Origin of the sequence: Desulfohalovibrio reitneri, assembly GCF_000711295.1 — a bacterium.
Lineage (GTDB): Bacteria > Desulfobacterota > Desulfovibrionia > Desulfovibrionales > Desulfovibrionaceae > Desulfohalovibrio > Desulfohalovibrio reitneri.
The window spans coordinates 1-49401 of sequence record NZ_JOMJ01000001.1; the positions used below are offsets into that span (position 1 = coordinate 1).

Annotated in this window: 46 protein-coding genes, 1 tRNA gene and 3 pseudogenes; 27 read left to right on the forward strand and 23 right to left on the reverse strand. The window is 62.9% G+C overall.

What is annotated here, in order from left to right; all coding sequences use genetic code 11:
• From N911_RS16360 to N911_RS0100015, 3 genes and pseudogenes are all read right to left on the reverse strand, one after another.
• Positions 1-955 (reverse strand): annotated as a pseudogene (locus N911_RS16360) (4Fe-4S binding protein); the annotation flags it as partial.
• Positions 956-980: 25 nt separating this feature from the next.
• Positions 981-1821: pseudogene (locus tag N911_RS16365) on the reverse strand (CoB--CoM heterodisulfide reductase iron-sulfur subunit B family protein).
• Between the two features lie 47 nt (positions 1822-1868).
• Positions 1869-2426, reverse strand: a complete 558-nt coding sequence (locus N911_RS0100015; RefSeq protein WP_029893168.1) for a 4Fe-4S dicluster domain-containing protein — start codon at positions 2424-2426, stop codon at positions 1869-1871.
• A gap of 447 nt (positions 2427-2873) precedes the next feature.
• Between N911_RS0100015 and N911_RS0100020 the strand changes: the two genes are divergently transcribed.
• Positions 2874-4004: a DVU_1551 family NTP transferase gene (locus N911_RS0100020; RefSeq protein ID WP_272913331.1), complete on the forward strand. Its 1131-nt coding sequence runs from the start codon at positions 2874-2876 to the stop codon at positions 4002-4004.
• A gap of 11 nt (positions 4005-4015) precedes the next feature.
• On the opposite strand, the gene N911_RS0100025 is transcribed toward N911_RS0100020, so the two are convergent.
• The 3 genes from N911_RS0100025 to N911_RS0100035 all read right to left on the reverse strand — a co-directional run bounded on the left by N911_RS0100025 (position 4016) and on the right by N911_RS0100035 (position 7555).
• Positions 4016-4789, reverse strand: coding sequence for an ATP-binding protein (locus N911_RS0100025; RefSeq protein WP_029893171.1), 774 nt, complete (start codon positions 4787-4789; stop codon positions 4016-4018).
• 77 nt (positions 4790-4866) lie between these two features.
• The gene (gene cooS, locus N911_RS0100030; protein ID WP_029893173.1) at positions 4867-6756 is read right to left on the reverse strand and encodes an anaerobic carbon-monoxide dehydrogenase catalytic subunit; all 1890 of its coding nucleotides are present in this window, start codon (positions 6754-6756) and stop codon (positions 4867-4869) included.
• 139 nt (positions 6757-6895) lie between these two features.
• Positions 6896-7555 carry a Crp/Fnr family transcriptional regulator gene (locus N911_RS0100035; RefSeq protein WP_029893175.1) on the reverse strand — a complete coding sequence of 220 codons (660 nt, stop codon included), beginning with the start codon at positions 7553-7555 and terminating at the stop codon, positions 6896-6898.
• Positions 7556-7824: 269 nt separating this feature from the next.
• Here N911_RS0100035 and N911_RS0100040 point away from each other — a divergent pair, with 269 nt between their 5' ends.
• Positions 7825-8217, forward strand: coding sequence for a MauE/DoxX family redox-associated membrane protein (locus N911_RS0100040; protein ID WP_237559853.1), 393 nt, complete (start codon positions 7825-7827; stop codon positions 8215-8217).
• A 35-nt stretch (positions 8218-8252) separates the two neighbouring features.
• Complete coding sequence (locus tag N911_RS0100045) at positions 8253-8780, forward strand: rhodanese-like domain-containing protein (RefSeq protein ID WP_029893178.1); 528 nt, start codon at positions 8253-8255, stop codon at positions 8778-8780.
• 6 nt (positions 8781-8786) lie between these two features.
• On the opposite strand, the gene N911_RS0100050 is transcribed toward N911_RS0100045, so the two are convergent.
• The 5 genes and pseudogenes from N911_RS0100050 to N911_RS18955 all read right to left on the reverse strand — a co-directional run bounded on the left by N911_RS0100050 (position 8787) and on the right by N911_RS18955 (position 12573).
• Entirely contained in the window at positions 8787-9596 is an 810-nt protein-coding gene (locus N911_RS0100050) for a hypothetical protein (protein ID WP_029893179.1), read from the reverse strand.
• Complete coding sequence (locus N911_RS0100055) at positions 9548-10843, reverse strand: IS5 family transposase (RefSeq protein WP_237559856.1); 1296 nt, start codon at positions 10841-10843, stop codon at positions 9548-9550. Before N911_RS0100055 ends, N911_RS0100050 begins: the two co-directional genes overlap by 49 nt.
• 130 nt (positions 10844-10973) lie before the next feature.
• Positions 10974-11135 carry a hypothetical protein gene (locus tag N911_RS18665; protein WP_237559854.1) on the reverse strand — a complete coding sequence of 54 codons (162 nt, stop codon included), beginning with the start codon at positions 11133-11135 and terminating at the stop codon, positions 10974-10976.
• A gap of 265 nt (positions 11136-11400) precedes the next feature.
• Positions 11401-12155 (reverse strand): annotated as a pseudogene (locus tag N911_RS19105) (amino acid permease); the annotation flags it as partial.
• Positions 12156-12180: 25 nt separating this feature from the next.
• Positions 12181-12573 (reverse strand): hypothetical protein, encoded by a 393-nt coding sequence (locus tag N911_RS18955; RefSeq protein WP_051693741.1) that lies wholly within the window; start codon positions 12571-12573, stop codon positions 12181-12183.
• Between the two features lie 230 nt (positions 12574-12803).
• Between N911_RS18955 and N911_RS0100065 the strand changes: the two genes are divergently transcribed.
• The 13 genes from N911_RS0100065 (at position 12804) to icd (ending at position 28223) form a co-directional block, all read left to right on the forward strand.
• Positions 12804-14201 carry a TrkH family potassium uptake protein gene (locus N911_RS0100065; protein ID WP_051693742.1) on the forward strand — a complete coding sequence of 466 codons (1398 nt, stop codon included), beginning with the start codon at positions 12804-12806 and terminating at the stop codon, positions 14199-14201.
• Positions 14198-14860 carry a potassium channel family protein gene (locus N911_RS0100070; protein ID WP_029893184.1) on the forward strand — a complete coding sequence of 221 codons (663 nt, stop codon included), beginning with the start codon at positions 14198-14200 and terminating at the stop codon, positions 14858-14860. Before N911_RS0100065 ends, N911_RS0100070 begins: the two co-directional genes overlap by 4 nt.
• On the forward strand, positions 14857-15525 hold the full coding sequence (locus N911_RS0100075) for an ATP-binding cassette domain-containing protein (RefSeq protein ID WP_081858996.1): 669 nt from the start codon (positions 14857-14859) through the stop codon (positions 15523-15525). Before N911_RS0100070 ends, N911_RS0100075 begins: the two co-directional genes overlap by 4 nt.
• 29 nt (positions 15526-15554) lie before the next feature.
• Positions 15555-16754 (forward strand): ABC transporter substrate-binding protein, encoded by a 1200-nt coding sequence (locus tag N911_RS0100080; protein WP_029893189.1) that lies wholly within the window; start codon positions 15555-15557, stop codon positions 16752-16754.
• Positions 16755-16758: 4 nt separating this feature from the next.
• Entirely contained in the window at positions 16759-18417 is a 1659-nt protein-coding gene (locus N911_RS0100085) for an ABC transporter permease (RefSeq protein ID WP_029893191.1), read from the forward strand.
• Between the two features lie 306 nt (positions 18418-18723).
• Positions 18724-20556, forward strand: a complete 1833-nt coding sequence (gene typA, locus N911_RS0100090) for a translational GTPase TypA (RefSeq protein WP_029893192.1) — start codon at positions 18724-18726, stop codon at positions 20554-20556.
• Between the two features lie 51 nt (positions 20557-20607).
• Positions 20608-21399, forward strand: coding sequence for a GGDEF domain-containing protein (locus N911_RS0100095; protein ID WP_051693743.1), 792 nt, complete (start codon positions 20608-20610; stop codon positions 21397-21399).
• A 1-nt stretch (position 21400) separates the two neighbouring features.
• Positions 21401-23311, forward strand: coding sequence for a CocE/NonD family hydrolase (locus tag N911_RS0100100; RefSeq protein WP_051693744.1), 1911 nt, complete (start codon positions 21401-21403; stop codon positions 23309-23311).
• A gap of 148 nt (positions 23312-23459) precedes the next feature.
• Positions 23460-24563 (forward strand): iron ABC transporter substrate-binding protein, encoded by a 1104-nt coding sequence (locus N911_RS0100105; protein WP_029893198.1) that lies wholly within the window; start codon positions 23460-23462, stop codon positions 24561-24563.
• The gene (locus N911_RS0100110) at positions 24564-25631 is read left to right on the forward strand and encodes a FecCD family ABC transporter permease (RefSeq protein WP_029893201.1); all 1068 of its coding nucleotides are present in this window, start codon (positions 24564-24566) and stop codon (positions 25629-25631) included.
• Positions 25631-26398: an ABC transporter ATP-binding protein gene (locus tag N911_RS0100115; RefSeq protein WP_341860281.1), complete on the forward strand. Its 768-nt coding sequence runs from the start codon at positions 25631-25633 to the stop codon at positions 26396-26398. Before N911_RS0100110 ends, N911_RS0100115 begins: the two co-directional genes overlap by 1 nt.
• Before the next feature lie 32 nt (positions 26399-26430).
• Entirely contained in the window at positions 26431-27003 is a 573-nt protein-coding gene (locus tag N911_RS0100120; protein WP_341860282.1) for an FmdE family protein, read from the forward strand.
• A 65-nt stretch (positions 27004-27068) separates the two neighbouring features.
• Positions 27069-28223, forward strand: coding sequence for an NADP-dependent isocitrate dehydrogenase (gene icd / locus N911_RS0100125; protein WP_029893206.1), 1155 nt, complete (start codon positions 27069-27071; stop codon positions 28221-28223).
• A 60-nt stretch (positions 28224-28283) separates the two neighbouring features.
• Here icd and N911_RS0100130 read toward each other — a convergent pair whose 3' ends face one another.
• Entirely contained in the window at positions 28284-28973 is a 690-nt protein-coding gene (locus N911_RS0100130) for a DUF554 domain-containing protein (RefSeq protein ID WP_029893208.1), read from the reverse strand.
• Between the two features lie 208 nt (positions 28974-29181).
• Here N911_RS0100130 and N911_RS0100135 point away from each other — a divergent pair, with 208 nt between their 5' ends.
• Positions 29182-29460: a SpoIIAA family protein gene (locus N911_RS0100135; RefSeq protein WP_029893210.1), complete on the forward strand. Its 279-nt coding sequence runs from the start codon at positions 29182-29184 to the stop codon at positions 29458-29460.
• Between the two features lie 42 nt (positions 29461-29502).
• Positions 29503-29589, forward strand: a tRNA-Leu gene (locus tag N911_RS0100140).
• Positions 29590-29918: 329 nt separating this feature from the next.
• Here the strand turns inward: N911_RS0100140 and N911_RS0100145 are convergent.
• Positions 29919-30374: a hypothetical protein gene (locus N911_RS0100145; protein WP_138774297.1), complete on the reverse strand. Its 456-nt coding sequence runs from the start codon at positions 30372-30374 to the stop codon at positions 29919-29921.
• 98 nt (positions 30375-30472) lie between these two features.
• Here N911_RS0100145 and N911_RS0100150 point away from each other — a divergent pair, with 98 nt between their 5' ends.
• From N911_RS0100150 to N911_RS0100175, 6 genes are all read left to right on the forward strand, one after another.
• Complete coding sequence (locus N911_RS0100150; protein WP_138774298.1) at positions 30473-31753, forward strand: LuxR C-terminal-related transcriptional regulator; 1281 nt, start codon at positions 30473-30475, stop codon at positions 31751-31753.
• A 74-nt stretch (positions 31754-31827) separates the two neighbouring features.
• A complete protein-coding gene (locus tag N911_RS0100155; protein WP_051693747.1) occupies positions 31828-32412 on the forward strand; it encodes a TorD/DmsD family molecular chaperone in 585 nt (194 codons plus the stop codon).
• 9 nt (positions 32413-32421) lie between these two features.
• Positions 32422-34680, forward strand: coding sequence for a molybdopterin-dependent oxidoreductase (locus N911_RS0100160; protein ID WP_035104129.1), 2259 nt, complete (start codon positions 32422-32424; stop codon positions 34678-34680).
• 11 nt (positions 34681-34691) lie between these two features.
• Entirely contained in the window at positions 34692-35258 is a 567-nt protein-coding gene (locus tag N911_RS0100165) for a 4Fe-4S dicluster domain-containing protein (protein ID WP_029893220.1), read from the forward strand.
• On the forward strand, positions 35255-36043 hold the full coding sequence (locus N911_RS0100170) for a dimethyl sulfoxide reductase anchor subunit family protein (protein WP_029893222.1): 789 nt from the start codon (positions 35255-35257) through the stop codon (positions 36041-36043). Before N911_RS0100165 ends, N911_RS0100170 begins: the two co-directional genes overlap by 4 nt.
• Before the next feature lie 52 nt (positions 36044-36095).
• A complete protein-coding gene (locus N911_RS0100175) occupies positions 36096-36845 on the forward strand; it encodes a DUF5131 family protein (RefSeq protein WP_035104130.1) in 750 nt (249 codons plus the stop codon).
• 85 nt (positions 36846-36930) lie between these two features.
• Here N911_RS0100175 and N911_RS0100180 read toward each other — a convergent pair whose 3' ends face one another.
• From N911_RS0100180 to N911_RS0100215, 8 genes are all read right to left on the reverse strand, one after another.
• Complete coding sequence (locus N911_RS0100180) at positions 36931-38097, reverse strand: ABC transporter substrate-binding protein (RefSeq protein WP_029893226.1); 1167 nt, start codon at positions 38095-38097, stop codon at positions 36931-36933.
• 74 nt (positions 38098-38171) lie between these two features.
• Entirely contained in the window at positions 38172-38885 is a 714-nt protein-coding gene (locus N911_RS0100185) for an ABC transporter ATP-binding protein (RefSeq protein ID WP_029893228.1), read from the reverse strand.
• 13 nt (positions 38886-38898) lie between these two features.
• A complete protein-coding gene (locus N911_RS0100190) occupies positions 38899-39702 on the reverse strand; it encodes an ABC transporter ATP-binding protein (RefSeq protein ID WP_051693749.1) in 804 nt (267 codons plus the stop codon).
• Entirely contained in the window at positions 39683-40597 is a 915-nt protein-coding gene (locus N911_RS0100195; RefSeq protein WP_029893232.1) for a branched-chain amino acid ABC transporter permease, read from the reverse strand. Before N911_RS0100195 ends, N911_RS0100190 begins: the two co-directional genes overlap by 20 nt.
• Entirely contained in the window at positions 40594-41499 is a 906-nt protein-coding gene (locus N911_RS0100200; protein ID WP_029893234.1) for a branched-chain amino acid ABC transporter permease, read from the reverse strand. The genes N911_RS0100195 and N911_RS0100200 overlap by 4 nt, the downstream gene beginning before the upstream one ends.
• A gap of 555 nt (positions 41500-42054) precedes the next feature.
• Positions 42055-43572 carry a glycine betaine uptake BCCT transporter gene (locus N911_RS0100205; protein WP_029893236.1) on the reverse strand — a complete coding sequence of 506 codons (1518 nt, stop codon included), beginning with the start codon at positions 43570-43572 and terminating at the stop codon, positions 42055-42057.
• Positions 43573-43587: 15 nt separating this feature from the next.
• Positions 43588-44394 carry a universal stress protein gene (locus tag N911_RS0100210; RefSeq protein WP_029893238.1) on the reverse strand — a complete coding sequence of 269 codons (807 nt, stop codon included), beginning with the start codon at positions 44392-44394 and terminating at the stop codon, positions 43588-43590.
• A 173-nt stretch (positions 44395-44567) separates the two neighbouring features.
• On the reverse strand, positions 44568-45398 hold the full coding sequence (locus tag N911_RS0100215; protein ID WP_029893240.1) for a nitroreductase family protein: 831 nt from the start codon (positions 45396-45398) through the stop codon (positions 44568-44570).
• A gap of 237 nt (positions 45399-45635) precedes the next feature.
• Here N911_RS0100215 and N911_RS0100220 point away from each other — a divergent pair, with 237 nt between their 5' ends.
• Positions 45636-46211 carry a TetR/AcrR family transcriptional regulator gene (locus N911_RS0100220; RefSeq protein ID WP_029893243.1) on the forward strand — a complete coding sequence of 192 codons (576 nt, stop codon included), beginning with the start codon at positions 45636-45638 and terminating at the stop codon, positions 46209-46211.
• Positions 46212-46224: 13 nt separating this feature from the next.
• Here the strand turns inward: N911_RS0100220 and N911_RS0100225 are convergent, their stop codons facing one another.
• Both N911_RS0100225 and N911_RS18370 read right to left on the reverse strand, forming a co-directional pair.
• The gene (locus N911_RS0100225; RefSeq protein ID WP_081858998.1) at positions 46225-47970 is read right to left on the reverse strand and encodes an ATP-binding protein; all 1746 of its coding nucleotides are present in this window, start codon (positions 47968-47970) and stop codon (positions 46225-46227) included.
• Positions 47971-48089: 119 nt separating this feature from the next.
• The gene (locus N911_RS18370) at positions 48090-48233 is read right to left on the reverse strand and encodes a hypothetical protein (protein WP_161781583.1); all 144 of its coding nucleotides are present in this window, start codon (positions 48231-48233) and stop codon (positions 48090-48092) included.
• Between the two features lie 163 nt (positions 48234-48396).
• On the opposite strand from N911_RS18370, the gene N911_RS0100235 reads away from it, so the two are divergent.
• Both N911_RS0100235 and N911_RS16375 read left to right on the forward strand, forming a co-directional pair.
• The gene (locus tag N911_RS0100235; RefSeq protein ID WP_035104131.1) at positions 48397-48927 is read left to right on the forward strand and encodes a chemotaxis protein CheW; all 531 of its coding nucleotides are present in this window, start codon (positions 48397-48399) and stop codon (positions 48925-48927) included.
• A 28-nt stretch (positions 48928-48955) separates the two neighbouring features.
• A partial coding sequence (locus N911_RS16375; RefSeq protein WP_425266005.1) for a cyclic di-GMP-binding domain-containing protein, MshE-related occupies positions 48956-49401 on the forward strand: 446 nt, incomplete at its 3' end.

Here is a 49401-nt window from a genome sequence, read left to right on the forward strand (position 1 = left end):
GTGACCAGCTCGTCCTCCTGCTCGTAGCGGATGGCCTCGGTGGGACACACCTTGGCGCAGACCCCGCACTTGCCCTTGGTGAAGCGGATGCAGAAATCCGGGTCGATGGAAGCCTTCTTGGGTATGGCCTGGGGAAGGGATGTTGATGGCCGTGGTGGTGCCCACGCCCTCCGTTGAAATAGTCCGCGGACTTCTTGCTGGGGCACTTCTCCATGCACAGCCCGCAGCCGGTGCAGGCCTCCCAGTCCACGTAGGTGGCCTTGCGGCGGATGGTGGCCGTGTAGTTGCCCACGTACCCGCTCAGCTCGTCGATCTCCGAGGAGGCGTAGAGGGTGATGTTGGGGTGCTGGGAGACGTCCACCATCTTGGGGCCGAGGATGCAGCTGGAGCAGTCCACCGTGGGGAAGGTCTTGTCCAGCTTGGCCATCTGCCGCCGATGGTGGACTGCTTCTCCACCAAAACGACTCCAGGCCGCCGTTGGCGCAGTCCAGCGCCGCCTGGATGCCGGCCACGCCGCCGACCACCATGACACCGCTTGTTGACCTCGAAGCTCTTGGGGGTCAGCGGGCGGTCGTAGCGCAGCTTGGAAACGGCCATGGACACCAGGTCCAGCGCCTTGCGCGTGTTGGCTTCCTTGTCCTTGCCGATCCAGGAGACGTGCTCGCGGATGTTGGCCATCTCGAACATGTAGCGGTTCAGACCCGCCCGCTCCACCGTGCGGCGGAAGGTGGGCTCCGTGCATGCGCGGGGTGCAGGAGGCCACCACCACGCCGTCGAGGCCGTGGTCGCGGATGGCCTCGATGATGCCTTCCTGCCCCTGCTCCGCGCAGGCGTACATGGTGTCCGAGGCGAAGGCCACGTCCGGCAGGGACAGGGCCTGCTCGGCCACCGACCCCACGTCCACGTTGCCGGCTATGTTGCTGCCGCAGTGGCAGACGAAAACGCCGATTCGCATGATTTCTCCGTTTCCCCGCCACGCCTCAGGAGGCGGCTTCGGCGGTCTTCCGTTCGGCTTCGCGCAGCGCGAGGCCGGGGTTCACGCACAGCTTGTTCAGGCCCAGGCTGGACTCGTCCAGGCCAAGGGCCAGACCGATGAGCTGGGTGTAGTAGAAAACGGGCATCTCGTGCTGGCTCTTGGTGGCCGCGTTGATCTGCCCCTGCCGCAGGTCCAGGTTCATCTGGCACAGCGGGCAGGCCGTGACCATGGCCATGGCCTGGTTGGCCTCGGCCAAGTCCAAAAGCTTGCCGAAAGACGCGCCACCACGTCCTTGCGGGCCACGCCGAAGGAGGCGCCGCAGCACTCCACCTTCAGCGGAAGGGAGCGACCTCCGCGCCGATGGCCTCCATGAGCCGGTCCATGGCCACCGGGTTCTCGTGGTCGTCGAACTCCATGACCTCGGGCGGACGGTTCATGATGCAGCCGTAGTAGGGGGCCACCCGCAGGCCGCTTAAGGGGCGCACCACCCGCTCGGCCAGCTTCTCCGGCCCCACGTCCTCGATGAGCGCCTGCAGCACGGACTTGACCCGCACCGTGTTGCCCACCGGCTCGTCCAGCAGGCTGTTCACCCGGCGCATGAACTCCTCATCGCCCATCCGGTGCACGGCCGTCTTGAGGTTGGTCAGGCAGCTGGGGCAGGGGGTGATGACCGTGTCCAGGCCCATCTTCTCCACCAACCCCAGGTTGCGCGCCGCCAGGGCGCAGGACAGGGTGTGGTCCACGGTGTGCGCCGGAGTGGAGCCGCAGCAGCTCCAGTCCGGAATGTCCACCAGATTCACGTCAAGGGCCTCGCAGATGGCCCGGGTGGACTGCTCGTACTCCATGGAGGTGCCGAGGCCGGAACAGCCGGGGTAGTAGGCGTAGGCGGGGCTCACTTGGAGGCCTCCTTGTAGCGCTGGAAGATCCGGGCCACGGCCTCGCGGCCCTGGATGCGGGACGGAGTGAGGTGCAGCTTGCCCTTGGGCAGGATGCGCGGGCCGAGCTCGGCGTCCGTCCAGACCTTGCCGGTCTTGGCGATGTACGAGGTCAAAAGGCCCATTTCGTACACCCGGCCGTGCTTGGCCACCGATTCCAGGAAGCTGTCCCAGAATACCTTCACGCCGCGCTCGGTGGCGTACCCCTCGCGCCGGGCCATGTGGCGCAACACGTCCACGATCCGCGCCACGTCGATGCCGTTGGGGCAGCGCGTGGTGCAGGACTCGCACGTGGCGCACAGCCACACCGAGTGGCTGGACAAGATCTGGTCCTTCTGCCCGGCCTGCAACAACCGCATCATCCGGCTCACCGGAATGTCGAAGGCGAAGGTGTACGGACAGCCAGCCGTGCAGTTGCCGCACTGATAGCACAACCGCACCCGCTGCCCGCTCTCCTCCTCGACCTGGCTGATGAACTCGTCATCGCGGGAATTGGAAAGATCGAGTATTTCCATGGAGTCGGTTCTTTGTTGAAGGTTATGTACAGGTCGCCGAGGCGGCCGGTAGTCCAAGGAGCGGTTACGTCCGTTAGCTCCCCCGGGAATCGCGGAAGGCCGTCCTCGGCGGTCGGTTCCGCTTGCCGCCATGAGGCGCGGCGCAAGGCCAAATGGAGGGGGGCCGTGATGCTCAATGGGAGAGGCAGTATTATTTGGTGTCTTTGCCGCCCGCTGTCAATGGCAGCCGCACAGCCATTTTCCCAGTGATCGCGGAATACAAGGCGCGTATGGCAGTCATGGCGAAGCGTGGTGGAGACTGGTCCGGTATCCGTGGATTTTCGTGAGCGGAGGCAAGCGGGATGGTCGTGAGGACGTGCGTGTGGGATTTTCGAGGTTCTCGAAAGATGGTCGTGATTTCGAAGCGGAAATGTTTTTTGATCTTTTCGGGAAGGCCGCATGACGGAGATGCACGCGATCATACCCGCAGCCGGGCATTCCTCCCGTATGAGCGGGTTCAAACCGCTCTTGCCCCTTGGTGATGAAGTCGTGGTGGAGCGGCTGATTCGGCTGCTGCGCGATGTCGGGGCGCGGCGGATCGTGGTGGTCTGTGGTCATCGCGCCGGGGAGTTGGAGCCGGTCGTGCGGGAGTCCGGCGGCGAGGCTGTGCGCAACCCGAAGTGGGAAAGCGGCATGTTCTCCTCGGTGCTGGCAGGACTGCAAGCCCTGGAGGGGGAGGAGGGGCATTTCTTTCTGTTGCCCGTGGACGTGATGCTTGTCCGGCGTGACACGTTGCAACGTTTGGCAAAAGCCCGGACAAAGCTGTGCGAATCCGTACTGCATCCGATTTTCCAGGGACGCAGGGGACATCCGCCCCTCATCCCGTTGTCATTGCGCGACGACATTATGAAGTGGAGCGGCGGGAACGGACTGGCCGGCTACTTTGCCCAGCGGGAGCGGCAGGCGGTGGAGATTCAGGTGGCTGACGAGCGCGTGCGCCTCGACGTGGATACCGGCGAGAACTACGCTAAGGCCTTGGACCTTTTGACCTGGGAGGACACGCCCAGTCGGGCCGAGTGCCTGGCGCTACTGGACATAACCCCGGGCGTGACGGACATGGGACGCAGGCACAGCCGTGCCGTGGCGAGGTTCGCCTTGCGCATGGCCGAAGCGCTCAACGTCGTCCGGGGGGTGGAGAATCAACTTGACGTGCGGCTGGTGGAAGCGGCCGGTCTGCTGCACGACATCGCCAAGGGGCTGCCCGATCACGAGCGGGCGGGTGGGGCCATGCTGGCGGACATGGGGTATCCCTGCGTGGGAGCGGTGACGGCGGAACATCGTGACGTTGATCCGCCAGAGGAAAGGCCGTTGGCTGAGCGGGAAGTCGTCTTTCTGGCTGACAAACTGGTTCAGGGGGACAGGCTGGTGCCGGTGCGGCGGCGTTTTCAATCCAAGATGGAGCAGCAAGCGGACGACCCCGAAGAGGTGGAGGCCATCAAAGGGAGGATGGAGCGTGCCCTGCGGGTTCAAGAATTGGTGGAGGATGAGTTGGGCGGGTCGGTGGAACGCGTCGCAGGGAAGGGCGACCCCCCTGGCTGATCTGCTCTCATTCAGGATAAGGAGCGCAGCACCTCGGCGCAGGCCGCGTCAATGGCCGCCTGTTCTTCCAGCCCCAAAACGGACGGGGAATGGAGTTGCCGCGCTTGCAGGCTTTCCAGGCGGGGGAGGCTCGCGGCCAGGGGGGGAAGGTGGTCGATGGCGGGCAGGTCCGCGTTTCCATGGTGGCGATTAAGGAAAAGGGCGCGTCGGCTCAAGCCCATCTCCTCAGCCAGGCGTGAGATATTGGCGGCCGTTTCCAGGCCACGCCGCGAAGGCTCGCTGACCACCACCAGGCCATCCACGCTTTGGATGGTGCCACGGCCCAGGTGTTCCACCCCGGCCTCCAGATCCACCAGCACGGTTTCTCCGCGTTGCAGCAGCAGATGAGCCAGCAACGCTTTGAGCAGCGAGTTGGCCGCGCAGGCGCAGCCTCCGCCCGCTCCGGCCACCGTGCCCATGACCAGCAGCCGCTTCCACCCGGGCGTCACACCGTCCTCAACGGAGCCTCCCAGGGGGAGGTCAACGCCCAGTTCTTCGGGCAGGTCGCCGACTTCCGGGTTGAGGTTGAGGTAGCCGGACCCGATTCGCTGGCGCACCAGATCCTCGCGGGTGACCAGCGGTTTCGGCAGGTCCTCGGGGGCCAGGCCGGAGGCCGCGCCCAGGGAGAGGGCCGTGTCGGCGTCCACCATCCAGACGGTGTGCCCTTGCCTGGCCAAATAATCGGCCAGCCAGGTCGTGAAGGTGGTCTTGCCCACGCCGCCTTTGCCGGCAACGGCCAGCTTCATGCCGTCCTCCCCAAAACTTCCTGGAAGAAAAGGGGACCGGCCACGTCGGCCGGTCCCCACAGCCTGTATCCCGTCGTCTAGGGGGTCAGTCCGAGACCCTCGCGTTTGTCCTTGATGCGCGCGTCGATGAGGTCGGCCGCCTTGAAGGGGTCCGGCTCAACGCCGAAGCACGCGCCCACGAGATCGTCCAACCCTTCCAGGGCCAGATTGGTGATCATCTCGCTGCCGGTGATGTGCGGCGGCAGACCCAGGTGGGTATAAATGCCGCTGGCCACGGCGTAGAGCCCGATGGCCGCGGCCTTTTCCGAATACCATTCCGGGGCGCTGGCGGCCACGGGCAGTTGGGAGATGTCCACGCCCAGGGCCTTGGCCAGCACGGCGCAGAGGTGGATGATGCGGGCGTTGTCCACGCAGCTGCCCACGTGCAGCACAGGCGGGATGCCCAGTTTGCGGCAGACTGCCGCCAACCCTTCGCCTGCCTGGTCCGCCGCCTCCGGCACCATCAGTCCGGCCTTGCCCATGGCCACGGTGGCGCAGCCCGTGACCACCACCAGCACGTCGCGTTTGATGAGCTCCCGCGCCAGGTTGGTGTGCACGTGGTCGTGCTTCAGGCGCGGGTTGTTGCAGCCAACGATGCCCACCACGCCGCGCACCGCGCCGTCCTTGACCGCCTCGACCAGAGGTTCGGGAGAGCCGCCCAGTGCGCCGAGGATTGCCTCGTTGGAGAAGCCGGTCATGAGGTCCACCGGCTCGTCGGGAATCTCCACCCGGTTGGGGTCTCGTTTGGCGTAGGCCTCAATGGCCATGTCCAGGACCCCTCTGGCGCTTTGCAGTGCGTTGTCGTGGCGGAAGTCGATGTGGGTCGCCCCGGGGAAGTGCGCTTTGTTCGATGTGGAGATGAATGCGGTCTGGTAGCAGTCCGCAATGCCCACCAGGGAGGGCATGATGCACTGGTAGTCCACCACGATGGCGTCCACAGCCCCGGTCACCAGCGCCAGCTCCGTCATCAGATGGTTGCCGGCCATGGGCACGCCCTTGCGCATGAGCAGTTCGTTGCCGGTGCAGCACAGCCCGGCCACGTTGATGCCCTGGGCTCCCGCAGCCTTGGCTTTGTCGATGTATTCCTGGTCGCGCGCCATTGCCAGCACCATTTCGGAGACGATGGGGCTGTGGCCGTGCACCAGCAGGTTGACCTGGTCCTCCTTGAGCACGCCCAGGTTGACCTTGGAGCGGCTGGGAGAAGGGGTGCCGAAAACGATGTCCGAAATCTCGGTGGCGATCATGGAGCCGCCCCAGCCGTCGGTCAGGGAAACCCTCGCGGCGTGCAGGCAGATGCTGGCCGGGTCGCAGTCCACACCCATGTGGGTGCGGTGCATCATCTCCACTACGTCGCGGTCGATGCCCCGGGGGGGGATGCCAAGTTTTTCCCAGACCTGTTTGCGCTGTTCGGGAACGCGGCTCATGAAGGAAAGCGAGTCCGTGGCGAAGCCGAAGTCCTGCACGAAGGTTTCGGCCAACTCCCGGGCCAGTTCCTGGTCGTTCTTGCCGTCCGGGTCGAGCCCGGCCTCGGCGGCCACGGCGCGTAGCTTCTCGGGCTCTCGTACGGCGTAGTCCGTGGTTTCTCCCTTGCCTATGGCCAGAAGGGTTTCCACCAGGTCGCGGCCATGGTCCGAGTGGGAGGCCGCGCCCGCGGCCACGAAACGGCCGAAGTTGCGGGCCACGGTCAGGTCGGCGTCCGCGCCGCACACGCCCCGTTCGCGCCTGCCCCTGCCAGGAGTCAGCCGACAGGGGCCCATGACGCACTTCTTGCAAGTCAGTCCCTGCTCGCAAAATTTGCAGGCCGGGATCTGTTCGTCGAGCCTGTCCCAGACGGTCTCCACCCCGTCCTTGCGCGCCTTTTTGATCATTTGCTGGGCGTCTTTCCAGATGCTCAGTTCTTCCGGAGCGGCTGGTTTCTTCTCGGCCATTCCCATACCTCCCGAGTCTATTGGTATGTCGATCCCGGCCGGACACCGGGCATCCCCTCGCATACCAGTGTTCTTAGGAATCTAGTAGCACCGTCGCCTCCTGGTGTCTGTCGGTTGCCCGACAAAAATGAAACCAGGGTTAGAGATCGTTGGCGGTCCGTTCCAGCGCGTCCACGTCCGGCACCAGATAGACGCCGCGTCCATGGCGGCGAATCCAGCCTTCGCGCTCCAGCCGGGAAAGGGTTTCGGACACGGATTGCCTGCTCGACCCGACGATGGAGGCGAGTTGTTGCGTGGTCAGGTCGAAGCGAACCAGCACGCCGTCATCCGAGGGCGTGCCCTGGTTGCGGGCGGCGTAGACCACGAATTCCGCCACACGGCGGGGGATGTCCTTGAAGGCCAGCGAATTGATGATGGAGAAGGTGGACTTGAGGATGTCGCCCAGCACCAGGACCATGGTGCGGGGGAGGTGGGGGTGGTCCTGCAAGAGGATCTTGAAGCGGTTGGTGTCCACCAGCCACAGTGTCAACGGCTCCAGCGCCACCACATGGGCCCGGGTGTGGGTGGTGTACACATCCCCCGGCTCCAGAAAGCAGAGGGTGAATTCCTTGTCGTCATAGGCCAGGAATACCCGGGCCCGGCCGGAGGCCACCACAAAGACGCTGTTGTGGTGGGAGTGGGGGGAGGAGATCACCTGCCCGGCGAGGAAGGAGCGGCTGGTTAACTCCCGCCGCAAGCCTTCGAACTCGGGCCGGGCGAGTTCGTCCAGGAGGTTGATGTCCATCAACCGGCTTTTCATCCGGGCCTCCCCATGGATAGTGACCGCGTGATTCTCCGCGGCGGGCTGTTTTTTTCTAGCACCGGGGCGATTGAGCGGCAAGGCGAGGGGTGAATGGGACACGGGCCTGCTATTGAAAATAACGATTTGTTCTATAGATGTATCCAGGGTAGCAGAACAATATGGAGCATCGCGGCCTCGGTACGTCCCATGGCACCATCCCGGAAATCCTGTTCCGTTCGGCGGCCTCACCCTGGACCTGCAGATTGATTCGTCTCGGTCTGGCCGGGATGTTTTTTGCCGCCGGTGTGTTGAAAATGGCCGACGTGGGCGGATTCACCGAAACCATCCGTGCCTTTGGCATGGTTCCCTGGTCACTCGCCCCGGTTCTGGCTGTGGCGCTGCCCGTGCTGGAAGTGGCCTCCGGAGTGGGGTTGGCCCTGAATTATCGCTGGGCGCATTTCCTGGCCGCTGGAATGCTTCTTGTTTTCATGGCCGTGCTGTTGCGGGCAAAGACCCTGGGGCTGGACATCGACTGCGGCTGTTACGGCCCCTCTGACCCCGAGGCTGAAGCATTCGCCTCCATCGATTCCTCGCTGTACCGGGACGCATTCATGCTGGCTGCCCTGGGGCTGGTCTGGTGGCGGCGCCGGGCATTTGGGGAAGGCGCCCGTTCCTCGTGAAAACCATTCTGTAATTCGCAACCACAGGAGAAGACATGATCCAGACGCGTTCCCTTGCCCTTCTCGCTTGTCTGGCGATGCTGGCCGTTCTGGCCGCTGCGTGCGGCGGCGACGGCAAGTTCGCCCAGGAGGCGGAAACGGAGAAGGCTGCCGTGAAACTCGTGCGCGATACCGCTCGCGGAGGCTACGACTTGGTTTCCAGTGAACAGCTCAAGGAATGGACCGACCAGGGCAAAGATATGCTGGTGGTGGACACCATGCCCTTTGAGGCCAGCTACGCCAAAGCTCATATTCCAGGCGCGAAGCAGTTTCTTTTTCCCATACCGGACATGGCCGAATGGAGCACCGAGCAGACGGGCGGCAAGAGCAAACAGGACTTCGCCGATCTGCTGGGTCCGGACAAGTCCCGCACCATCGTCATCTACTGCGGCTTCGTGAAATGCACCCGCAGCCACAACGGCGCGGCCTGGGCCAAGCGGCTGGGGTACGAGAACGTTTATCGCCATCCCGGCGGCATTTATGCCTGGAAGGGCCTTGGCTACCCCGTGGAGAGCGTGGAGTAGGCGAGTTCAGACCAGCGCGTTTTCCCGCTGGGAATCCATGGCGAAAAGGCAGGCGGTGCCGGCCGCCCGCCCCCTGGCCCGCAGCGTCTCCAGATTGGCTTCGGGAGAAAGGCTGAAAAGGGTCAGGGACGCCGTGGGGTAGCCTTCCACCCGGCACAGGTCCAATTCCTCGTCGCTTGTGGCCGTGCGCATCATGGCGTTGGGGATGCGGGCCATCTCAACCGCGCCGTGGAGGTAGGTTAGCGCTTCCTCTCCTTCGTTATCACTGTCGAGGCGTGCGGTAATGGCCAACTCGGTGTTCCAATTGCGCTTGGGCTTGTAGGCCAGAAGGAGCGACAGGTCGGCTTGGTCCAGGTCCGTGCCCAGCTTCCAGCCTTTGCGCGGCTTGTCGAGCACCAAGTGGACAGTTCCGCTCAAGGGCGTGGCGGCGGTATCGGGGTGATTTTCCTTTTCCGCATCATCGTCCTCCGGCTCGTCTTGGTAGATGACCACGCCGAGATCGTATGAGGCGGCATCTCGCACCAGCCGTTCCAACTCCTGACCCCGCCGTTTGTCCGGGGTGAGGCGCAGGAAGATCATGTCGGAACGGAAGAACGCCCCGCCCAGGGCCTCCAGCCCGGCGGCGACGTTTTCGCTGAATGTGGCCGCTCGTACGACTGTCCAGGTGGCGAAGACGGAATCGTCGCGCAGTTTGTTCTCCAGTTCAGGCAGGTTGGAGGTGAGTTCCTCGTAGTTAGTCGGTCCTGAAAAAGGCCTTTCAGATTGAATCAGGCGTACTTTAGTCTGCCCCGACTCCAGGTTCCGAAGCAGAGCCAAGGGGCGAAAAGAGACAAAAAGTGCTTCAGTCCCCGCATCCACTTCTTGAAGTTGAACGCGGCTGCGGCCATCAGCAGGTTGATCGCATCACCGAGGGCCCCTTTCAGGAAGTTTTTGGCCATGCGGAAGTCGTGTTTGAGATGTCCGATCACCGGCTCGATGCCAGCGCGTCTGCGAAAACGTTGCCTGGCCTTTCGTCTCTGGTAGGGCGTGTCGCTTTTCTTCGGCCGGCCCGGAATCAGAATGCTCGTGTCACCGACTTTTTTGCGCCCCCTGTAACCCCGGTCACAGATGGCCGCCTCGGGGCAGGATTCCGTGATTTGCGAAACTTGCTCCAGAACATCCGGCAGGGTGTGACCGTCGAAAACGTTCTCCTTGAAGGACATGGCTCCTACGATCACACCGGTGGTCTTGGTCCAGGCGATGGAGGCCTTGCGTCCGAACTCGTACTTTTTGTGCTCTTTGCCCTTGCCGATGCAAAGCACGTCCGGTTCGTGCAGGCTGTAGATCTTGTTCTTGTCGGTACGTTTCTGGTCATGGACCCGGCGGAAGAGCTGCATAGCTTCCCTGTGCCTGGCCAACGAATCCCTGGGCAGTTTGCGCTCAAGTTCGCGGATCAGGACGCCAGCCATGGTCCGAATGCGTTTGATGATCTTGCGACTCTTGAATCGCTGGCGCAGGAGGCCTGGCAATTCACGGCGGAAACTGCGGCGCAAGCTGATTCCTTCGAACTCGGCGATGGCCCTGCATCGCTTGATGACCTTGGTCAGAAGCTTCACGTCAGTGGGGAAGGTGATGTTCTTCTCCTGGACCGTGGTGTCCACGGCGATCTCCCGCTCCATGGCGTCGTCGCCGTGCAGACCCACCGAGACCTCGAAGATCAAACGCGCCCCACCCTCGCCGATGCGTTTGCGGAAATAAACCAAGTCCGTGGGGTCACAAGGAAGCCTCCACCGGAAATGCGTCTCACCGCAGAAGGCCTGATAGTAGGGGTTCCGGACCCAAGCCTCAATGACACGCTCGTCGCTCAGATTTTCAAGCTGCTTGAGGATCATGAGCCCGACCATGAGTCTGATGGGCTTTGCTGGACGACCATACTCACTATAGAGGCTAGAAAACTCCTGCTCGAACCTTTCCCAGGGGATGTTCGCTGCAAGCTTGAGCAGCGGGTCCTTGGGATTGAGCTGATCGATGAGGTCCTCGTAGAGGAAATTGCCCTGATCGCTTTTGGCTGGCTTGGCCTTCATCATCACTCCCGAACCGGTGACGGCGCGACCGGTTTCTTGCAGAATCACTACAGTTCCTGGTCGAGAATGATACATTGAATGCTACACTTTGTTAATTCTTTTCAGTGTCATAGATGTTTTTCAGGGCCGACTAATTACGTGCTCCGGTGAGCCCCAGCAGGCGGACGAATCCCTTGGGATAGGCTAGGTCCCGCAGCAGGCCATAGACACGCGCCACCTGATCGGAATTCTCCACCGGCACCAGGACGTTGGCCTTCCACGTCTTTTCCCTCGGGCCGGTGTACCGTTCCATTTTTTGGCCGCCCACTTGGCCATGACCGCCATGAGTCCGCTGCGCACGTCGCCGAAGGGCGCCTTGAGGTGTTTGCGCACCAGGTAGGTGTGCAGGATGAGCACGACCACAATCGCCACCAGGCTGAAGGTCGGATTGACGATGAACATGGCGAACAGGCAGCCCAGCGCTCCAACCAGGGAAACAAAGCGGGGAATGCGTAGTAGTGGCGGAAGCTGACCAGCTTGAGGCTTTGCTCCAGCAGGACCACGACGTTGATCATGGCGTAGGTCACCAGGAAGAACATGGTGATGAGAGGGGCTATGGCATTGAGGTTGCGGAGCATGAGCGCGGCCAGAACGATGGCCCCGGTGGCCATCATGGCGTTGCGCGGTTCCCCCGATTGGGTGCGCTTGGCGAAGATTCGACTGGCGGGGAGGACGTTGTGGGATGCCAGGGCCTGCATGATGCGCTGCGCGCCAACCACGGAGGAGAGGGCGGAGGAAAAGGTGGCTCCCAAAAGCCCGGCTAGAATGGCGGGGCCCCAGGCCGCCTTGTCCACCATGATGGTGTACTGCCCGGTTAGCTCGTCCACGGTGGCGCTTGCGGCCAGCCAATAGGTCAGGCCCAGGTAGACCAGCAGGCTCAGTCCGATGGCCCCGAGCGTGCCGATGGGAATGCTCTTTCTGGGGTTTTCAGCTCGCCGGACATGTTGGCCCCGGCCATGATGCCGGTGGAGGCCGGGAAGAAGACCGCGAAGACCGCCCAGAAGCCGACTCCCTGGAAGTTGGTTTCGGGGCTGCCGGGGAAGTTGCCCCACCATTGGATTGACTCGCTCATGGACCATTCGGCAGCGGCCCAGCCGATGGAGACCAACGAGCCCACGATGATGGCCAGGATGATGTACTGCACTTTGAAAGCCAGCCCTGCGCTGACATAGCCTATGCCGAAGATGATCGCGAACACGGCCAGATCGACCACGATGGCGGGGTGATCCGGGAAAATATAGGTCCAGCCCGCGCGGAAGCCGAAGATGTACATGGCCGCGGCCAGGGCCTGGGGAAATTTAGAGGGGAATGCCGATGCTGCCCCCCATCTCCAGGCCAAGGGACTGGGAAATGATGGAGAACGCTCCGCCGGAACCGATGCGGATGTTGGTCACCACGGAGGAGGAGAGCGACAGGGCGGTGAACGATGTGATGGCGAACGAGAGCAGGATGATGAGCCAGCCGCCAAGAAGACCCGCGTTGCCAACAACCCAGCCTTCCCGCAAGTACATGATGACGCCGAGGATGGTCAGCAGGGTGGGGGTGAAGACGCCGCTGAAGGTGCCGAACAGCTTGGCCCTGCCCTGGGGCTGGATGTGTTCCTCGACCGCTTCGCGGATCTCCCCGCCCGCGCTGGAGGGAGTCTCGACCTTTCCTTCGATGCGCTGCTCGTTTTCGTCGCGTTTCGCCATGGGCAGTCTCCGGTTTCCGAAAAATGAGAGTCTCTCGATTGGCGACTCTACTCCAAGCAGGAGAAAAAGTGAAAACATCGTCGTCGTTCAATGCGGTCTTGGTAAAAATACGCAGAGAAGGTACATTGGAATATCCTGCTGTCCCGACAACGTGAGCAACTGATCCGGTGAAGAAAGACGCCCCGCTACTCCTGTCAGTCCGCCCCATGGTCGTATGCCGGGCGCTGGGCATGTTCAGCCTCATTCTTGCGGGACTGACGGCCGTGCCGCTGGTTGTCTCCCTGCTGTTCGGAGAGTGGAACCTGTCGCTGCGCTATCTGGCGGTAATAGCCTTTTTCCTGGCGGCCTACGGCGGGGCGCGGCGGTTGCGCGTCTCTCTTCGGGGTATCCAGGTCAACGAGGTCTTCGTGGTGGTGGCGCTTCTCTTCGCCCTGGTGCCGCTGGTCATGACCTATCCCATGAGTTCCGCCGGGATGGGGTTTATGGACGCCTACTTCGAAGCCCTCTCCGGAGCCACCACCACGGGGCTTAGCACGCTGTCCACGGTGGAGGGGCTGCCGGAGACGTTTCTCTTCGCCCGGGCCTGGATGCAGTGGTACGGGGGCCTGGGCATCGTCATCCTTTCCCTAGCGCTTCTGGTTGGGTCCGGCGGCGCGGCCAAGCGGCTGGCAGCGGCCGAGAACGTTGAGGACGACCTTTTCGGCGGGACCAAGACCTACGCCCGCCGGGTGCTGAGCATTTACCTGGCCATCACCCTGGCCGGGCTCGTGCTGGTTGTGGCCTGCGGCGCACGGCCGTTCCAGGGGCTGCTCCTGGTCCTGGCCGGGGTCTCCACCGGTGGTTTCGCTCCGCTGGACGCCAGTCTTGGGGGATACAGCTTCCTTGTCAGGCTGGCGGTTGTGTTTGTCTGTCTCGCCGGGTCCATGGACCTTATCATGTATGCGCCGCCTTATCGAAGGACCAAGGCCCGCCGGTTCGCCTACATGGAGGCCTTCGCGTTGCTCCTGCTGATTCTTCTGGCCGTGCTGGCCATGACCGCCTGCCTGCGGTTCGCCGAGGGCTGGGGGTGGTCCCAATCCCTTGGCAACGGGCTGATCATGGGCCTGTCCGCCCAGTCCACGGCCGGTTTCGCCAGCGTCGATCTCTCCACCGTCTCACCCGTGACCAAGGCGGTCCTGCTTCCGGCCATGTTCGTGGGGGGCGGTTCCGGCTCCACCGCAGGAGGGGTGAAGATTCTGCGGATTCTGCTATTCATGGGACTGTTGCAGACCTTTTTCGCCCGACTGAACATGCCCAGCCGGGCGGTGCGTCCGCCGAGAATACGGGACTTGCGGCTCCGGCCGGAGAGCATCCAGAACGCCCTGCTGCTCATCCTGCTCTATTCGAGTTTGCTCTTTCTCTCCTGGGCGGCCTTTCTGGCATACGGCCTGCCGCCCCTGGATTCGCTGTTCGACGTGGTCTCGGCGCTGGGTACGGTGGGGCTCTCGGCGGGGGTGGTGAAGCCGGGACTGCCGGATCCCCTCAAACTCATACTCTGTCTGGACATGCTCATGGGCCGTGTGGAGATAATTCCGGTGCTGTTGCTTTTCCACCCGGCAACCTGGTTCGCGAGGAGGGCGAGGACATGAGGACCGTATTCGTGGGAGCCGGCGAAACAGCCGTGCGCACTGCTGAATTGCTCATCGGCAGGGGGTATCAGGTGGTCATCGTGGAAAGCGATGAAGAGAAGATCGATGCGTTTTCCGAAGAGATGGATTGCAGTTTCCTGCAAGGCGATGGCAGCAATCCGGCCGTTCTGCGCCAGACCAATCCCGGCGACAGCGACGTCCTGCTCTGTCTGACCAACAGCGATCAGGACAACATTATCGCCAGCCTCGTGGGGCGCACTCTCGGTTTTGGCCGGGTGGTGACCAGCATAGCCGATCCTGAATACGAGCCCATCTGCCGCGAACTCGGGCTGAAGGACACCATCATTCCCACCCGCACGTTCAGCCGCTATCTTGCCGATATGGTGGAGGGAGTGGATATCCTTGAGTTGACCACGTACATCAAGGACACCGCCCGCTATTTTTCGTTCACCGCCGGAAAGGATGAAGCGGTGTCGGTGGAGGAACTGGATCTGCCGGAGACCGCCAGGGTCATCTGCCTCTACCGGGATGGCAGCTTCAAGCTGGCCGACAGGGAGACGGAGATTCGCAAGGGGGACGAGGTGGTCGTTCTCACCCACAGCGAAAACATGGCGGAGTTGGAAAAGCGGTGGCGGCCTGGAAGCGAAAAAGAGGAATGAGTATCGGCCCCGCGCACAGCGGCGGATACGCCCCTTTGCGCCTGCGCGGCGTGGGACTCGCTCTGCACGGCGAGCCATTGGTTCAGGGGCTGGATCTGGAAGTGCCTCCGGGCGAGGTGGTGACGCTCATGGGGCGCAGCGGGACGGGCAAATCCTCGCTGCTGGCCTACATGACCGGGACCCTTCCCCAGGCCTTCCGAGCCAAGGGAAGCGTTTCCATCAACGGGACGGGCCTTGACGGCCTTCCCCCGGAGCGTCGCAGGCTGGGCATCCTCTTTCAGGATGACCTGCTTTTCCCGCACATGACCGTGGGGCAAAACCTGGCTTTCGCCCTGCCATCAAGTCTCAAGGGCGGCGGAGCGCGTAAGGCCAGGGTCGAGGCGGCACTTGCGGAAGCGGGGCTGCCGGGTTTTGCTACGCGCGACCCGGAAACCCTTTCCGGTGGCCAGCGGGCCAGGGTTTCGCTGCTGCGGGTGCTGTTGGCCGAACCCCTTGCCCTGTTGCTGGACGAACCCTTTTCCAAACTGGACGTGCAGACGCGAACCTCGTTTCGCGCCTTTGTTTTCGACCACGCCAGAGGGCTGGGCCTGCCGACCCTCATGGTGACGCACGACCCGGACGACGCCCGCGCGGCGGGCGGCCCCGTAATCAACCTGGACGAATGACCCGGCTCCGGCCGGAACAAGGAGACCGCATGAATCGACTTCTCGCCGCTTGCTTTTGCCTGGTCCTCTGCCTCGCGGCCGGCGATTCCCGAGCCGCGGAACCCTGGGGGAAGGTGGTGGAACAGGCCGACGGGCAGACAGTCTACTGGAATGCCTGGGCGGGGTCCGAGGCCACCAACGAGTACATCCAATGGGTTGCCGACGAGGTCGAAAACCGATTCGGCATCACCCTCAAGCACGTCAAGGTGGCCAATTTGGCGGAGTCCGTGTCCCGTGTGCTGGCGGAGAAGTCCGCTGGCAAGACCGACGACGGGTCGGTGGATTTGCTGTGGATAAATGGCGAGAATTTCTTGGCCATGAAACAGAACGACCTCTTGTACGGCCCCTTCGCCGAGCGTTTGCCCAATTACGAATTGACCAATGCCGATGATTGGCCAACCCTGACCGAGGATTTCACCGTGCCCACGGAAGGGTACGAGGCCCCATGGGGCATGGCTCAGATCGTCTTTCTCCACGATACGCGGCGGTTGCCCGACCCACCTCGTTCCATGAACGAGTTGCTGGCCTGGGCGAAAAAGAATCCCGGGCGTTTCACCCACCCGCAAGTGAGCAACTTCATGGGCTCCACCTTCCTCAAGCAGGCCCTGTACGAGTTGGCCGAAGACCCGGAGGTGCTTCAAGAACCCGCTACGGACTCCAATTTCCAGCGGGTTACGGAGCCGCTTTGGGCCTGGTACGGCAAGCTGCGTCCGCATCTCTGGCGGGACGGCGAGCAGTTCCCCGAGAACGCCCCGGCCCAGCATCAACTGCTGGCCGACGCCGAGGTGGACGTCTCCATCTCCTTCCACCCTCCCGAGGCCTCCAATCTCATTCAGAACGGCCTGTTGCCGCCCACTGTGCGGACCTATGTGCTGGACGGCGGGACCATCGGCAACACCCACTTCCTGGCCATTCCCTTCAATTCATCGTCCAAGGAAGCGGCCATGGTCACGGCCAACTTCCTGCTTTCTCCCGAGGCGCAGGCGCGCAAGCAGGACCCCCGCGTGTGGGGCGATCTGACAGTGCTGGACCTGGACGGGTTGTCCGATGAACAGCGAAAGGTTTTCCATGAATTGCCCAAGGGGGCGGCCACCCTCTCCCGCGAGGAACTGGGCGACCCGCTTCCCGAGCCGCATCCCTCCTGGATGAACCGCATCGTGGAGGAGTGGGGACGCCGTTACTCCGGCTGAGGCCATGCTGCTGCGACTGGTTCCCTGGCTGACCGTGGCGGCCTTTCTGCTGCCCGTGGCGGCGGGGCTGCTGGGCACCGTCCTGCCCGCAGTGGGCTATTTCCCCGCACTGGGCGGGGAGCGATTCAGCCTGGCTCCTCTGCGCAGCCTCTTGGAGCAGCCAGGGCTGGGCAAGTCCGTGGCGGTGACGCTGATCAGCGGTTTCGCCTCCACCCTGGCAGCCTTTGCCACGTCCACGGCCTTCTGCGCGGCCACCCACGACTCCAGGCTCTTTCGCTGGGCGCGCTATCTGTTCACCCCCAAACTAGCGGCGCCGCACGCGGCCGTGGCCATCGGAACGGCTTTTCTCCTGGCTCCCAGCGGCTGGCTGGCAAGGTTGTTCACTCCCTGGCTGACAGGCTGGGAAAGGCCTCCGGACGTGAGCATCGTGCACGACGAGTGGGGGATGTGCATGGCCTTCGGGTTGGCCCTCAAAGAGATTCCATTCCTGGTGCTCATGACCATGAGTGCCCTGAACCAGGTGCGGTCGAGCGAGAATCTGGCCGTTGCCCGCTCACTTGGCTACGGCCCGGCGACAGCCTGGATGAAGACGGTCTTTCCTCAGGTTTATCCGCAAATACGGCTCCCGGTGTACGCGGTGCTGGCCTTCTCCCTTTCGGTCGTGGACGTGGCCATCATCCTCGGCCCGACCAACCCGCCGCCTCTGGCCGCATACGTCTTCCGCCTCTTTTCCCACCGCGATCTGGCCATGCAATTCCCGGCCGCAGCCGGGGCGATGCTTCAGCTAGGGCTGGTGGCGGCCGGCATCGGGGTGTGGAGGCTGGCGGAATTGGCCGTTTCCCGATTGTTTCGAGGGTGGCTGACCGCGGGAAGCAGGGGAGGGGGAGTGCCGGTGGGGCGCGTCTGGGCTTGGTCCGCCCTGGGCATGTGCACCGGGGCGGCAGTGTTGGGCGCGGCGGTCATGGGTGTGTGGTCGCTGGCCAGAAGCTGGTGGTTTCCCGCGGCCCTGCCGAGCCGCTGGACTCTGGACAACTGGAGCCGCCACCTGGACAACCTGGCCGACCCGTTTTGGACCACGGTCGTCGTGGGGTGTGCGGCCACGGGGCTCGCCCTGGTGTTGGTCCTGGGCTGCCTGGAGAACGAGGACCGGCACCGTGTCCGCACCGAACGGCGCGCCTTGTGGTTGCTGTACGTGCCGCTTCTGGTGCCGCAGATAGGCTTTCTCTTCGGGCTGCAGGTGGTTCTGGTGCGACTGGGGGTGGACGGGGGCCTGGGAGCCGTTGTCTGGAGCCACTTGCTTTTTGTACTGCCCTACGTGTTTCTGGCCCTGGCCGACCCATGGCGATCCAAGGACGAGCGGTACGCCCGCACAGCTGCCTGCCTGGGATGTCCGCCCCGGCGAGTCTTTCTGCGGGTCAAACTGCCCATGCTTCTGCGTCCCGTCCTGTTCGCCGCGGCTGTGGGATTCGCCGTGAGCGTGGCGCAGTACCTGCCCACCGTCTTTGCCGGCGCGGGCCGCCAAGCCACCCTGACCACCGAGGCCGTGACGCTTTCCACCGGCGCGGACCGCCGGGTCATCGGGGTCTACGCCTTTGTCCAGGCGGCCCTGCCCATGCTGGTCTATCTGGCGGCGGTTGGGCTGCCGGGAAGAAGGAGGGAGTGAAGGCGGCAACGCGGCCCTGACTCCAGATTGGCTGCCCGCTCCACGGTCCCCGCGCGTCCTCGATCAGACGGCAATTCGTGAATTCGCCCCGGCGCTTGTCCAAGATGGGCGGTACGCGATATACTCGCAGGTAGGCAAATCCAGACTGTCTCTTCGGCGGAGAAAAGGCTTGCCCGACGCGCTCTTTTGGCCTAATCGGGGCTTGCCGGATTTTCCGGCCCGCGGCGGGAGCCGCCTCGAACTTCATTTTGAACAGTACAAGCCCCCGTTCGCCTTGACGGACGGGGCTTTTTCTTGGGGACCAACATGACGACGCAAGTCAACGAAGCCATCCGCAACATCGCCATCATCGCCCACGTCGACCACGGCAAGACCACTCTGGTTGACGCCATGTTCAAGCAGTCCGGAGTTTTCCGCGAAGGCAAGGAACTGGACGACAGGCTCATGGACTCGATGGACCTGGAGCGGGAGCGCGGCATCACCATCGCGGCCAAGAACTGCTCGGTGATGTGGAACGGGGTCAAGATCAACATACTGGACACCCCGGGCCACGCCGACTTCGGCGGCGAAGTGGAGCGGGCGCTGTCCATGGTGGATGGCGCGGTGCTGCTGGTGGACGCCTCGGAAGGTCCCCTGCCGCAGACGCGGTTCGTTCTCAAAAAGACTCTGGACCTGGGACTTCGCGTGGTGGTGGCCATCAACAAAATCGACCGCCATGACGCCAGGCCCGACGAGGTGCTGCAGGAGATTTACGACCTCTTCATCGAGCTGGACGCGGACGACGAGCAGATCGAGTTCCCCGTGCTCTACGCCATCGGCCGCGACGGGGTGGCCTCCACGGAGCTGGACAACCCCAAGCCGGATCTGGCCGAACTGTTCGAAACAATCCTGGCGACCATCCACGCTCCTCGCTTCGACGATGAGAAGCCGTTTCAGATGCTGGTATCCGACCAGGGCTACTCCGATTTCCTCGGCCGGTTGGCAATCGGCAAGATAGCCAATGGCAGCGCCAAGAGCGGCCAACGCCTCATTCGCATCGGTGAAAGCGGCAAGCACGAGTCCCTGCGCGTGACCCGGTTGCAGGCCTACCAGGGCATGGAACTGAAGCCTGTGGACGGCGCCCAGCCGGGCGACATCGTGGTGCTCTCCGGGCTGGACACGGTGCGCATCGGCGACACCATCACCGTGGAGGGAGGCGAGGCCTTGCCGCGCATCTCCGTGGACGAACCCACAGTGTCCATGCGCTTTACCATCAACACCTCGCCCCTGTCCGGCCTGGAGGGCGACTTGGTGACATCGGCCAAGATCGGCGAGCGGCTGCGCAAGGAATCGCTGGCCAACGTGGCCGTGCAGGTGGAGGAGGACGACGAGGGGTTCATGGTCAAGGGACGCGGCGAGTTCCAGATGGCCATCCTTATCGAAACCATGCGCCGGGAAGGGTATGAGTTGAGTGTGGGGCGGCCCGAGGTCATCCTCAAGACGGACGGGAAGGGCGGCCTGCTGGAGCCCATGGAGCGGCTCTACGTCAACTGCGAGGAAGCCTTCACCGGTACGGTCACGGAAAAGCTCTCCCTGCGCAAGGGGCGGCTGATGAACCTGGTCAACCACGGCAACGGCCGGGTCCGGCTGGAGTTCTCCGTGCCCTCGCGAGGGCTCATCGGCTACCGCGACGAATTTCTCACCGACACCAAGGGCACCGGCATCATGACCTCCTATTTCGACGGCTACGACGCCCACCGGGGTGAGTTTCCCACCCGCCACACCGGCTCCATCGTCTCCGACCGCCGGGGCAAAGCCGTGCCGTACGCCCTGTTCAACCTGGAGCCGAGGGGAACCCTGTTCGTGCAGGCGGGCGAGGATGTCTACGAGGGTATGATCATCGGCGAGCATAACCGCGACTCCGACCTGGACGTGAACCCGTGCAAGGAAAAGAAGCTGACCAACGTCCGCGCAGCGGGCCGGGACGAGAACGTGGTGCTGACCAACGTGCTGCCGTTGACCCTGGAGCGGGCCATTCACTTCATCCGCGCTGACGAAGAGGTGGAGGTCACGCCCAAGAGCATCCGCCTTCGCAAGGCGGAACTCTCCGGCTCCCGGCGGCACACCATGCGCGGAGCCGCCAAGAAGGCCACAGGCTAGCGATCATGGCCTTTCCATCTCCCTTGAGGTAGATTTGGGTGGGAGATGGTGATGGAAAGGTTGCCGGAATATGGGCGCAGGCGATGGCGCCGCTCCGGACAGGGGGTGGTCCTGGGTGCGGGCGCGGCCGCGGGATGGGCTGTTCTGAGCGGTCTGCTGGGCCTTTGGGACGACGCCGGGCCCGTCTATCAGGTTTGGTTGTACGGCTACATGACCGTCGGCTCCATGGCCGCTTTCGGAGCTTTCGGTTTCTTCGCTGGCGTGCATGAGGAGCGGTTCGCCGAAATGTCTCTGGTGGACCACCTTACCCGGGCCTACAACACCCGCTCATTTCATGAAGCGCTTCGCGGCGAGTTCGCCAACGCCAAGCGCCACAATCGCCCCCTGTCCATCATTCTCCTCGACCTCGACCACTTCAAGCAGATCAACGACACCTTTGGGCACCAGGCCGGAGACGAAGTGCTCCGGGCGGTAGCCAGTACTGTTTCCGATTACATCCGCGAGGGGGATACGCTTTACCGCGTTGGTGGGGAGGAGTTCGCCGTGCTCATGCCGGAAACCCCGGCCTCGGGCGGAATGGCCCTGGCCGAACGCATCCGCGAGGCCGTCCGTGAAAAGCCGGTGGTGATCGGTAAGAGCGAGCGGGTCAACGTCCGCATGTCCCTGGGAGTGGCCGGAACCGACCGCATTCAGGCGGAAACGTCCACGGAGTTGTTCGCCAGCGTGGATCATGCCCTCTACGAGGCCAAGGAGGGCGGGCGCGATCGCAGCGTCATGGCCGAGGACATCCACTTCGGGGACAGCACCGAGGTCTGGGTGGAAGGCGGCTGGGGCGGAGGTTGAGATGCGTCGCCGCGTCCGCGTTCTTTTCTGGATGGGGGCGGTTGTTCTCCTCCTGTCCCTCGCCGGGCTGGCGGTCCTCATCCATTCACGGCGGGTGGAACCCATCGACCCGGCGAAGGCCGAATCCCTGGCGGACATCTTTGGCGGAGCGGCGACGTTTCCAGAGCCCGTTTACAAGGGCGTCGATTCGTCATCGTACTATGTGACCATGCGCGACGGCGTGCGCATCGCCGTGGACGTTAATCTTCCCAAAGGCTTGCCGGAAGGGGAGCGCGTTCCGGCGCTGTTTTCGGCCACCCGCTACTGGCGAGACTGGGACCTGTTGCCACCGCTGGACTTGTTGCTGGGCGCGGGCGGCGACACGCGGTTTTTCTGCTCCCATGGGTACGCCGTGGTCAAGATGGACGCCAGGGGCACCGGCGCCTCCTTCGGAAGCCGAGGATTTCCCTGGTCCGGGAATGAGCGGCGGGACTACCTTGACGTGCTGGACTGGGTCGCCTCCCGTCCCTGGTCCAACGGCCGGGTGGGTGCGCGGGGAGTCTCCTACGAGGGCACCGCGGCCGAGTTCATGGCCGCAATGGGCCACCCCGCGCTCAAGTGCGCCGCACCCATGTTCTGCCTGTACGACGCCTACCGCGACATCGCTTTCCCCGGCGGCGTGCTCAACGACTGGTTCGTTCGCAAGTGGGGGTTGTTCAACAACGCCCTGGACGCCAACACCCTGCCCGACTCCCTGCCCTGGCTGGCCCGCAGGCTGGTGCGCGGCGTGGAACCGGTGGACGGCAAAGACGGGGAGGAGTTGTTGCGACAGGCTGTGGCCGAGCACAGCGCCAACGGCGATATTTACACCAATGCCCGCAGCGTGACCTTTCGCGACGACGTGGCGCGCCCCGCTGGCGTTTCCATCAACACCTTCAGTCCCCACGCCTTCGCCGAGCAAGCCGAGCGGGCTGGAACTCCGCTGTACGCCTGGGGCGGCTGGTTCGACGGCGCCTACGCCCGTGCGCTTCTTTCGCGGTTCAGGGGACTGGACGTGCCCCAACGGGCGGTCATCGGACCCTGGAACCATGGGGCGGCTTCGGTGGATGATCCCTTCCTGCCTGACGACGCCGGGGTCCAGCCGGGCGAAACCGCGCGGTTGTGGGAGCTCCTGCGATACTTCGACTACTTTCTCAAAGAGCGGGGACGACGCCCGGAAGATGGCTTGTTCTACTTCACCCTTGGTGAAGGAGCGTGGAAACGCACCGACGTCTGGCCGCCCCAGGGGCAAAGGCGGCGAAATCTCTTTCTGGCCGGTCCGGGGCAACTCTCCTTTGAAACTCCTGAAAGCGACGGCGAGGAAACCTACAAGGTGGATTTCCGGGCCGCTTCCGGCTCATCCAACAGGTGGCGAACCCAGCTTGACCGGGGCGCTGTGCGCTATCCAGACCGGGCAGAACGAGACCAGCGGCTTTTGCTCTACGAGTCGCCTCCCCTGGATGGACCGCTGGAATTGACCGGCTCGCCTGTTCTGCACCTGTACTTGGCCCTGGACGGCACAGACGGCGCGGTGCATGCCTATCTGGAGGCGGTGGACGAGAAAGGGACCCCGCGCATGCTCACCGAGGGAACGCTGCGGATGCTGCATCGCGCGGAATCCGAAGATTCTTCTCCCTATCCCGTGCCCGGGCCGTACCGAACCTTCCGACGCGCGGACGGGATGGTTTTGAATCCTGGTGAAATAGCGGAAGCGGCCATCGAGATGCTGCCCACCTCCGTGCTCATCCCGCGCGGCCACCGACTACGCCTGGCCCTGGCCGGGGCCAACGCTTCCCAGTTCGCACGCATTCCGGTTCAGGGCGGCTTGAGCTGGTCCGTGAAGCGCGGCCCGGCTTTCCCTTCCCGGCTCGATTTACCGGTCATACCCCGCTGACCCCCGAACACGGCGCGAAACCTGGTTTCGTTGCGCATTTCGTTTCCAGATCGTGTTTTTGACACGATTTTGAGATTCGTATACGCATGGCGCATCAGCTTTCATGATGAAATCACACTCAAGTGGTCCGTAATTCCGGGAGGCAGCCATGGGCAGGGTTTTTTTCATTCTTCTCATTCTGTTGACAGCTGTTTCCGCGCCCGCCGCGGAAAACCGGCACGTCACGGATGCCCTTGGCCGACAGGTCGCGGTACCGTCCGAAGTGGAACGCGTTATCTGCTCCGGACCGGGGTGCCTGCGGCTGCTCACCTATTTGCGGGCGCAGGACATGGCAGTGGGTGTGGACGACATGGAAAAAAGGCGTCCGGCCTTCGACGCCCGGCCATACGCCCTGGGGCATCCCGAGTTTAAGAAGCTCCCCCTGTTCGGCGAGTTCCGGGGACACGATAATCCGGAACTCATCGCCTCCCTCGATCCGGCGCCGCAGGTCATTCTCAAGACGTATCCCACAATGGGGCACGATGCCGCCGAATTGCAGGCCAAGACAGGTATTCCCGTGGTCGGCTTGGAGTACGGCGATCTGGTCAATTACCGGGAGCAGCTGAACCACGCCCTGCGAACCATGGGGCGGGTGGTCGGCAAATCTGAACGGGCCGAGGAGGTGATCAATTACTTTGACGGCGCGATAGCCGATCTCCATGAGCGGTCAGGGGATGTTGCAGATCCCCGCCGGCCAACTTGCTACGTGGGTGGCATCGCCAAGAAGGGGCCGCACGGTTTTCAATCCACCAACCCCACGTATCCGCCCTTCGTGTTTACCAACGCGGACAACGTGGCCAGCGACCCCTCCCTGACCGGGCGAGCCCGCCAGCACGCCAACGTGGCCAAGGAGATGCTCCTGGTCTGGGATCCAGATGTCCTTTTTTTGGACCTGGCCACCATGCAACTGGCGGGGGCCGCCTCCGGCCTGCACGAACTGCGCACCGACCCGGTTTACCAAGCTCTTTCAGCGACCGGAGAGGGGAGGGTGTACGGGCTGCTGCCGTACAACTGGTACACCAAGAATTTCGGAACCATTCTGGCCAACGCCTACTTTGTGGGCAAAACCCTGTACCCGGAGCGGTTCGACGACGTTGACCCGGCGGCCAAGGCGGACGCCATCTATTCCTTTCTGGTCGGCGAGTCCGTATTCGACCGCATGAACGAGTCGTTCCGGGGAATGGCGTACAGGCGAATTCAGGTGGCCGAATAAATGCACTTCCACGACGGCGCCGTACCAGAGGAATACCTGCGGTATACGGGGCGCAAGAAGCTCCTGCTTGCTCTGGGCGTTACCCTCTCGGCCTGCATGCTGGTGGCGGCCGTGTCCGTGGGGTCGGCCGGGCTGCCGGTACACGAAGCCGTGGCCAGCCTGCTGGGCATGGGCGACGACAAGCGGATCGACCTCATCGTCTGGTCCATCCGCCTCCCACAGGCCCTGACGGCAATCACAGCTGGGGCCGGACTGGCCGTTGCCGGGGCGGTCATGCAGTCCATTCTGCGCAACCCCCTGGGGTCGCCGTTCACCCTCGGCATTTCACAGGCTGCGGCGTTCGGAGCGGCCTTTTCCGTCATGGTGCTTGGTTCCGGGATCATGACCTCCACCAACGCCGGCGCTGTGACCATTGCCAACCCCTATCTCACCACGGCCACGGCCTTCTGTTTCTGCCTCTTGGCGGCCTGCGTCATTATCGCCGTTTCCAGGGTGCGCGGGGCGTCTCCGGAAACCATGGTGCTCTGCGGCGTGGCCTTGGGGTCGCTGTTCACCGCGGGCACCATGTTCCTGCAGTACTTCGCGGACGATGTGCAGTTGGCGGCCATGGTCTTCTGGACCTTCGGGGACGTTGCCAGGGCGAGTTGGCGGGAGTTGGCCTTCATCGCCATGGTTGTCGTCCTGTCTTCGATTTACTTTCTCTTTCAGTCCTGGAACCTCAACGCCATCGACGCGGGCGACGAAACGGCCAAGGGCCTGGGCGTGCGCGTGGAGCGGCTTCGACTGGTGGGCATGCTGGTGGCTTCCCTGCTGACCGCGGTGGTGGTTTCCTTCTTGGGCATCATTGGCTTTGTGGGGCTGGTTACACCGCACATGGTGCGGCGACTCATCGGCGGCGACCACCGCTACCTGCTCCCAGCGACCATCGTGCTCGGCGCGCTGCTATTGCTGGCTGCGGACACCGCCGCTCGGCTGCTTCTGGCTCCGCACATCCTGCCCGTTTCCGTGCTCACGGCCTTCCTCGGCGCGCCGGTTTTTCTGCTCCTTATCCTGCGGAGAAGAAGCTGATGCTCGCGGTCAACGACATCACCTTCGCTTACAACGGGCACAAGGTATTGCGCCGCGTGAATCTATCGGTTCCCCCCGGTAGCCTGACCGCCGTGCTGGGACCAAACGGCGCGGGCAAGACCACTCTGCTCAAGTGTGTCAACGCCATCCACTCCCCTGGCGGCGGGGCGGTCATGGTGGACGGCCGTGAGGTCTCGCGACTGGGACCGGAGGACATTGCCCGGCTGGTGGGCTACGTGGCCCAGCGCACGGAACCGGCCAGGCTTACCGCATTCGATGCCGTTCTCATGGGCCGCAGGCCGCACGTGCGCTGGCGCGTGTCCCGCCACGACCTGGAAACCGTGGACGCGGCCCTCAAGCGATTGGGGCTCGCCGACCTGGCCATGCGGCACATCGACGAGATGAGCGGCGGCGAATTGCAGAAGGTGGCAGTGGCCAGGGCGCTGGTGCAGGAGCCGCGCCTGCTTTTGCTGGACGAGCCAACCAGCTCCCTGGATCTGCGCAACCAGATCGAAGTGCTGCGCATGGTGCGGCGGGTGGTGGACGAGCACGGCGTGGCCGCGCTGATGACCATGCACGACCTGAACACCGCCTTGGCCACTGCGGACCGCTTCGTTTTCCTCAAGGAAGGGCGGGTCCAGGGGTGTGTGGACAAAAGCGGAATAACCGCGGAAATCATTTCGGAGGTTTACGGGCTTCCGGTGGACATCGAAACCGTGCGGGGGTTGCCTGTGGTGGCTCCACGCATGGATTGGAGGACGGCATGACTTGCGGGATCCCCTGGGAAAGAATCCAAGCGGTGATTGATTTCCATGGCCACTCCTGCCCCGGGCTGACCATCGGCGTGCGCGCGGCGGAAATGGCCCTGCGCGACCTGGGCCACGCTTCGGAGAGCGATCTTGTTGCCGTTGTGGAAACGGACATGTGCGGCGTGGACGCCATTCAGTTCCTCACAGGTTGCACGTTCGGCAAGGGCAACCTCGTGCATCGCGATTACGGCAAGATGGCCTTTTCCTTTTACGACAGGTCGTCGGGGAAGGGGGTCCGGCTGCTCCTGCACCCCGAAGCCCAGGGCGAAATGGGGGCGGAAATGCGGGATTTGATGGGCAAGTCAGCCCGGGGGGAGGCTTCCGAAGTGGACCGGACGCGCCTGGATGAACTCCGCGAGGCCGTGCAGCGGCGCTACATGGAGCTGCCCCTCGAGGTGTTGTTCGAAGCTAAGGATGCCCCGCCGCCACCCAGCCCGGCCCGGATTCTGGAGACCCTTACCTGCGCCGCGTGCGGGGAGGGCGTCATGGAATCGAGGAGCCGCCGAATGGGTGGCGAAACGCTCTGTATTCCCTGTTTCCAGGACGGAGAGCAGAAACGCTGACCTTGACCAGCACTCCCCCCAGGCACTACACCGGCTCGATACAAAATGCACAAGGGGAGAGCTACATGCAGACACGCACCGTTTTGTGGATAGAGGGCGACGGTATCGGGCCCGAGGTTTGGGCCGGAGCGCGCCCCGTTCTGGACGCCGCCGTGGAGAAGGCCTACGGCGGCGAGCGCAAGCTGGAATGGAAGGAACTGCTGGCCGGAAAGAAGGCCTTCGAGGCCACCGGCGAGTATCTGCCTCAGGAAACCATGGACGCCCTGCGCGGCGGCGATCTGGCCATGAAGGGCCCGCTGGAGACCCCGGTGGGCGGAGGCTACCGTAGCCTCAACGTCACCCTGCGCCAGGTGCTCGACCTGTACGCCTGCATCCGCCCGGTGCGTTACTTCCAGGGCATCCAGTCTCCGGTGAAGCACCCGGAGAAGGTGGACATGGTGGTCTTTCGGGAGAACACCGAGGACGTGTACGCGGGCATCGAATGGGCCTCCGGCTCGGACGAGGCCAAGCGGGTCATCTCCTTCCTGCGCGACGAAATGGGCGCGGCGGTGGACGCCAGCGCGGGCGTGGGCGTGAAGCCCATCACCCCGGGCGGCTCCAAGCGGCTGGTGCGCAAGGCCTTGCAGTACGCGGTAGAGCGCGACCGCTCCTCGGTCACCCTGTCCCACAAGGGCAACATCATGAAATTCACCGAGGGTGCCTTCCGCGCCTGGGGGTACGAGGTGGCCGCGGACGAGTTCGCCGACAAGGTCATGACTGAGCAGGAGGCGAACGAGGGCGGCTCCAAGCCCATCGTCATCAAGGACCGCATCGCCGACGCCCTGTTCCAGCAGGTGCTCATGTACCCGGAGCAGTACGACGTCATCGCCACCACCAACCTCAACGGCGACTACATCTCCGATGCCCTGGCGGCGCAGGTTGGCGGCCTTGGGCTGGCCCCCGGGGTGAACATGTCCGACGAGATCGCCTTCTTCGAGGCCACCCACGGCACCGCCCCCACCATCGCGGGCAAGGACCTGGCCAATCCCGGTTCCCTCATTCTCTCCGGGGCTATGCTCCTGGAGCACATCGGCTGGGATGAAGCGGCCAAGCTCATCCACGCTTCGGTGGAGAAGGTTCTCTCCGGCGGCCGCGTCACCGTGGACCTGGCCGGGCAGATCGAAGGCGCGGAGCAGGTGGGTTGCAAGGAGTTCGGCCAGCTGATCGGCGAAAACCTGTAGCCAGCCGCGCGTACTGAACGACCATGGGCGGCTCCTTCGGGGCCGCCCTTTTTTCTTGCGCTAGAGAAAGATGAGGCCCAGGACCACCACCACGCCCAGTGCGGGCAGTAGGTCGCCCAGCCGGACGTACTTGAGTTCCAGCAGATTGATGGAGATGCCTAGGATGAGCACGCCGCCCACGGCGGTCAGTTCGCCGACAAGGGCGTCGGTGAGGACGTTTTGCAGCTGCGCGGCCAGCAGGGTCAGGCCGTACTGGTAGGCGAAAAGAGGCAGAGCGGAGAAGAGCACCCCGACCCCGAAGGTCGAGGCAAGGGCGATGGAGGCGAAACCGTCCAGCAGGGACTTGGTCAGCAGCAAGGTGGGGTCGCCACGCAACCCTTCGTCGAACGCGCCCACGATGGCCATGGAGCCGATGCAGTAGAGCAGGGTGGCTGTGAGTAGCCCCTCGGTGAACTTCTCGTTGCGGGAGCGCACCACCTTTTTCAGCCTGTCGCCCAGGGAGGCCAGAAAGTCCTCCAGTCCGAAGGCCGCACCGATGATTCCGCCGATGATGATGGAGAAAATGACGATGAGCGGTTCGGCCATTTCCAGGGCCATGTCCATGCCCACGGCCAGGGTGCACAACCCCAAGCCCTGAAAGACCACCAAGCGCACCCGCTGCGGGAAGCGGGCGCCCAGCAGCAGGCCGATGGTGCCGCCCACCAGGATGGCGACGACGTTGACTATGGTGCCTAGAGGGAAAACGTCCATGGCTGCTCCGAAGCGACAGCAGCTATCATGCCCGGTGTCGTACGGCAAGAAAAAGCCTTGAGACACGGGGACTCCGGGCGTATTGGTAGGAAATGGAAAAGTACGGACGGTCTTTGGAGCGGGCATGATAGAAATACTGGACGAAAGCCATGGCGATACGGTCGGTATGCGCGTGGACGGCGGAATTTCCGTGGAAGATTAGCGCAGAGTGGAATCGGACCTGGAAAAGGTTTTCGCCGAGCACGGCAAGGTGAACGTAGTCGCCGTGGTGGAGAGTATGGAAGGCTACGGCTTCAAGGAGTTTCTGGAGGATTTGCGCTTTGTGTTCAAGCACTGGAGCCAGTTCCAGCGTGTAGCCGTGGTCGGCCGGTCTGAATGGATGAAGCTGGCCGCCAAGGTGGATTCCGCCCTGGCCCCGTGGGAAGAGCGCTTTTTCACGCCCAACCAAATCGAGCAGGCATGGAAATGGGCCAAAGGCAAGGCTTGACAGGTCCGCTCGCCGTTCCCTAGATAAGCCGTCACCCACCGTGCCGGGATGGCGGAATTGGTAGACGCAGCGGACTCAAAATCCGCCGGTAGCAATACCTTGTGGGTTCGAGTCCCACTCCCGGTACCACAATAATACCAGCGCTTTAGGCGCACAGAAAAGCCCGCTTGGCCGCATCGAAGAATGCGCAGCCGGGCTTTTTGTCTCCCTGTTGTCCCCAATGGGTATGCGATGGAGTGATGCCGGAAAAACGGAATGAGGCGGGTGGTGGGGCCTCCCAGTCCGGGCTGAGCCCGGCAACCCCACATATCGCTCCGCACCGAGTGGTTCGGTGGTGCTACGGCCGGGAGATTCATCACCGTGTCGCACCCGCCTCATAAAAAAACGTAGTGCATGAAACGGCCGAGGTAAATTGGCGGCCAGTGGAGATTTTTCGGAATAATGCCAGGAAGGGGACGTCATTCGCTGATGGACAATGTGATCTCACGTTCAGCGAGGGTGGCGGATTTTGCTCCAGCGCAGCTGGACTTGGCCACCAGGTTGACCATGAAGCGGAATATGTATTCGCCCGGAACAGGACAGGTTATGGTGCTCTCGGGTACGCCGGAAAGGACTTCCGGGGTTCCGCCTTCCGGACCGGACAGTCGTGTTACCAGATTGGTCATGTAGAATCCGGGCGGAAGCCGGGGAGGTTTCACCGATACCACTATGACAATGGGGTCGCCGACCGTGCCCGAATAGTGATCGCGGGGAAAGGTGACTTTCATGGGCGGGACACCCAGGGGGCAGGCCTCGGTTGATTGCCGCGCTTCCGCCGGCTCGGCTAGGGCGATGCACCCCAGCAGAAGGACCAGGGCGGCGATGATGCTTGTCCGCATGTTGTTTACTCCGTACTGGGTATGGTAGCTACTCATCAGGAGAAGGGGAAGATCCAGTGTCGAACAGCCATGCCGAAGTACGTACGATCCGGACGGCCGCGGACATTCTTTTGTCCTTGCGCGGCGCGTCCCGCGTGGAATCGTTTCTGGAAAAGTGGAAACGGAACATGGACCTTGCCGGGTATCTTGAGCATACCACGGCCAAGCGTGAGGACTGCATTCGCTCCTACGAGGGTTTTTTGGAACCTGTTTGGGCGGACGCGCAGGGCGCTGGCGCGAGGGGGTTCGCCCAACTGATCTCCAACGACGACGGCTGGGCGGACGCAGTGGTGGAGATGGCCCGACGGCATCGCTCCCGGGGAGTGACGCCGGAGATGTTCATCGGCTGCTTCGAGACGCTTGTGCAGTCGATTGAAGAGATTGTCACCGAGATGGAGGCCCCGGCGGCCGAGGCCCTCAAGGCGGGCACGACGCTTCGGGCCTACGCCGACGCCCTGGTGGCCGTCCTTGTGGCGGACTGGTCCGCCTCTTCCAGCCGGGACATGCTGGCGGAGCTGGATGGGGCCAATAGGCAACTGACTCTGCAGAAGAACAAGTACGAGAACATCCTGGCCTCCACCTCCGACGTGGTGCTGGTTGTGGACGACGAAGGCCGCATTGTGGAGGCCAACGAGTCCGCGTGCATGTATCTGGACGAAAGCCGCTTTCATGAGCCCGTGTGGGACGTCTTGGGACTGGAAGCCGGTGGCATGGAGGATCTCGCGTCCTTCTATCCCCCTGACGTCGCCCACGAGATCAGCCTGTACGACGAGGAGTTTTTCTTCGAACTGCGCGTGGTGCCGCTGCATTCGGTCAGCCTAGCATCCACCGGATACCTCTTCCTGCTGACCAACATCACTCAGCACGTCAAACAGCGCGAGATTCTGGAAGAGAAGGTGAGGGAACGGACCAGCGAACTGGAACAGGAAAAGAACCGCCTTGAGGAAATGAACATCACCCTGCGCAACGTCATGGGGTCCATCGAGAACGACCGCAAAGACCTTGAGCGTTCCATCTCAGCGACGGTGGAAAACCTTCTGCTTCCCACCATGTCGCGGCTCAAGAACGAGGGCTCCGCCGCCGTGCGCAAGGGCTACATAGACATCATCGAAGACCAGCTCTCGCGCTTGCACACCGGTGGCGAATCCGGCGCCGAGGCGCATCTGCTCAAGCTCACGCCCACAGAAATGCGCATCTGCCAGTTCATTCAGGCGGGGTCGGCCTCCAAGGACATCGCCGAGGCCATGAACCTTTCCCTGACAACGGTGCAGACCCACCGCCGAAACATTCGCAAGAAGTTCGGCCTGCATAACAGCAACGTGAACCTCTACAATTTTCTGCACAGCGGACATAAAGGCGTCGACCTGGCCGACTGAGTAGAAAAACATACCCACTCTTTCCTCATTTTCTCAACTGGAAGGACTCCCCGCGTCACGCGAAAAGGGGAGTCATGGAATACCGCTGTTCCGAATCCGACATCACCGGAGTTGCCGCGCGGCCGTTGCGCGATTTCTTCGCCGCGGTCACGAAGGATGACATGCGTGCCGCGTTCGAACTGTTGGCGGCGGACGACCCGGATGCGCCACGCGTTTCCGACTGGGACGAGGTGGAGTTCGCCTTCAACAGGTTCTTTGTGGGACCTGCCAAGTTGCAGGCCGCGCCGTACGCCTCTGTTCACCTGGACCCGGAAGCGAGTCTCATGAGCGAGTCCACACTGGCGGCCAGGGGGGTGTACGACGCCCTGGGGCTGGCCGTGCCTGATCGGGCCATGCCCGACGATCACATCGCCTACGAGCTCGACGGGGCCATCGCCCTACGTTTCGCCGCCCAGCACGTCGAGCCCGAACGAAGCGGGGATTTGGCCGACCTTCGGCGGCAATTCATCACGGAGCACATGGGAAAGTGGATTCCGGCCTTCGCGCAAAGCGTGAGGCAAGCGGGGCCGCCGCCCGCCATCGAGTACGTAGCGCGCCGCCTGGAAGGCTGGCTCGAGGCGGAGATGGACGAGGCGGACGAGGCCGTAACCAGGGGCTAGGAGGACAACATGGTCAAGGAAACCATCAGGGACGCCACAGGGCTTTCGAGACGCAGGTTCCTGCAGGGGATGCTGGCCACCGGGGCCGTGACCCTGCTGCCCTGCGGGCTGTTGCGGCCCACCACGGCCAAGGCCAAGCAGGTGTATGAGGGAAACTACGAGATTTTCCGCAACGCCTGCCCCAGAAACTGCTACGACACCTGCAGTATCAAGACCTACGTCAAGGACGGCGTGGCCCGGTTCGTGGAAGGCGCACCGGAGTCCACCTTCACCAGGGGCGGGCTGTGCGTGAAGGGCAACACCTACATCCGGTACAGCTACAGCCCGGACCGCATCAAATACCCCATGGAGCAGCAGGGCCGGGGCACCGGCAACTGGAAGCGCATCTCCTGGGACGAGGCCTTGGACAAGATCGCCCGCAAAATGCTGGACATCAAGGAGCGCGACGGCTCCCTGCTCGGGCTGGGACTGACCAAGTATTCCGGAAACTTCGGCATCACCAACTACGTGGTGGAGGGCATGATGTCCTCCCTGGGCTACACCACGCGTTTTGTGGGCACGCCCTGCTGGCCCGCCGGCATCGACGCCCAGAACTACGACATGGGCGGCATGTGGTGCAACGACCCCGAGGACATGGTCAACTCCAAGTACATCATCGTCTGGGGAGCCAACCCGGCGTGGTGCTCCGTGCATTCCATGAAGTACATATACGCGGCCCAGGAAGCCGGGGCCAAGGTGGTGGTCATCGATCCGGTCTTCACCCAGACCGCGGCCAAGGGCGACGAGTACTGGCAGGTTAAGACCTCCTCCGACGGCGCGCTGGCTCTGGGCATGTGCCGCCATATCCTGGACAAGGGCATGGTGGACCGCGATTGGGTCAAGGACAACTCCATCGGCTTCGCCGAGTTCGAGCAATATCTGCGCGACAACGTCACCGTGGAGTGGGCTTCGCAACTCTCCGGCGTGCCCGCAGAGCGCATCACCAAGGTGGCCGAGGAGTTCGCCGCGGCCAAGCCCGCCACCATCTGGCTGGGCTACGGGCTGCAACGCCACGTCAACGGCGGGGCCACGGTGCGCTCCATCGACGCCCTGGTGGCCATGACCGGAAACGTGGGCAAGGAGGGCGGCGGCGCCCGCTACGGCCACCTACACACCTGGGGCTTCAACTACCACGCCTTGATTCAGAAGCAGCCCGCAGGCTCCGTGGGCTGGACCGGCGAGGGCGGCCCCAAGGGCGAGTTCGACTTCAGCGGCGGCGCGGGGGAGATCGACTTCACCGACCGCTCCGTGAACATCAACAAGACCGCCCAGGCCATCCTGGACACGGACAACCCGCCCATCCGCATGCTGTGGGTGTCCTGCAAGAACGTCTTCTCTCAGGACTTCGACCGAAATAAGATGCTCAAGGCTTTCGACAAGCTGGAGACGGTGGTGGTCGTGGACCATTTCTTCAACCAGACGGTGGAGCAGGCGGACATCGTCCTGCCGGCCACCACCAACCTGGAGGAATGGACCATCAACGCCTCCTATTGGCACTACTGGCTGTCCATCAACCAGCCAGCCATCGAGCCCATGTACGAGGCCAAGTCCAACATGGAGATCGCGGCCGCGCTCTCCAAGAAGATCAACTCCCTCGCCCCGGGCTCCTGCACCTTCCCCGAGGAGGTGGACACCCGCGAGTGGACCGCCAAGGAGTTCAACAAGGGCATCTACGACCTCTTCGGCATATCGAGCTGGGAAGAACTGCTCAAAGGGCCGGTGAAGGCCAAGATGCACCCCGCCTCCTGGCACGACGGCAAGTTCGCCACGCCCTCGGGCAAGTACGAGTTCAAGTCGGAGTTGTGCGCCGAACACGGCCACAACGCCCTGCCGGTGTACGTGGAGCCCCGCAAGCCCTACGACCGGCTCAGGCTGCTCACCCCGCACTCCAAGTTCAACATCCACTCCCAGTTCCAGAACCTGGACTGGATGGCCGACTTCCACAACGAGCCCATCGTCTACGTCCACCCCAAGGTCGCCGCCGACAGGGGTATCGAGGACGGGGACATGGTCCGGGTCTTCAACCAGGTGGGAGAGGAGCGGCTCAAGGCCCACATCACCACCAATGTGCCGCCGGACGCCATCATGATGTACGAGGCCTGGTACGCGGGCAAGAGCTACAACTGCAACATCCTGGTGGATGACACCTCCGCGGACATGGGCAAGTACAAAACCGGTTCGCCGGGAGTGGCCATCCACGATCAGTTTGCCGACATCGCCAAGGCCTAGGGAGGCATGCCATGAAAAAAAGACTCGGCTTCTACGTCGACGCCAAGCGCTGCATCGGGTGCTACACGTGCGCCATGGCGTGCAAGAACCAGTACCACCAAGTAAACGGCGTGGTCTGGCGCGACATCTACGACCTCAAGGAGGAGCTCTTCCCGCACCGGGAGCGGGCTTTCTACTCGCTGGCTTGCAACCACTGCGAGAACCCCACGTGCCTGGAGGTCTGCCCTGTGGTGGCCTATTACAAACGGGATGACGGGGTTGTGGTCCACGAGCAGGAGAAGTGCATCGGCTGCGGCAACTGCATCCGCTCCTGCCCCTACGGCGCGCCGCGCTACAACCCGGTGGAAAAGCGGGCGGAGAAGTGCAGCCTGTGCTGGCAGCGGCTGGACGCCGACCTGCTGCCCGCCTGCGTTTTGAGCTGCCCCACCGACGCCCTGCAGCTCATTGACCTGGCCACCTTCGATGAACCGAACGCGGTCCAGTTCCCGCCGGGCTATCCCCGCATGAGGAGGCTGAACCCGTCCACACGTTTCCGCATGGCGGAAATGCCCAAAATCTACAGGAGGGAAGACGTATGACACCTTCTGATCTTCCTCTCGTGTTCTTCACCGTGCTGAGCCAGCTGGCCATCGGCATGGTGCTTGTCAGCGTATTCCGAGGCAGAACGGCCGAGGGGCCGGAAGCCGGCGGGAGAATTGAATGGCTCACCGCAGGGGGACTGCTGCTGGCAGCGCTGGTGGCTTCCCTCTTCCATCTGGGGCACCCCCTGGGCGCGCCCAACGCCATCAAACACCTCGGTTCGGCCTGGCTCTCGCGGGAGGCGCTGTTCTTCGGCCTGCTGCTGGCCCTCATCGTGCTCACCGCCCTCACCGGGCTCAAAAGTACCCTGGCCCGGATCACGGCCCTGGTCGGCGTGATCGCCCTGTTTGTCCAGGGCATGACCTATTCGCCGCCCAGCTTCCCCGCCTTGAACAACGGCCTGCCGTTCGTCTTCTTCGCCATCTCCGCGGTTGTGCTTGGTGCCGGGTTCGGGTCTTACTTCGCGCCCAAGTCCAAGCAGGGGATGCTCACCCGCGTGCTGACCTACGGGTTGGTACTGGGACTGGTGGTATTCCTGGTCGTCCCCTGCGTTTGGCTCTCTGGCGGGGAGATCATGGAAATGACGGCCATGGGCTGGCTGACCTCGCCCCTGTACTGGGTGCACATCATCGTCGGGCTGGCCATTCCTTTGGCCGCTGTGCTGTTCGCCGGGCGAATTCAGCCCTGGGTGCCGATCCTGCTGCTTGTGGGAGCGTTCTGCGGCCGCCTGGTCTTCTACCTGGAGACAGTGCATACAGCGGTCAACATGGGCGGCATGTACTAACACCGCACACATCCGAACGGCGCGGGCTTCGGCCCGCGCCTTCTCTTTCTTCATGGCGGACCGCACACGCATAGAAGTCACCGAGGCGACCTGGAACCCGATTACGGGATGCTCGTCCGTGAGCGAGGGATGCCGCCGTTGCTACGCCGCCCGCTTCGCCAAGCGGCTGGCCGGGCGGTACGGCTACCCTCAAGAGAACCCCTTCGCCGTGACAGTTCATTCGGACCTGTTCGGCCAGCCTGGTGCATGGCGGAAGCCGCGCCATATCTTCACTTGCTCCATGGGCGACTTGTTCCACGCCGACGTGCCGGGCGAGGCATTGCAACGGGTTGTCCGGGCCATGGCCGAGAACACCCGTCATACCTACATGGTCATCACCAAGCGTCCGGAGCGCATGGCCGCCTTTATACGTGGGCTGCATTCAAGCCTGCGGGCACTGCTCAAGGAAATCCTGTGGCTTGGAGTGACGGTGGAAAATCAGGAAAGGGCGGAAGAGCGCCTTCCCTGGCTGGTGGAGAACTGGCCCGGGCTGCGGCTGGCCTGCGTTGAGCCCATGTTGGGGCCGGTGGACCTTTCCCCATGGCTTGGAGGGGAGCGCGGCCTGGACTGGGTTATCTGCGGCGGCGAAACAGGACCCGGCGGACGGACCATGGACCCGGACCACGCCCGCGGCTTGCGCAACGCCTGCCTGGAAGCCGGTGTGCCGTTCTACCTCAAACACTTCGGCGGACCCGATAAGAAGCTGACCGGACGTACCCTGGACGGACGCACCTGGGACCAGATGCCGCCATACCGACGATAACCCCCGCTAACCAATGCGAAAAAGGGCCGGGCTCCCGAACAGGAACCCGGCCCTTTTGCATAGCCGGTTGCGAGTCGGAAACGGCCTACTTGGCGTAGTCCACCAGCTTGCCGCCCTTGTAGATCTTGCGCTGGTAGCTTTCGCTGACCTGCATGCCGTCCTCGTCAAAGGTCTTGTCGCCGGTGACGCCCTTGTACTTGGTGGAGACTTCCTTGAGGGCGGCCGCCACGGCGTCGGAATCCGTGGTGCCGGTCTTCTGGATGGCCAGGGCGGCCATCATGGCGGCGTCGTAGGCATAGGCACCGAAGGCGGTGGCCGGGGCCTTGCCGAACTCGCCCTTGAAGGGCTGGGCGTACTCATCCTGGTAGAAGCTGCCGGAAACACCGACCACCAGTCCCTTCACGCCTTCGGCGATCTCGGGCATTTCGGCCACCTCGTTGGTCCACATGGTCATGTACGGGGCGTACCAGCCCTTGGGCGGGGTGTGGCCGCGCTCGTAGGCCTGGCGGAAGATCAGTCGGGCCTCGGTGCCGTAGGCGGTGTAGAAGACGGCCTCGGGCTCGGTGCCGAACAGGGAGGCCAGCTCGGAGCGATAATCGGACTGCTTGAGCTTGTAGCGCACCGTGGAAACGCACTCGCCCCCGGCCTTCTCGACCTCGGGGCAGGTGTTGACCTCGACGCCCACACCGAAGGGGTTGTTGGGGACGATGGAGCCGAAGCGTTCGGCGCCGGAGTCCTCCAGGGCGAACTTGGCAACGGCCGCGCCGGCAACGTCATCCAGGCCGATGGAGCTGAAGAAGTAGGGGCCCACGTCGCGCAGCTTGGGGGAGGTGGCGCCCACGCCGATCTGGATGACGCCCTGACTGTTGGTGAACTGGCCGGTGGGCACGGTGATACCGCTGGAGAACTCGCCCAGCACCAGGTCCACCTTGTCCACGTTCAGCAGCTTCCGCACGGCGTCCATGGCCGCCTGGGGACGAGACTCGGTGTCCTCGACAACCTCGTTGACATCCCGCCCCAGCAGGCCGGGGCCGATCTTGACGGTGGAGCCGTCGTTCATGGGCACTTCATACCCGGCGTTGATGCGTTTCACGGCAAGCTCCATGCCGCGCTGCATGTCCTGGCCGAGGTTGGCGTTGGTGCCGGTGAGGGACGTGATCATTCCGAACTCGACCGGTTCCGCGCCGAAGGACGCGGCCGGGAGCAGAAGGCCCAGAACGAAGGCCGTAAGGATAAGCTTTTTCAACTGCATGCTACCTCTCTACGTTTGCGGTTGGAATGGAAATCGGGGCGGCAAATCCGCCCTGTCCGCGCCTTGGGCGCGGTTTACTGGGAGCCCAGATAGGCTTCCTTGATTCGCTCGTTGTCCAGAATGTTTTCAGGGGTGTCGTCGAACTCGTTGCGGCCGCTGGCCAGGACGTAGCCCCGGTCGGAGATGTCCAGCGAACGCTTGGCGTCCTGCTCCACGATGATGATGGAAGCGCCGGCGTCCCGGATTTCCTCGACCTTCTGGAAAACCGCCTCGGCCATGCCGGGGGAGAGAGCGGCGGAGGGTTCGTCCAGCAAAAGCAGGTCGGGGTCGAGCATGACCGCGCGGGCCAGGGCAAGCATTTGGCGTTCGCCGCCGGAAAGGCAACTGGCTTCCTGCTTGCGCCGCTCCTTGAGCTTGGGGAAGTGTTCGAAGACTTCGGCCATGCGCTTCTTCAGCTTCTTTTTGGACAGGCTGTAGCCGCCGATGACCAGGTTTTCCTCCACGGTGAGGCTGGGAAAGACGTTACTGAGCTGCGGCACGAAGGTGATGCCGCGTTTGACACGTTCGTGCGGGGGCAGGTTGGTGATGTCGTCCCGTTTGTACTTGATTTTACCGTTGTTGGGCTTGAGATAGCCCATCAGGGTCTTGAGCAGGGTGGACTTGCCAGCACCGTTGGGCCCGATGATGGAGATGATGCCGTCTCCCCGGTCCATGCGGAAGTCCACGTCGTGCAGAATGTCGGCTTTGCCGTAGCCGGCGGTGATGTCCTTCATGTCGATGGTGGGCATGGGATTCTCCTTGTCAGGCCGCGGCCGTGTCGTCCGCGGGTTCGTCTCCGCCGCGCGGGGCGGCGAGGTAGGCTTCGAGCACCTTTGGGTCGTTGAGCGTCGGTTCCACGTCCCCGCTGGCGATGATCTCGCCCGCGTCGAGGACGGCCACGGTGTCGCAGACCGTGCGCACGAAATTCATGTTGTGTTCCACGATGAGGAAGTTTTTCCCCGCGCGGTGCAGGCGCTGGATGGTCTCCTGGATGTCCTCGATGAGGGCCGGGTTCACCCCGGCCACCGGTTCGTCCAGCAGGATGAGGTCGGCGTCGAGCATGAGCGCCTTGGCCAGGGCCAGCAGCTTCTTCTGCCCGCCGGAGAGGTTGCCCACGTACTCGTCCATCTTGTCGCCCAGCAGCACCGAGTCGAGTATTTCCCTGGCGCGTTCCAGGTTCTCCCTTTCCTGCCGTTTCACCGATCGCGGCTTTAGGAAGCAGGAAAGGAGGCTTTCCCCGACCTGGCCGGACGGGGAGAGCAGCATGTTCTCCATGACCGTCATCTGAGTGGGATTCAGGCTCATCTGGAAAGTGCGGTAGAGGCCGAGCCGGGCTATTTTGAACGGAGGCATGCCGGTCACGTCCTCCCCCCGGAAACGAATGCTTCCCTCGTCCGAGGGCAGGAAGCCGGTGATGATGTTGAAGAGCGTGGATTTGCCCGAGCCGTTGGGTCCGATGAGCCCTGCCAGGGCTCCGGTCTCCACGCGCAGGTCCACGGAATCCAGGGCGGTTAGGCCGCCAAAGCGTTTGCTCACGTCCTGAATGTTAAGCAGCGTCTCGGCCATATAGCCTTCTCCTTTCGGGGAAGAGTCCCTTGGGCAGATAGAGGATGATGCAGATGATGAGCACGCCGATGAGGATCATGCGCAGCGGGCCCAGCAGGGAGGCATCCAGGGGAAGAATGTCGTCCAGGAATCGTGTGGAGTTGGAAAGCGCCACGATGACCACTGTGCCGAGGAGCGCGCCACGGTTGTTGCCCGCGCCGCCGAGGATGATCATGGCCCAGACCAGGAAGGTTTCCAGCGGCAGGAAGTAGTTGGGCGCGACAAAGGCGTTGTAGTGGGCGAAGAGCGCCCCGGCCACGCCGCCCAGGCCGCCGGCAACGGCCATGGCCCGAATGCGGAACCAGCGGACGTTCTTGCCCAGGGCAAGGGGAACCTCGTCGCCTTCACGGACCGCCTTGAGCACGCGCCCGAAGGGCGTCTTGAAGATGAACTCCGACAACAGGTAGGCCAGAAGCAGGGTGCACGCGGCGATGCCCAGGTAGGCAAGCTCGAAGTTCTGTCCGCTGAGCAGACCCTCCAGAGGCCGGGGAATGCCCGGAATGCCGTAGGAAGCGCCTATGTAGTCGCCTTTGATGGGTTCATTGAGAAAGATCAGCCTGGCGATTTCCGCGAAAGCCAGGGTGGAGATGGCCCAGTAGTCCTCCCGCAGGTTGGCGGTTGGCAGGGCCAGGACCACGCCGAACAGTCCGGCGAAGAGGGCCCCGCCGAGCATGCCGAGGGGGAATGGGAATCCGGAGAACATGACCAGGATGGAGGAGGCGTAGGCTCCGACCATGAAGTAGGCCACGTGCCCCAGGTTGACCAGCCCGGCCAAGCCGAACTGCAGATTCAGGCTCAGGGACAGGATGCCCCAGATGCAGGCCATGATGCCCAGGTAGATGAGAAAATCGATCATTTGGAGGTGCCTCCGAACAGGCCACTCGGCCGCCAAAGCAGCACCAGTATGAGCAGGACGAAGGGGGCGGCTTCCTTGTAGCCGGTGGGAATCTTCCAGAATTCCTTGGTGGTGAGGTCGAGCAGGTGGCCCAGCGGGGCGAAGTTGACCGCCAGCGCCACGTTCATGGCGAAGGCCACGATGGCCGCGCCGGCCATGGCTCCGCGCGGATTGCCGATGCCGCCCAAAAGCGCGGCGCAGAAGACCGGCACGATGATGGCGAAGCCGGTGTTGGGGTGGATCTGCGTTTCAAGCCCGATGAGAATGCCTCCCAGGGCGGCGAAACCCGCGCCGATGAACCAGACGATGCGCAGCACGCGGTCGGTGTCGATGCCGCTGGCCTTGGCCAGGGAGGGATTGTCCGAGGTGGCCCGCATGGAGATGCCCAGGCGGGTGTGGTTAAGGAGCAGGTGGAAGCCGACCATGCAGACCACGGCTGTGGCGATGATGCCCAACTGCAGCGGCGTGACCCGCATTCCCCAAAAAGCCAGGGGGCGCATGAGTCCGAGTTCGTAGAAATGGGGGGATGTGCCCCAGATGGCCCGTACCGACTCGCGAATGACGATGCCCAGCGCGAATGAGGCGATCATGAGCATGATGGGGGAGGCCGAGCGAAGCTTGGCGAAGACCACTTTGTCCGAGACAACGCCCAGCAGTCCGGCCACGACCATGGCCGCGGGAATGGCCAGCTGCAGCGGCAGGCCAAGGCCATTGAGCAGCAAGGCCACGTAGGCGCCGACGGTGGCGAACTCCACGTGGGCGAAGTTGGGGAAGCCGAGCGAGCCGTAGACCATGGTTAGGCCCACCGCCAGCAACGAGATTTCCCCCGTCATGATGAGGCTGTCGAGAATGACTTGCGTCAAGTGCGGCTCCTTTTTCGTGGACGCTTGACTCCATGCGCCAGGGGGTTTCCCTGAGAGTTCGGACCGGTACCGCTGGAATTTAGTCGCAGCACGAGGTGAACGCTCGTGTGAATCCTGATCGACTACCCGAGCCGGTCGGGGAAGCCAGTGGGCGTCCGAAAACCATGGCTGTCCCATGGTGCGCTGATGCAGTTTTTATTTACAAAAAGGAAGGCGTTTGGTGCTCACCATTTGCGCACAAGATATTCATTGCCTCCCGAAGTGTTCGCAAAGCATAGTCAATAGAATGGAAAAAGAGCAATTGTGATAAGAATAAAGAGAGTAACCTTTCATCTTTTGAATGCGGATAATCACGGCAAGAGGAGGGGGCATCCTTCGTATTCCTCCCTCATTCGGCGATTTCCTACGTCGAACTCGATTTTCCTGCGGGGCTCAATCAAGAGATGTATGGAAAGTGAATGCAGCCCGCGAATAGTGCGGAATGTGAAAAAATGCCGGGGAAACGGGGGGATGCCTCCCGGGACGGCATGCCGCCCCGGGAGAGCGAGGGAAGGGCTACTTGTCCAGCAGGCAGGGGTCTTGCTCGCCGGTCTTGAACTCGTACTTCAACCCCTTGAGCAGGCTTTTGCACAGCAGGAGCATGATGAACGTGAAGGGCAGCGCCGCGGCGATGGCCATTCGCTGCAGTGCCTCCAGGCCGCCTGAGTTGAGCAGGATGGCCGCGGTGCCGGAAACGGTGACGCCCCAGATGATCTTTTTGTGAGCCGGGGGGGTGGCGTTGCCGTGGGAGGTCATCATGGCCAGGACGAAGGTGGCCGAGTCCGCCGAGGTGACGAAGAACACACCGAGCAGCACCACGGTTATGAGCGAGAGCACTTGGCCGAGGGGATAGTTGGCGTAGAGCGAAAACAGCCCGGTGGAGATATCCTCGGCCACCGTGGCGGCGATACCGTTGATGCCGTTCAGTTCCAAGTGAAAGGCAGCTCCGCCGAAGACGCTGAACCAGACGAATGTCAGCAGGGGCGGCACCAGGAGCGAGGCCAGGATGAACTCGCGAATGGTCCTGCCACGGGAGATACTGGCCACGAACATTCCCACGAAGGGGGACCAGGAAATCCACCAGGCCCAGTAGAAGAGGGTCCAGGACTGCGTCCATTCGTGCCCCTGGAAGGGGTTGGTGGAAAGGCTCATGTCCATCAGGGAAGTCAGGTAGTCCGCGATTGTGTTGGTGAAGATGTCCAGCATCATGGTGGAAGGGCCAACAACGAACATGAACAGAAGCAGCAAAAGCGCCAGCAGGATGTTGGCCTTGCTCAATATCTGGATGCCTTTGTCCAGGCCGGTCATGCTGGAAATCATGAAAAGCACCGTGACCACGGCGATGACCGTCAGGATGACGGGGTATGTGGACTCGAAGTCGAATACCATTCCCAGTCCGCTGGTGATCTGCATGGCCCCAAGCCCCAAAGATGTGACGATGCCGAATACGGTGGCGAACACGGCCAAGATGTCGATGCCCCGGCCTATGGGGCCGTAGATGCGGTCTCCGATGAGGGGGTAGAAGCAGCTGGAAATGAGCGGCGGCATGCCTCGTCTAAAGGAGAAATAGGCGATGCACAGGCTCATGATGATGTAGATGGCCCATGGGTGCAGCCCCCAGTGGAAGAAGCTGTACCGCATGGCGAACTCGGCGGCGTCGCCCGAGCTTTGGGCTATATGTTCCGGCGGGTTCAGGTAATGGCTCATGGGTTCGGCCACGCCCCAGAAGATCATGCCGATGCCCATCCCCGCGGCGAAGAGCATGCTGAACCAGCCGAAGTAGGAATAATACGGCCGTTCGTGGTCTCCGCCCAGCTTGATGTTCCCGTATTTGCTGAAAGCGATGTAGAGACTCAGAACCAGGAAGATGAAGGCCGATGTGAGATAGCCCCAGCCGAAGTTCTTGATGATGCTCTCGTGCAGCCAGGAGGACAGGCTGTCCAGTCGTACCGGGTCCATGACGCCGAAGACCGACAGCGCCAGCACGATAACCAGCGAGATGACGAAGACCGCGTTGCGGCGAAAGGTAGGCATGTGGCGACCCTTGTCTCAGTGGTATCCAGGGATGATGAAGACGCTGCGCCTTGATTTGTCCGGCAGGATTTCCGCGGTCGAGCCCAGCAGGGCTTTCAGCGGCTTGGGTTTGTCCGCCTTGCCGACCACGATGAGGTCCACCTTGTGCAGATAGGCCTGCCGCAGAATCTGCTTGCGCTGGTTGCCCACGACCTGCAGCGTTTTCACGTTGCTGTAGGCGTGGCGAAGTTCCCCCGCCAGCCTCTCCAGGTTGTCCTGCACGCATTGTTGCCGGGTGTGCTCCGTGGCCGGGTCCGGCGCGCGCTCACCCACGTGCAGCAGAACCAGTTCCTCGGCTTGGAAGTCCTGATTCCGCAAGTAGGGAATGACCTTTTTGTCGGTGGCTTGGAAATCCGTGGCGTACAGCACCCGCTTGAGTTGGGTGCTGGCGTTCATGAGGCGGCGGTTGTAGACGAAAACCGGCACGTCGCTCAGGCGGAGGATGTCGGAGTCGATGCTGCCCAGGAGCGCCTGCACCAGAACCGCTTTGGGCAACCAGTAGATGCCGAGATAGTCCACCTCCAACTCGCGCGAAGTGGCTATGGTTTGGTAGGAAACATGGCCTCGCTTGGCCGTGGCTGTGGCCGTGAAGCCCAACTCGCGCACTTCCGCGGCCAACTTGTCCAGTTGCCTCTGCCGTTCCTCCTGTTTGCCGGACGACCCCGAGTAGACGTGCACCAGGTGCACCGTGGACGTCCCGAAGCTTTTGAGGAACCGCATCATATCCAGAAACTTGGCCCTGGGTTCCTTGAGGCTGACCTTGATGGCGGCTTTTTCCAGCATACCCTCTCCGTTGACTGTTCAAGGCCCTGTTGCCCTATCAAGTCCTGCAAGGCAAACCTTTCGGGTTGATTTTCCCCTCTCGGGATATGAATAATAATGAAAGGAACGGCCGCTTTCCGTAACTACTTCCGAAAAGCGGCCGCGTTTGAACACATGCGATATTGCCCGAAGGCTCACCCCTTGGGCCAAGCGATGTTGGCCGGGCCGCGTTGTACCGTTCGGGCGTATTTCACCTTGGGCGTGCCGAAGAGCATGGCATAGCCGATCTGATGGTCGTCCGGGATGTCGAGTTCGGAGCGGAGTTGGGGCAGAAAACCGTCCACGGCCCAAGTGAGCAGCCCGTCCCACATGGTTCCCAGTCCGTTTGCCTGGGCCACCAGATCGAAGGTGGTAAGGGAGATGATGCAGTCCTGGGTGGGGCAGGGAGTGTCCTTGGGCGCGCTGGCAACCAGGACACCCGGCGCCCCGCGAAACAGGATGTCGACGCCGTTGCGGGTATAGCTCTTGAGGGCCCAGCCCAGATAACGGCCCACGGGCGATTTGGAGGTTTCCTCGTCGGCGAGCGCGGTTTCCAGGTCGGCATGAACGCGGCGGCTGAGGTCGGCGACGACGTCCCTGGAATTGATGACGGTCAACTGGACCGCCTGGGCGTTTACGCCGGTGGGTGCGTGCCAGGTGGTGTCCAGCACGCCGCGAAGCAGTTGCGGGTCAACATCCTCGTCCTTGTAAAACCGCACGGAGCGACGGCCGCGAATGAGCGTGTCCAACTCACTGGGCTCGGGCAGGTTGCCCTTGAGCGCGACCGAATCCTCCGGTTCACGGCCCAGTATGGAAACCGCCCCTGTGGGGCAGATGGCCAGGCAATGCTGGCAACGGATGCATTTACCTTCGTTGACGAGTTCAGGGAATTGGTCCTCGCCGAATTGAATGACGCCCGGAAAGCAGTCCTGGATGCACAGGCCGCACTGGGTGCAGCTTTCCTTGTCTATGCTGAAGTCGACCATGAAAATCCTCCAAACGTGGTTGCTGTACGCGGTGACCGATTTGTATCAATGAGTAAAACGAGACGCGCCGTATTGCTTGTGGTTCGCCACGTCAACCGATCTTGTCACCCGGAAGGGGCCATCCAGCCATGGATGCGGGGCTTCCACTGTACCGGGGAGGTAAGGTAGGGTGCCCCGTTTTACGCGGTCCCGACCGGGAGACGCCCCGAAGAAAGGGACAACGGACCGGAGGAAGGCATGACCAGAAAAGTACACGGCCGCCCTCGGTGCCCGGAATGCCGGGCAGCCGTTCTCGAAGCTGTGCACGACATGCTGCGCGGCCACTCGCTCCAATCCATGACCATCGAGGGCATCGCCCGCAGAGCCGGGGTCGGCAAGCAGACCATTTACAGGTGGTGGAAGGGAAAGGCTGACCTTGTCATGGAAGCCCTGGGCGAACTGACCTGCGAGGCGGTGCGGCCTCCGGAATCAGGGAGCCTGGAGAACGATCTGGCCACGTACTTGGCCCAGGCGTTCGAGGCGATCGAGCAGTGGTCGGCGCAGCATCTTCGTTGTCTCATGGTGGAAGCCCAGTTGGACGAGGAATTTCGGCGGAAGTTCAGGGAGCGGTTTCTGGAGAAGCGGCGTTGCTCCCTGAAGAGACTGTTCGAAGCGGCGCGAGAAAGGGGGGAACTCCCCACTGAGGACGATGCGGATCTGGCCGCGGACATGGTTTTCGGGATGATGTGGTACAGGCTGCTGGTGGGCCACGCCCCATTGGACGCGCGCTACGCCGGGGACATCGCCCGTCTGATTGCCAAATCGTTCACCTGATGTGGGCGGCCGATCAGCCGCCACGCTCCCGTCCGAGAACGAGTTCGCGAATCTTTTTGTCCAATTTGTTGAAATCGACGGGTTTGGCCATGTGGGCGTCCAAGCCCGCGTCCAGCGCCGTCCTCCGTTCCTCGTCCATGGCGTAAGCGGTCAGGGCGATGATGGGGACGTCGCTGCGGCAGGCGGTCTCTCTGGCGCGGATGCGCCGGGTGACTTCCAGCCCGTTCATTTCCGGCATCCGCACATCCATGAGTACAGCGTCGAAGTCGCTTTCATTCAGCTTTTCCAAGGCCTGCCTCCCATCCGAGGCGACAGTCACCTCATGCCCGAAATCCTTGAGGAAGGCGGAGATGGCCATGACATTGATCTTGTTGTCCTCGGCCAGGAGCAGACGGAATCCGGCTTCCCGGTCCTCGGAAGGTGCTGCAGCGGGGCTTTCCGAGGACGACTCCGGGGCCTGCTCGGGCCGCATCGGCAGGGAGAAGCGCACCATCGTTCCCTCGCCCGGGCGGCTGCTCAAGCGAATGGTTCCGTCCATCATGTCCACAAGTCGCTTGACGATTGCCAGGCCCAGCCCGGTGCCCGCGATCCGCCTCGAATGCGACATGTCGGCCTGCGAGAAGGGCTGCATGACGTGCTCCAGGTTCTCCTCGGGAATCCCCACGCCGGTGTCGATGACTTCGAAGACAATTTCTGTCCGTCCGTCCTTGAGAATGCCGCGTGGTTCGACTTGGAGCGAAACCCGGCCCTCGTCCGTGAACTTGAGTGCGTTGCCCAGCAGATTAAAGAGGAGCTGGCGGATTCGCGCCTTGTCGCCGTGGAGGGTGGCGGGGACCTTCCGTGAGACCCGGGTCGTCAGCCGCAGGCCTTTTTCGCTCGCCTGACGGCTGAACAGCCCGCGCACCTCGTCGACCAGACCGCGTATGTCGAAGGGGGCCTCCCTGATTTCCAGCTTGCCTGCCTCGATTTTGGAAAGGTCGAGGATGTCGTTGATGATGGTCAGCAGTCCTTCGGCGGACACGATGGCCATATCGACGTAGCGGCGCAGTTCCGGATCGAGATTCCGGAACTTCAGGACCTGAAGCATGCCCAGCACGCCGGTCATGGGAGTACGTATTTCGTGGCTCATGTTGGCCAGGAATTCGCTCTTGGCCTGGCTTGCGGCCTCGGCGACCCGTCTGGCCTCAATGAGTTTACGTTCCAGGGATTTCCGTTCCGTGAGGTCCACCACCGCCGCCAGGCAACGCTCGGCTTGGCGACCGTTTGCTTTCCAGTGCCGCAACTCCAGGCGGACGAATTTCGTGACGCCCGCATCGGCCGAACGCAACCCCAATTCGACCGCCCGCATGGAGTCGTCGGCGCAGGTTTTCCGCAGGGCGTCGCGAAGGACTTGCCTGTCCTGCGGGATGACGTGTTCCATCAGGCTGGAGCCGGTGAGCCTGGAGCGGGGGAGTCGAAAGATGGATTCGCAAACGCGGTTTGTGCGGAGGATGACGCCGTTGCCTGCCAGCGTCAGGTAGCCAACCGGTGCGTATTCGAACAGTTCCTCGTACTGCCCATGGGAGGGAAGATGTTTCCCCCGATGACCGACTTGCTCCCGGCATGTCGTGCGCAGTTCTATCGTATAGACCCTGATTTCCTGGATCAGGCGGAGCAACTCGGCATGGCTGAGCGAGGCGAGGTCCAGAGGGGCGTCGTTGGCGACAGCCTCGCGGGCCATCCGGGCGAGATTCTCCTCACCCCGGCTTTCATCGGACATTTGGCACCAGCATGAAAAGCCCGGCGCGATCCGTCAAAGGTTGAATTTGGGGATTTTTCGGGGATGCTCCTTCCTGGTTACTCGCCCCTGATGCGGGCATGGCAGGCAGCGGAAGGTTCTTATTGTTCAGCGGGGAAGTAGAGGCGGCAATTCCTTCCCTCGATGTGCTGGTAGGTTTTTTCCTTCCAGTGCAGTTCCGTCCGGGTCAGGTCGTCCAGCAGCCAGCCCGTAAGAAGGGAAAAAACCAGGAACAACAGTATCATGCGCATTGATTCCCCTCCCTTCGAATGCGCTTTGATCCGAGGCGCCAATCGTCCGGCGAGGGCCGTCGTAGCAACGCCCGTGCCGGGCTGTTCTTGACAGGCCGGGCATGGGAGGGACATTACCTGAATAAAGCCAAGCCCATTGCGGACAATTGGAGGAGTTATGAGCGAGGCAGCCGATACCAGCCAATATCTGACCTTCACTCTGGCGGACGAGATTTTCGCCCTGGACATCGCCTCGGTTCGGGAGGTCTTGGAGTTGATCGCCATAACCCGCATACCGCGAACTCCGGCATTCATGCGGGGAGTCATCAACCTCCGTGGTCACGCCGTTCCGGTTGTGGACATGCGTCGCAAATTCGGCCTGGATGAGACCGAGGACACGGTCAATACCTGCATCATCATCGTAGAGGTTGATGTGGAGGGCGAGTCCACCCAGATCGGGGCCCTGGTGGATTCCGTGCGGGAGGTGGTGGAGATGCCGCCGGACACCATCGAGCCCGCACCACGCATGGGTGCGGCCATCAACACCGAGTTCATTCGGGGGATGGGCAAGCAGGACGGCGATTTCGTCATCATCCTCGACATCGACAGGGTCCTTTCCCCTGAGGAGTTGGCCATGGTGCGCGACTACGGCGAAGGCGGCGAAACGGCTCGATCCTCCGGGCCGGACGCCGCCGAGGCGGCCTTGTGAGCCAGCCTCGCCCTCGGGAGGGGGCGTGGTGAGCATATACGGGCGGTTTTTCGGCCAGTTTCTGGTGGAGAATGGGGTTTTGTCCCCTTCCCAGCTGGAAGAATGCCTGGACGAGCAGAGGCGGATCAACGCGCCATTGGGGGCGCTGGCCCTGGAATCCGGGGCCATGACCGCGGAGCAGGTGGAGGATGTGGCAGCCAGGCAGCGGGAGACGGATGAGCGGTTTGGCAATCTGGCGGTGAGCCTGGGGTATCTCTCCCCGGATGGGCTGGAAGACCTGCTGCGCAACCAAGGCGAGCGCCACCTGTTCCTCGGCGAAAGCCTGGTGCGGCGTGGAGTCTTGGATTACTCGCGGCTGGAGGAACTGCTGGCGCGGTTCCACAATGAGTCGAAGCTGGCCGAAGCGGAGTTGCCCGAACGGCTGCGTTCGGCCGATGGAAACGAGGTTCGCCTTGTGGCCAGTACGGCCAGGCG

What these genes read in the sequence shown, in the direction of transcription:
- N911_RS0100015 (WP_029893168.1), bottom strand. Translation starts at nt 2,426, where the DNA reads ATGGAAATACTCGATCTTTCCAATTCCCGCGATGACGAGTTCATCAGC.
- N911_RS0100020 (WP_272913331.1), top strand. Translation starts at nt 2,874, where the DNA reads ATGCACGCGATCATACCCGCAGCCGGGCATTCCTCCCGTATGAGCGGG.
- N911_RS0100025 (WP_029893171.1), bottom strand. Translation starts at nt 4,789, where the DNA reads ATGAAGCTGGCCGTTGCCGGCAAAGGCGGCGTGGGCAAGACCACCTTC.
- cooS (WP_029893173.1), bottom strand. Translation starts at nt 6,756, where the DNA reads ATGGCCGAGAAGAAACCAGCCGCTCCGGAAGAACTGAGCATCTGGAAA.
- N911_RS0100035 (WP_029893175.1), bottom strand. Translation starts at nt 7,555, where the DNA reads ATGAAAAGCCGGTTGATGGACATCAACCTCCTGGACGAACTCGCCCGG.
- N911_RS0100040 (WP_237559853.1), top strand. Translation starts at nt 7,825, where the DNA reads ATGTTTTTTGCCGCCGGTGTGTTGAAAATGGCCGACGTGGGCGGATTC.
- N911_RS0100045 (WP_029893178.1), top strand. Translation starts at nt 8,253, where the DNA reads ATGATCCAGACGCGTTCCCTTGCCCTTCTCGCTTGTCTGGCGATGCTG.
- N911_RS0100055 (WP_237559856.1), bottom strand. Translation starts at nt 10,843, where the DNA reads ATGAAGGCCAAGCCAGCCAAAAGCGATCAGGGCAATTTCCTCTACGAG.
- N911_RS18665 (WP_237559854.1), bottom strand. Translation starts at nt 11,135, where the DNA reads ATGGAACGGTACACCGGCCCGAGGGAAAAGACGTGGAAGGCCAACGTC.
- N911_RS18955 (WP_051693741.1), bottom strand. Translation starts at nt 12,573, where the DNA reads ATGGCGAAACGCGACGAAAACGAGCAGCGCATCGAAGGAAAGGTCGAG.
- N911_RS0100065 (WP_051693742.1), top strand. Translation starts at nt 12,804, where the DNA reads ATGTTCAGCCTCATTCTTGCGGGACTGACGGCCGTGCCGCTGGTTGTC.
- N911_RS0100070 (WP_029893184.1), top strand. Translation starts at nt 14,198, where the DNA reads ATGAGGACCGTATTCGTGGGAGCCGGCGAAACAGCCGTGCGCACTGCT.
- N911_RS0100075 (WP_081858996.1), top strand. Translation starts at nt 14,857, where the DNA reads ATGAGTATCGGCCCCGCGCACAGCGGCGGATACGCCCCTTTGCGCCTG.
- N911_RS0100080 (WP_029893189.1), top strand. Translation starts at nt 15,555, where the DNA reads ATGAATCGACTTCTCGCCGCTTGCTTTTGCCTGGTCCTCTGCCTCGCG.
- N911_RS0100085 (WP_029893191.1), top strand. Translation starts at nt 16,759, where the DNA reads ATGCTGCTGCGACTGGTTCCCTGGCTGACCGTGGCGGCCTTTCTGCTG.
- typA (WP_029893192.1), top strand. Translation starts at nt 18,724, where the DNA reads ATGACGACGCAAGTCAACGAAGCCATCCGCAACATCGCCATCATCGCC.
- N911_RS0100095 (WP_051693743.1), top strand. Translation starts at nt 20,608, where the DNA reads ATGGAAAGGTTGCCGGAATATGGGCGCAGGCGATGGCGCCGCTCCGGA.
- N911_RS0100100 (WP_051693744.1), top strand. Translation starts at nt 21,401, where the DNA reads ATGCGTCGCCGCGTCCGCGTTCTTTTCTGGATGGGGGCGGTTGTTCTC.
- N911_RS0100105 (WP_029893198.1), top strand. Translation starts at nt 23,460, where the DNA reads ATGGGCAGGGTTTTTTTCATTCTTCTCATTCTGTTGACAGCTGTTTCC.
- N911_RS0100110 (WP_029893201.1), top strand. Translation starts at nt 24,564, where the DNA reads ATGCACTTCCACGACGGCGCCGTACCAGAGGAATACCTGCGGTATACG.
- N911_RS0100115 (WP_341860281.1), top strand. Translation starts at nt 25,631, where the DNA reads ATGCTCGCGGTCAACGACATCACCTTCGCTTACAACGGGCACAAGGTA.
- icd (WP_029893206.1), top strand. Translation starts at nt 27,069, where the DNA reads ATGCAGACACGCACCGTTTTGTGGATAGAGGGCGACGGTATCGGGCCC.
- N911_RS0100130 (WP_029893208.1), bottom strand. Translation starts at nt 28,973, where the DNA reads ATGGACGTTTTCCCTCTAGGCACCATAGTCAACGTCGTCGCCATCCTG.
- N911_RS0100145 (WP_138774297.1), bottom strand. Translation starts at nt 30,374, where the DNA reads ATGAGTAGCTACCATACCCAGTACGGAGTAAACAACATGCGGACAAGC.
- N911_RS0100155 (WP_051693747.1), top strand. Translation starts at nt 31,828, where the DNA reads ATGGAATACCGCTGTTCCGAATCCGACATCACCGGAGTTGCCGCGCGG.
- N911_RS0100160 (WP_035104129.1), top strand. Translation starts at nt 32,422, where the DNA reads ATGGTCAAGGAAACCATCAGGGACGCCACAGGGCTTTCGAGACGCAGG.
- N911_RS0100165 (WP_029893220.1), top strand. Translation starts at nt 34,692, where the DNA reads ATGAAAAAAAGACTCGGCTTCTACGTCGACGCCAAGCGCTGCATCGGG.
- N911_RS0100170 (WP_029893222.1), top strand. Translation starts at nt 35,255, where the DNA reads ATGACACCTTCTGATCTTCCTCTCGTGTTCTTCACCGTGCTGAGCCAG.
- N911_RS0100175 (WP_035104130.1), top strand. Translation starts at nt 36,096, where the DNA reads ATGGCGGACCGCACACGCATAGAAGTCACCGAGGCGACCTGGAACCCG.
- N911_RS0100180 (WP_029893226.1), bottom strand. Translation starts at nt 38,097, where the DNA reads ATGCAGTTGAAAAAGCTTATCCTTACGGCCTTCGTTCTGGGCCTTCTG.
- N911_RS0100185 (WP_029893228.1), bottom strand. Translation starts at nt 38,885, where the DNA reads ATGCCCACCATCGACATGAAGGACATCACCGCCGGCTACGGCAAAGCC.
- N911_RS0100190 (WP_051693749.1), bottom strand. Translation starts at nt 39,702, where the DNA reads ATGGCCGAGACGCTGCTTAACATTCAGGACGTGAGCAAACGCTTTGGC.
- N911_RS0100195 (WP_029893232.1), bottom strand. Translation starts at nt 40,597, where the DNA reads ATGATCGATTTTCTCATCTACCTGGGCATCATGGCCTGCATCTGGGGC.
- N911_RS0100205 (WP_029893236.1), bottom strand. Translation starts at nt 43,572, where the DNA reads ATGCCTACCTTTCGCCGCAACGCGGTCTTCGTCATCTCGCTGGTTATC.
- N911_RS0100210 (WP_029893238.1), bottom strand. Translation starts at nt 44,394, where the DNA reads ATGCTGGAAAAAGCCGCCATCAAGGTCAGCCTCAAGGAACCCAGGGCC.
- N911_RS0100215 (WP_029893240.1), bottom strand. Translation starts at nt 45,398, where the DNA reads ATGGTCGACTTCAGCATAGACAAGGAAAGCTGCACCCAGTGCGGCCTG.
- N911_RS0100220 (WP_029893243.1), top strand. Translation starts at nt 45,636, where the DNA reads ATGACCAGAAAAGTACACGGCCGCCCTCGGTGCCCGGAATGCCGGGCA.
- N911_RS0100225 (WP_081858998.1), bottom strand. Translation starts at nt 47,970, where the DNA reads ATGTCCGATGAAAGCCGGGGTGAGGAGAATCTCGCCCGGATGGCCCGC.
- N911_RS18370 (WP_161781583.1), bottom strand. Translation starts at nt 48,233, where the DNA reads ATGATACTGTTGTTCCTGGTTTTTTCCCTTCTTACGGGCTGGCTGCTG.
- N911_RS0100235 (WP_035104131.1), top strand. Translation starts at nt 48,397, where the DNA reads ATGAGCGAGGCAGCCGATACCAGCCAATATCTGACCTTCACTCTGGCG.